The organism is Caballeronia sp. M1242 (assembly GCF_017220215.1).
Classification (GTDB): domain Bacteria; phylum Pseudomonadota; class Gammaproteobacteria; order Burkholderiales; family Burkholderiaceae; genus Caballeronia.
Window position 1 is genome coordinate 173,014 of record NZ_CP071130.1, and the last position, 57,671, is coordinate 230,684.

General features: G+C 64.6%; 45 protein-coding genes (1 of these 45 running past the window's edge). 24 read left to right on the forward strand and 21 right to left on the reverse strand.

Annotation, left to right across the window (positions count from 1 at the left end):
- The 6 genes from glgX to JYK05_RS14415 all read right to left on the reverse strand — a co-directional run.
- Positions 1-1,311: the 5' portion of a glycogen debranching protein GlgX gene (gene glgX / locus JYK05_RS14390; RefSeq protein ID WP_206469163.1), read on the reverse strand. It extends 915 nt beyond the left edge of the window; only the first 1,311 of its 2,226 coding nucleotides appear in the window; the start codon lies at positions 1,309-1,311; the stop codon falls past the left edge of the window.
- A gap of 763 nt (positions 1,312-2,074) precedes the next feature.
- Positions 2,075-4,303 (reverse strand): 1,4-alpha-glucan branching protein GlgB, encoded by a 2,229-nt coding sequence (glgB, locus tag JYK05_RS14395; protein ID WP_175940940.1) that lies wholly within the window; start codon positions 4,301-4,303, stop codon positions 2,075-2,077.
- On the reverse strand, positions 4,296-7,676 hold the full coding sequence (gene treS / locus JYK05_RS14400) for a maltose alpha-D-glucosyltransferase (RefSeq protein WP_175942348.1): 3,381 nt from the start codon (positions 7,674-7,676) through the stop codon (positions 4,296-4,298). The genes glgB and treS overlap by 8 nt, the downstream gene beginning before the upstream one ends.
- 105 nt (positions 7,677-7,781) lie before the next feature.
- Positions 7,782-11,180: a maltotransferase domain-containing protein gene (locus tag JYK05_RS14405; RefSeq protein ID WP_206469165.1), complete on the reverse strand. Its 3,399-nt coding sequence runs from the start codon at positions 11,178-11,180 to the stop codon at positions 7,782-7,784.
- Positions 11,181-11,563: 383 nt separating this feature from the next.
- Complete coding sequence (gene glgA / locus JYK05_RS14410; protein WP_206469167.1) at positions 11,564-13,213, reverse strand: glycogen synthase GlgA; 1,650 nt, start codon at positions 13,211-13,213, stop codon at positions 11,564-11,566.
- Between the two features lie 402 nt (positions 13,214-13,615).
- The gene (locus JYK05_RS14415) at positions 13,616-14,269 is read right to left on the reverse strand and encodes a DUF1345 domain-containing protein (protein ID WP_206469169.1); all 654 of its coding nucleotides are present in this window, start codon (positions 14,267-14,269) and stop codon (positions 13,616-13,618) included.
- Positions 14,270-14,344: 75 nt separating this feature from the next.
- On the opposite strand from JYK05_RS14415, the gene JYK05_RS14420 reads away from it, so the two are divergent.
- From JYK05_RS14420 to JYK05_RS14440, 5 genes are all read left to right on the forward strand, one after another.
- On the forward strand, positions 14,345-14,842 hold the full coding sequence (locus JYK05_RS14420) for a sugar dehydrogenase complex small subunit (RefSeq protein ID WP_206469171.1): 498 nt from the start codon (positions 14,345-14,347) through the stop codon (positions 14,840-14,842).
- A gap of 52 nt (positions 14,843-14,894) precedes the next feature.
- Positions 14,895-16,490 carry a GMC family oxidoreductase gene (locus JYK05_RS14425; RefSeq protein WP_206469173.1) on the forward strand — a complete coding sequence of 532 codons (1,596 nt, stop codon included), beginning with the start codon at positions 14,895-14,897 and terminating at the stop codon, positions 16,488-16,490.
- Positions 16,487-18,469, forward strand: coding sequence for a c-type cytochrome (locus JYK05_RS26330; protein ID WP_241269962.1), 1,983 nt, complete (start codon positions 16,487-16,489; stop codon positions 18,467-18,469). The genes JYK05_RS14425 and JYK05_RS26330 overlap by 4 nt, the downstream gene beginning before the upstream one ends.
- 158 nt (positions 18,470-18,627) lie before the next feature.
- On the forward strand, positions 18,628-19,365 hold the full coding sequence (locus tag JYK05_RS14435; protein WP_175940946.1) for a metallophosphoesterase: 738 nt from the start codon (positions 18,628-18,630) through the stop codon (positions 19,363-19,365).
- A 490-nt stretch (positions 19,366-19,855) separates the two neighbouring features.
- On the forward strand, positions 19,856-21,115 hold the full coding sequence (locus tag JYK05_RS14440) for a DNA topoisomerase IB (RefSeq protein WP_206469558.1): 1,260 nt from the start codon (positions 19,856-19,858) through the stop codon (positions 21,113-21,115).
- A gap of 7 nt (positions 21,116-21,122) precedes the next feature.
- Here the strand turns inward: JYK05_RS14440 and JYK05_RS14445 are convergent, their stop codons facing one another.
- The 3 genes from JYK05_RS14445 to JYK05_RS14455 form a co-directional block, all read right to left on the reverse strand.
- Positions 21,123-21,848: an RES family NAD+ phosphorylase gene (locus JYK05_RS14445; RefSeq protein ID WP_206469174.1), complete on the reverse strand. Its 726-nt coding sequence runs from the start codon at positions 21,846-21,848 to the stop codon at positions 21,123-21,125.
- Entirely contained in the window at positions 21,845-22,282 is a 438-nt protein-coding gene (locus JYK05_RS14450) for an MbcA/ParS/Xre antitoxin family protein (RefSeq protein WP_206469176.1), read from the reverse strand. Before JYK05_RS14450 ends, JYK05_RS14445 begins: the two co-directional genes overlap by 4 nt.
- Before the next feature lie 92 nt (positions 22,283-22,374).
- Entirely contained in the window at positions 22,375-22,644 is a 270-nt protein-coding gene (locus JYK05_RS14455) for a DUF2866 domain-containing protein (protein WP_206469178.1), read from the reverse strand.
- Positions 22,645-22,908: 264 nt separating this feature from the next.
- Between JYK05_RS14455 and JYK05_RS14460 the strand changes: the two genes are divergently transcribed.
- Both JYK05_RS14460 and JYK05_RS14465 read left to right on the forward strand, forming a co-directional pair.
- Positions 22,909-23,139, forward strand: a complete 231-nt coding sequence (locus tag JYK05_RS14460; protein WP_175940950.1) for a hypothetical protein — start codon at positions 22,909-22,911, stop codon at positions 23,137-23,139.
- A 36-nt stretch (positions 23,140-23,175) separates the two neighbouring features.
- Positions 23,176-23,490, forward strand: a complete 315-nt coding sequence (locus tag JYK05_RS14465) for a hypothetical protein (protein WP_241269963.1) — start codon at positions 23,176-23,178, stop codon at positions 23,488-23,490.
- A gap of 90 nt (positions 23,491-23,580) precedes the next feature.
- Here the strand turns inward: JYK05_RS14465 and JYK05_RS14470 are convergent, their stop codons facing one another.
- Positions 23,581-23,739 (reverse strand): DUF3309 family protein, encoded by a 159-nt coding sequence (locus JYK05_RS14470; protein WP_040050372.1) that lies wholly within the window; start codon positions 23,737-23,739, stop codon positions 23,581-23,583.
- A gap of 281 nt (positions 23,740-24,020) precedes the next feature.
- On the reverse strand, positions 24,021-25,604 hold the full coding sequence (locus tag JYK05_RS14475; RefSeq protein ID WP_206469182.1) for an inorganic phosphate transporter: 1,584 nt from the start codon (positions 25,602-25,604) through the stop codon (positions 24,021-24,023).
- A 226-nt stretch (positions 25,605-25,830) separates the two neighbouring features.
- On the opposite strand from JYK05_RS14475, the gene JYK05_RS14480 reads away from it, so the two are divergent.
- Positions 25,831-26,655 (forward strand): TOBE domain-containing protein, encoded by an 825-nt coding sequence (locus JYK05_RS14480; protein WP_206469560.1) that lies wholly within the window; start codon positions 25,831-25,833, stop codon positions 26,653-26,655.
- A 16-nt stretch (positions 26,656-26,671) separates the two neighbouring features.
- On the opposite strand, the gene JYK05_RS14485 is transcribed toward JYK05_RS14480, so the two are convergent.
- A complete protein-coding gene (locus tag JYK05_RS14485) occupies positions 26,672-27,361 on the reverse strand; it encodes a phosphatase PAP2 family protein (protein ID WP_206469184.1) in 690 nt (229 codons plus the stop codon).
- A 286-nt stretch (positions 27,362-27,647) separates the two neighbouring features.
- Here JYK05_RS14485 and JYK05_RS14490 point away from each other — a divergent pair, with 286 nt between their 5' ends.
- Both JYK05_RS14490 and JYK05_RS14495 read left to right on the forward strand, forming a co-directional pair.
- Positions 27,648-28,808, forward strand: coding sequence for a PHB depolymerase family esterase (locus tag JYK05_RS14490; protein ID WP_206469186.1), 1,161 nt, complete (start codon positions 27,648-27,650; stop codon positions 28,806-28,808).
- Positions 28,809-28,944: 136 nt separating this feature from the next.
- The gene (locus JYK05_RS14495; protein ID WP_175940956.1) at positions 28,945-29,118 is read left to right on the forward strand and encodes a DUF3563 family protein; all 174 of its coding nucleotides are present in this window, start codon (positions 28,945-28,947) and stop codon (positions 29,116-29,118) included.
- A 91-nt stretch (positions 29,119-29,209) separates the two neighbouring features.
- On the opposite strand, the gene JYK05_RS14500 is transcribed toward JYK05_RS14495, so the two are convergent.
- The 3 genes from JYK05_RS14500 to JYK05_RS14510 all read right to left on the reverse strand — a co-directional run bounded on the left by JYK05_RS14500 (position 29,210) and on the right by JYK05_RS14510 (position 31,519).
- Positions 29,210-30,031: a BPSS1780 family membrane protein gene (locus JYK05_RS14500; protein ID WP_206469188.1), complete on the reverse strand. Its 822-nt coding sequence runs from the start codon at positions 30,029-30,031 to the stop codon at positions 29,210-29,212.
- Positions 30,032-30,045: 14 nt separating this feature from the next.
- A complete protein-coding gene (locus JYK05_RS14505; RefSeq protein ID WP_206469190.1) occupies positions 30,046-31,017 on the reverse strand; it encodes a homoserine kinase in 972 nt (323 codons plus the stop codon).
- A gap of 91 nt (positions 31,018-31,108) precedes the next feature.
- On the reverse strand, positions 31,109-31,519 hold the full coding sequence (locus tag JYK05_RS14510; RefSeq protein ID WP_206469191.1) for a hypothetical protein: 411 nt from the start codon (positions 31,517-31,519) through the stop codon (positions 31,109-31,111).
- A 177-nt stretch (positions 31,520-31,696) separates the two neighbouring features.
- On the opposite strand from JYK05_RS14510, the gene JYK05_RS14515 reads away from it, so the two are divergent.
- Entirely contained in the window at positions 31,697-33,223 is a 1,527-nt protein-coding gene (locus tag JYK05_RS14515) for an AMP nucleosidase (RefSeq protein WP_206469192.1), read from the forward strand.
- 22 nt (positions 33,224-33,245) lie between these two features.
- On the opposite strand, the gene JYK05_RS14520 is transcribed toward JYK05_RS14515, so the two are convergent.
- Both JYK05_RS14520 and JYK05_RS14525 read right to left on the reverse strand, forming a co-directional pair.
- Positions 33,246-34,313 carry a hypothetical protein gene (locus JYK05_RS14520; protein ID WP_175940961.1) on the reverse strand — a complete coding sequence of 356 codons (1,068 nt, stop codon included), beginning with the start codon at positions 34,311-34,313 and terminating at the stop codon, positions 33,246-33,248.
- Between the two features lie 155 nt (positions 34,314-34,468).
- Positions 34,469-35,218, reverse strand: coding sequence for a TIGR00730 family Rossman fold protein (locus tag JYK05_RS14525; RefSeq protein ID WP_175940962.1), 750 nt, complete (start codon positions 35,216-35,218; stop codon positions 34,469-34,471).
- A 1-nt stretch (position 35,219) separates the two neighbouring features.
- On the opposite strand from JYK05_RS14525, the gene polA reads away from it, so the two are divergent.
- The 3 genes from polA (at position 35,220) to JYK05_RS14540 (ending at position 40,595) form a co-directional block, all read left to right on the forward strand.
- A complete protein-coding gene (gene polA / locus JYK05_RS14530; RefSeq protein ID WP_206469562.1) occupies positions 35,220-37,958 on the forward strand; it encodes a DNA polymerase I in 2,739 nt (912 codons plus the stop codon).
- Between the two features lie 162 nt (positions 37,959-38,120).
- Positions 38,121-39,500 (forward strand): NAD(P)/FAD-dependent oxidoreductase, encoded by a 1,380-nt coding sequence (locus JYK05_RS14535; RefSeq protein WP_206469193.1) that lies wholly within the window; start codon positions 38,121-38,123, stop codon positions 39,498-39,500.
- A 219-nt stretch (positions 39,501-39,719) separates the two neighbouring features.
- Entirely contained in the window at positions 39,720-40,595 is an 876-nt protein-coding gene (locus JYK05_RS14540) for a dienelactone hydrolase family protein (protein ID WP_175940964.1), read from the forward strand.
- Between the two features lie 6 nt (positions 40,596-40,601).
- Here JYK05_RS14540 and JYK05_RS14545 read toward each other — a convergent pair whose 3' ends face one another.
- Together JYK05_RS14545 and JYK05_RS14550 are read right to left on the reverse strand one after the other, a co-directional pair.
- Complete coding sequence (locus JYK05_RS14545) at positions 40,602-41,471, reverse strand: sulfurtransferase (RefSeq protein ID WP_175940965.1); 870 nt, start codon at positions 41,469-41,471, stop codon at positions 40,602-40,604.
- A 103-nt stretch (positions 41,472-41,574) separates the two neighbouring features.
- Positions 41,575-42,681: an aromatic ring-hydroxylating dioxygenase subunit alpha gene (locus JYK05_RS14550; protein WP_175940966.1), complete on the reverse strand. Its 1,107-nt coding sequence runs from the start codon at positions 42,679-42,681 to the stop codon at positions 41,575-41,577.
- Between the two features lie 331 nt (positions 42,682-43,012).
- On the opposite strand from JYK05_RS14550, the gene JYK05_RS14555 reads away from it, so the two are divergent.
- The 4 genes from JYK05_RS14555 to folE2 all read left to right on the forward strand — a co-directional run bounded on the left by JYK05_RS14555 (position 43,013) and on the right by folE2 (position 47,161).
- Positions 43,013-43,327, forward strand: a complete 315-nt coding sequence (locus JYK05_RS14555) for an exodeoxyribonuclease VII small subunit (RefSeq protein WP_175940967.1) — start codon at positions 43,013-43,015, stop codon at positions 43,325-43,327.
- The gene (locus tag JYK05_RS14560) at positions 43,324-44,211 is read left to right on the forward strand and encodes a polyprenyl synthetase family protein (RefSeq protein WP_206469194.1); all 888 of its coding nucleotides are present in this window, start codon (positions 43,324-43,326) and stop codon (positions 44,209-44,211) included. Before JYK05_RS14555 ends, JYK05_RS14560 begins: the two co-directional genes overlap by 4 nt.
- A gap of 90 nt (positions 44,212-44,301) precedes the next feature.
- Complete coding sequence (gene dxs / locus JYK05_RS14565) at positions 44,302-46,212, forward strand: 1-deoxy-D-xylulose-5-phosphate synthase (RefSeq protein WP_206469195.1); 1,911 nt, start codon at positions 44,302-44,304, stop codon at positions 46,210-46,212.
- A 151-nt stretch (positions 46,213-46,363) separates the two neighbouring features.
- Positions 46,364-47,161, forward strand: a complete 798-nt coding sequence (folE2, locus tag JYK05_RS14570) for a GTP cyclohydrolase FolE2 (RefSeq protein WP_175940970.1) — start codon at positions 46,364-46,366, stop codon at positions 47,159-47,161.
- A gap of 51 nt (positions 47,162-47,212) precedes the next feature.
- Here the strand turns inward: folE2 and JYK05_RS14575 are convergent, their stop codons facing one another.
- The gene (locus JYK05_RS14575; protein ID WP_206469196.1) at positions 47,213-48,109 is read right to left on the reverse strand and encodes a LysR substrate-binding domain-containing protein; all 897 of its coding nucleotides are present in this window, start codon (positions 48,107-48,109) and stop codon (positions 47,213-47,215) included.
- A gap of 105 nt (positions 48,110-48,214) precedes the next feature.
- Between JYK05_RS14575 and JYK05_RS14580 the strand changes: the two genes are divergently transcribed.
- Together JYK05_RS14580 and JYK05_RS14585 are read left to right on the forward strand one after the other, a co-directional pair.
- Positions 48,215-49,456, forward strand: coding sequence for an MFS transporter (locus tag JYK05_RS14580; RefSeq protein ID WP_206469197.1), 1,242 nt, complete (start codon positions 48,215-48,217; stop codon positions 49,454-49,456).
- A gap of 36 nt (positions 49,457-49,492) precedes the next feature.
- Positions 49,493-50,119, forward strand: coding sequence for a glutathione S-transferase family protein (locus JYK05_RS14585; protein ID WP_206469198.1), 627 nt, complete (start codon positions 49,493-49,495; stop codon positions 50,117-50,119).
- 4 nt (positions 50,120-50,123) lie between these two features.
- On the opposite strand, the gene tsaD is transcribed toward JYK05_RS14585, so the two are convergent.
- Positions 50,124-51,161: a tRNA (adenosine(37)-N6)-threonylcarbamoyltransferase complex transferase subunit TsaD gene (gene tsaD, locus JYK05_RS14590; RefSeq protein ID WP_206469564.1), complete on the reverse strand. Its 1,038-nt coding sequence runs from the start codon at positions 51,159-51,161 to the stop codon at positions 50,124-50,126.
- 93 nt (positions 51,162-51,254) lie between these two features.
- On the opposite strand from tsaD, the gene JYK05_RS14595 reads away from it, so the two are divergent.
- The 4 genes from JYK05_RS14595 to rpoD all read left to right on the forward strand — a co-directional run bounded on the left by JYK05_RS14595 (position 51,255) and on the right by rpoD (position 57,545).
- On the forward strand, positions 51,255-52,481 hold the full coding sequence (locus JYK05_RS14595; RefSeq protein ID WP_206469199.1) for an NAD(P)/FAD-dependent oxidoreductase: 1,227 nt from the start codon (positions 51,255-51,257) through the stop codon (positions 52,479-52,481).
- 253 nt (positions 52,482-52,734) lie between these two features.
- Positions 52,735-53,181: a GatB/YqeY domain-containing protein gene (locus JYK05_RS14600; protein ID WP_159835794.1), complete on the forward strand. Its 447-nt coding sequence runs from the start codon at positions 52,735-52,737 to the stop codon at positions 53,179-53,181.
- A gap of 21 nt (positions 53,182-53,202) precedes the next feature.
- Positions 53,203-55,086, forward strand: coding sequence for a DNA primase (gene dnaG, locus JYK05_RS14605; protein WP_206469200.1), 1,884 nt, complete (start codon positions 53,203-53,205; stop codon positions 55,084-55,086).
- A 404-nt stretch (positions 55,087-55,490) separates the two neighbouring features.
- Positions 55,491-57,545: an RNA polymerase sigma factor RpoD gene (gene rpoD / locus JYK05_RS14610; RefSeq protein WP_206469201.1), complete on the forward strand. Its 2,055-nt coding sequence runs from the start codon at positions 55,491-55,493 to the stop codon at positions 57,543-57,545.
- Positions 57,546-57,671 lie beyond the last annotated feature (126 nt).

Sequence of the window (57,671 nt, forward strand, 5' to 3'; positions counted from 1 at the left end):
CGCCGAGCCCGTGAGACGCGCGGCGAGATCGGGCCGCATGCCGGCGTCGCCGCGCCAGAAGCGCCGCACGCCGTCGCGGAACTTGTCGTTCCATTCCGCGAAGCCCGGCGGATGATTGCCGACCTGATAGCCGTCGGGCCCGATATCCCACGGCTCGGAAATCAGCTTGCGCGTGGAGAGAATCGGGTCTTGGCGGATGGCGTCGAAGAAGCCCGAGCCCGGATCGAAGCCATGACCTTCGCGCCCAAGCGTGACGCCGAGATCGAAACGGAAGCCGTCGATGTTGAACGCGGTGCACCAGTAGCGCAGCGAATCCATCACCATTTGCAGCACGCGCGGATGCGAAAGATTCACCGTGTTGCCGCAGCCGGTCTCGTTGATGTAATGCCGTTCGTCGCCGGGAATCAGACGATAGTAGCTGGCGTTGTCGAGCCCGCGCCACGACAGCGTCGGCCCAAGTTCGCTTCCTTCGCACGTGTGGTTGTACACGACATCGAGTATGACTTCGATGCCTGCCGCATGCAGTTGCCGCACGGCGATGCGCATTTCGTTGAGCCGATGCGTGGACAGATACGTGGGCTCGGGCGCGAAGAACGCGGCGGTGTTGTAGCCCCAGTAATTGCGCAGGCCGCGCTCGATGAGGAAGCGGTCGTTCAGAAAAGCGTGCACCGGCAGGAACTCGACGGCGGTGATGCCGAGCTTCTGCAAGTGCTCGATGAACCACGGCGAGGAGAGCGCCGCGAACGTGCCGCGTTCGTGCTGACGAATATCGCCGCGCAGCATGGATGCGCCGCGCACGTGCGTTTCGTAGATGATGGTTTCGCCCCAGGGCGTATCGGGGCGCACGTCGCGGGACCAGTCGAAGGCGTCGTCGGTGACGATGCACTTGGGCATCGCGGGCGCGGAATCGCGGCGATCCATCGACATGTCGAGCCGGTTCGAATGCACGCGATAACCGAAGAGCGCATCGGACCATCGCCACGGGCCGACGAGCTTCTTCGCGTACGGATCGAGCAGCAGCTTGTGCGGATTGAAGCGATGCCCGTGCTGCGGCTGATACGGCCCGTGCGCGCGAAAGCCGTACACGGTGCCGGGATGCGCGCCCGGCAGATAGCCGTGCCAGATTTCGTCGGTGCATTCGGGCAGGTCGAAGCGCATCAGCTCCTTGCGGCCGGTGCTGTCGAAGAGACACACCTCGATGCGGTGCGCATTCGACGAGAACACGGCGAAGTTGACGCCCAAACCGTCCCAGTTGGCTCCGAGCGGGTACGGAGCGCCCGGGAGCAACTTTTCGGGGAGTGCGTTCGGCATAATTGGTTTTTTGAGCTTCGCTCAGGGGTACTTGGTTTCTTTGTCGGGGAACTTGATTTCTTGTCGGTCTATTAGCGTTGCCCCTCCCCGGGGCGGGGGTTACTTTCTTTGCTGCTGCAAAGAAAGTAACCAAAGAAAGCAGCTTTTTTTAGCCCGAAGCAGTAACAGTGTGGTCACTCCGCAGCAAGTCATTGGCACTCAGTTTGAACCAACCCTGAATCACCCTCCACGCCCACTGAACACCACGTCCTCCGAGCCCCTTGGCTCGTCAAAACCTTCGGGAACATCGCGCATGTCGTTCCTCTCACGTTGCCCAGGCTAATCCGTGTAGCACGCGACTGCCTCCAACGCCTGAAATGGAATCCGCGCGACAGATGCTGCACGCGCCGAGCCGGACAAGCACGCAATGTAGTTCAACACAGGCACTTTCTTCTTCCATGCGACACGCGAAAACACGCGTTGGTGTTAACGAGCCAAGGGGCTCGGAGGACGTGGTGCTCAGCTGGCGCGGAAGGTGATTCAACGCTGTATCCAGCTGAGTGCCACGGTCTCTCTGCGAAGTGACTACCTTTTCAGTGCTGCGGGCCCAGAAAAAAGCTGCTTTCTTTGGTTACTTTCTTTGCATGGGACCAGAGTACGGCGCTAAAGCGCCTACTCTGGTCGACAGCCAAGAAAGTGACCCCCGCCCCGGGGAGGGGCAACGCCAATAGACCGACGCGAAAACAAGTTCCCCGAAAAAGCGCAGCAGGCAAAAGCAAAAGTTCTAATCAGCCCGCAAAACGATAGCAGCCAAAGGAGGCAAAGTCAGTGCAGCAGACTGCGGCTTCCCATGACTAGGATGGTCATCGGCATGAATAACGCCCCCATTCCCCGTATTGGACCCGCCATAAATGGCCGCATCCGAATTAAGGATCTCACTCCAGCGCCCGCCGCGCGGCAACCCTACGCGATACCCATGCCGCGGCACCGGCGTCATGTTGCATATGACCACGAGTTCGCGCCCCTCGGCATCCGTGCGCCGAAACGCAAAGACGCTATTGCCATTGTCATCGCCGACAATCCACTCGAAGCCGCGCGGATCGCTATCGAGCTTATGCAGCGCAGGCTCATGCGCATAGAGCATGTTCAGATCGCGCACGAGCTTTTGCAGGCCGCCGTGCATCGCGTCATCGAGCAAATGCCAGTGCGGCGACTGGTCGTGATTGAACTCCGCGACCTGGCCGAACTCTCCGCCCATGAAGAGCAGCTTCTTGCCCGGATGCGTCCACATAAAGCTCAAATACGCGCGCAGATTCGCGAACTTCTGCCAACGGTCGCCCGGCATCTTGCCGATGAGCGATCCCTTGCCATGCACCACTTCATCGTGCGATAGCGGCAGCACGAAGCGCTCGGAATACGCGTACACCATGCCGAACGTGAACAGGTGATGGTGATACTGCCGGTACACCGGATCTTCCTGCATGTAGTGCAGCGTGTCGTGCATCCAGCCCATGTTCCACTTGAAGTCGAAACCGAGTCCGCCGCTATCGACGCTCGCCGTCACGCCCGGCCACGCCGTCGATTCTTCCGCAATCGTGATCGCGCCCGGAATGTGCCGCACTTCCTGATTCAGCCGCTTCAGAAACGCAATCGATTCGAGATTCTCGCGGCCGCCATAGATGTTCGGCACCCACTCGCCCGCTTTGCGCGAATAGTCGCGATACAGCATCGATGCAACCGCATCGACACGCAGTCCATCGACGTGATAACGCTTCAGCCACGCGAGCCCCGATGCGATCAGGAACGCGCTCACCTCGTTGCGGCCGAGGTTGTAGATCATCGTGTTCCAGTCCTGGTGATACCCCTCGCGCGGATCGGCATGCTCGTAAAGCGGCGTGCCGTCGAACTGAATGAGACCATGCGCGTCGTTCGGAAAATGCGCCGGCACCCAGTCGATAATCACGCCGAGCCCCGCCTCATGCGCACGGTTCACGAACTCCGCGAACTGCTCCGGCGTGCCAAAGCGCGCGGACGGTGCGAACTGGCCGAGCGGCTGATAGCCCCACGATCCGCCGAACGGATGCTCCGCGACCGGCATGAACTCGATATGCGTGAAGCCCATGCCTTTCGCGTACGGAATGAGGCGCTCGGCGAGTTCGTGCCAGTTCATGCCGCGATTGCCTTCTTCCGGCACGCGCAGCCACGATTCCGCATGCGCTTCGTAAATCGCGATCGGCGCCTGTGGCGTCTGCTTGCCGGCGCGCGAGTTCATCCATTCGGCGTCGGTCCATGCGTAATGGTCGATGGCATCCGCATCCGCCACCACCGATGCCGTCGAAGGCGGCTTCTCGCTTTGCATCGCGCACGGATCGGCCTTCAGCGGCAGCGTGTAGCCCTCGCGCGCGACGATCTCGTACTTGTAGCGCGTGCCCGCGCCGATGCCCGGAATGAACAACTCCCACACGCCCGCGTTATGACGCAGACGCATCGGATGGCGGCGTCCGTCCCACGTATTGAAGTCGCCGACCACCGACACGCGCCGCGCATTCGGCGCCCACACCGCGAAGCGCACGCCCGCCACGCCGCCATGCGTGATCGGCCGCGAGCCGAGACATTCGAGCACCGCGTACGGATCGGCTTGCGACAGGCGATGCAGCCATTCATCGGATAGCACGGGGCCGAACGAATAGGGATCGTGTGTCTCCTGCGGCGTGCCGTGCCAGTCGATCAGAAGCCGGTAAGCCGTGGGCCGCTCGATAAATCCCGCGAAAAGACCCGCATCGTGAATGCGCGTGAGCGTCCCGAGCGGCTCGCCGCTGCCCGCATCGAGCACGCTCACGCCGGCCGCGTTCGGCAGAAACACGCGCACGACATAGCCGTGCTCGGTCTGATGCAGGCCGAGCATCGAGAACGGATCGGGATGCCGCGCCTCGACGAGCGCATCGATGTCGAGCGGATTCAGGCCGTGGGCCGGATTCCTCGTATCCGCGCCCGGATCGCTACGGTTATTCATGGTGAGTTCCATCCGGATTGTCCTTGGTTACATCGAACACGGGCCGCGTGCCGGGCGCGGGCGGCTCGCCCGTGTCGCCGAGCAGGCGGCTCGCGAGCGACGCGAGGCCCCGCAGCGGAAGACCGATCCACGTCGGCCGGTTCGCCGCTTCATAGCGGATTTCGTAAGCGGCCTTCTCGATCAGGAAGAGATCGAGCAGCGCAGGCAACACGCTCTCGCCCGCAATCGGTTCGGGCGACGACGCAATTGCTTCGCGGTATTGCCGCATGAAGCTCTCTTCCGCGACGGCGCGCATGCGTTCGAACAGCGCGCGCTTGCGGTCGGCCGTTTGCGCGGGCGCGGCTTCGGTGGTCGGCTGCGCGGCGGCGCTCGCATACGACAGCGAACGCAAGAGACCGGCCACGTCGCGCAGCGGGCTCGTCTTCTTGCGACGCTCTTCGAGCGTGCGCGCGGGCTCGCCTTCGAAGTCGATGAGATAGGCGTCGCCCTGCGCCATCAACACCTGACCGAGGTGGAAGTCGCCGTGGATGCGAATGCACAACGCATCGGCGTCGGACGTCACCAGCTGCTTTACCGCTTCAATGAGCTTCTCGCGGCGGTCCAGCAGGCTTTGCGCGAGGAAGCGGTCGTGCTCGTTGAAGCCGCCGATCTTCTGCGCGAGGATATCGAGCGCGCTGGTGAGCAGTTGCAGCGTGCCGTCGATCCAGCCTTGCACGTCTTCGGCCGTCGCGCGACGCGGCGAGAACGCTTCGTCGTCGGTCGGCGTGGCGAGCGCGACGTGCAATTCACCCAGCCGCTTGCCGATGATCCCGATGATGTTGCCGTAGCCTTCGAAGCCGTTCAATTGAGCGCTGTGATCCGGCTTGCTCTCTTCGGTATCGACCGTGACGGCAAGCTCGTCGACCACGCGGCGCAGATAGTCGAGCGCGTAGTTCCACGCATCGCCTTGATTGTCGACGAAGCCTTGCAGAATCACGAGCGTATGCGGCACGCCTTGCGGATCGACGCGTACCACTTCGCCATACAGCGGGCCGGTGTTCGCATAGCCGAGCTTCGTCAGATAGCGGCTCATCTCCGCTTCGGGATGAATGCCGCCGACCACGCGCCGCACGAGTTTCAGCACGATCTTGTCGCCGATCACGAGCGAGCTGTTGCTCTGTTCCGCCGCGAGCCAGCGGATTTCGGGCGGCGACGCGGGATTCATGTCGAGCGTAGCGAAGCGTTCGGTCGGCAAGAAGCGGATCTCGCTCTTCTGCACGGTCGGCACCACGGCGCGCTGCGCGAGCTTCTGCAAGATGCCGTAGGTGAATTGCGGCACCGCGAACGCGTCCGTGATGTGCCCGATCGTGCGGCCGCGCCGCACCCGCGCGAGCGCAAGCTGCATGTAGAGCGGCGACGTCGTTTCCGTGCCCCATGCAATGGAAAGCGGCAACACATAGCGTTCGGTGTGATCGCCGACGTCGGCTTCGATTTCGGTGAACGCGAAGCCCGCGCCTTCTATCGTCGTGAGCGCGGCGAGGCGCACCGCATGCAGCTGCTGATCTTTCGATGCAAACCAGCGGCGCTTGCTGAGATAGCTCGGCAGCACTTCCGATTCGAGCAGACGCACGTTCTCGGGCGTCGGTCCCGTTTGCCCTGCGCGAATCACCATGGTGACGAACTCCGGTAACTGCTCCGACGGTGCCTGCGACCATGCGGGGCGCATGTTGCCGGGGCAAAGCTGGAACCACAAGAAGCCGTAAGGCGGGAAGGTCAGCAGATAGGTGAGCTGACCGATGGCGGGGAAGGGCTGATCCGCCGTCATTTCGAGCGGCACGGAGCCCGCGAATTCCGACAAATCGAGCTCCACCGCTTGCGGCGCGCGCGAAAGATTCGCGACGCAGAGAATAGGCGGCTCGCCCTTCAGTTCACGCAGATACGCGAGAATCTTGCGGTTGCTCGGCTTCAGGAAGCGAATGGTGCCGCGTCCGAACGCATGCTTCGAGCGGCGCACCGCGAGCATCTTGCGCGTCCAGTTCAAAAGCGAATGCGGGTCGCGGCTTTGCGCTTCGACGTTGATCGCGTCGTAGCCGTAGAGCGAGCCCATCACCGGCGGCAGCACGAGTTGTTCGGGATCGGCGCGCGAAAAGCCGCCGTTGCGATCCGACGACCATTGCATCGGCGTGCGCACGCCGTCGCGGTCGCCCAGGTGAATGTTGTCGCCCATGCCGAGCTCGTCGCCGTAATAGATGACGGGCGTGCCCGGCATCGAAAAGAGCAGCGAATTGATGAGCTCGATACGGCGGCGGTCGCGCTCCATCAGCGGCGCGAGACGCCGGCGAATGCCGAGGTTCAGGCGCGCCCGGCGGTCGCTCGCGTACGTGTTCCACAAGTAATCGCGCTCGGAGTCCGTGACCATTTCGAGCGTGAGTTCGTCGTGGTTGCGCAGGAAGATCGCCCACTGATTCGTTTCGGCGAGGTCCGGCGTCTGCCGCATGATGTCGGTGATCGGGAAGCGGTCTTCGCTTGCAATCGACATGTAGATGCGCGGCATCAGCGGGAAGTGGAACGCCATGTGGCATTCGTCTTCGTCGCCGAAATACTCCTTCACGTCTTCCGGCCACTGGTTCGCTTCGGCGAGCAGCATGCGGTTCGGATACTCGGCGTCGATGGTCGCGCGAATCTGCTTCAGGATGGCGTGCGTTTCGGGCAGATTCTCGTTGTTGGTGCCTTCGCGTTCGACGAGATATGGCACCGCATCCAGCCGCAGACCGTCGATGCCCATGTCGAGCCAGAAGCGCATGATTTGCAGCACTTCCTTCATCACGGCCGGATTGTCGAAGTTCAAATCCGGCTGGTGTGAATAGAAGCGGTGCCAGTAGTACTGACCCGCGACGGGATCATGCGTCCAGTTCGAAGGCTCGGTGTCGATGAAGATGATGCGCGTCTCTTCGTACTTCTTGTCGGTATCGGACCACACGTAGTAGTTGCGGTGATTCGATCCCGGCTTCGCGCGGCGCGCGCGCTGAAACCACGGATGCTGGTCCGACGTGTGATTGATGACCAGTTCCGTGATGACGCGAATGCCGCGCGCGTGCGCTTCCTGAATGAAGCGTTTGACATCGGCGATGGTGCCGTAATCCGGATGCACGTTGCGATAGTCGGCGATGTCGTAACCGTCGTCACGGCGCGGCGAGGGATAGAACGGCAGCAGCCAGATGGCGTCGACGCCGAGCTCCGCGATGTAATCCAGCTTCGCGAGCAAGCCCGGGAAGTCGCCGATGCCGTCGTTGTTCGCATCGAAGAACGACTTGATGTGCACCTGATAGATGATCGCGTCCTTGTACCACAGCGGATCGTCGCTGAGAGTCGACGACTTCTTGCTGCGCTTCACCCTTGTATCCACGGTTTGCTCCAGTGCTCTTGTAGGCGAATCTCTGCCCTGTTATCGGTTCGCTGTCGTCGCTGACGTTGGCTGCTCGTTCGTACCCTGTCGCAATTAACGTTCTCCGTCGGGCGAAGGCTTCGGCAGACCCCACGTCGGCGAGATGCGCCAGATCGCGAAGGGCAGCGAATGCGGGTTGAGCCGCACATGCTGACGCCGGCCGCGCCACTCGAAACGTTCGCCCGTCATCTGATCCTCGACCGCGATGGCGTCCCATTCCTTCACGCCCCAGCGTTCCAGCGTCTGCCACGGCAGTTCGATATCCGCGCCTTGCTCGTTGAACGGATCGAGATTAATCGCGACGAGCACGACGTTATCGCGCGATGCGTTGGCCTTCTCGAAGAACAGGATGTGATCGTTATGCGCCGGCAGGAAGTTCACGCCGAGATGCGTCTGCAACGCGGGATTCGCGCGTCGAATGCGATTGAGCGCAGTCACTTCGCCGACGATGTTGCCGGGCCGGTTCCAGTCCCACGCCTTCAACTGATACTTCTCGGAATCGAGATACTCCTCGCTATTCGGCAGCGCGGCGGACTCGCACAATTCAAAGCCGCTGTACACGCCCCACAGCCCGGAAAGCGTCGCGGCGAGCGCGGCGCGAATCACGAAGCCGGGACGCCCCGAGCTTTGCAGGAAGCGCGGGTTGATGTCCGGCGTGTTGACGAAGAAGTTGGGCCGGAAGTAATCCTTCGCGTCCGTCTGCGTCAGGTCGTGCATGTATTCGAGGAAATCGCGCTTGGTCTCGCGCCACGTGAAGTACGTGTACGACTGCGAGAAGCCCAGCTTCGCGAGCCGGTTCATCACGCGCGGCCGCGTGAACGCTTCGGCAAGGAAGATCACATCTGGATGACGCGCGCGCACGTCGCCGATCACCCATTCCCAGAACGGGAACGGCTTAGTATGCGGGTTATCGACGCGGAAGATACGCACGCCCGCCGCGATCCAGTGCAGGAACACGTCGCGCAAGGCGATCCACAAATCGGGCTTCGCGTCCTGCGCGTAGAAGTCCGGATTCACGATGTCCTGATACTTCTTCGGCGGGTTCTCGGCATAACGCAACGTGCCGTCGGGTCGCCACGCGAACCATGTCGGATGCTCCTTCAGCCACGGATGATCCGGCGAGCACTGCACCGCGAAGTCGAGCGCGATTTCTAGGCCGTGCTCGTGCGCGGCTTCGAGCATGCGCTTGAAGTCATCGAAGTTGCCGAGTTCCGGATGCACCGCATCGTGGCCGCCTTCCTTCGCGCCGATCGCATACGGGCTGCCCACGTCGCCCGGCTCGGCCGTCAGCGAATTGTTCTTGCCCTTGCGGTTCGCCGTGCCGATAGGATGGATCGGCGGGAAATACAGCACGTCGAAGCCCATCTCGCGAATGCGCGGCATCTTGCCGATCACGTCGATGAACGTGCCGTGACGGTTCTCGTCGTCGCTCATCGAGCGCGGGAAGATCTCGTACCAGCTTGCGAAGCGCGCAGCCGCGCGTTCGGAGTCGATGCGATACACGACCGGATCGCGCGACAGGAACGGCCGGTGGCGCGCCGCCGCGACCGCCTTCGCCGTCGCGGCCGACAGCACGAGTTCGAGCTTGCGCTCGGACTCGGCCTTCGTGAACTCCTTGACGATGGCTTCGAGCGGCGCGCTCTCGGAGCCCTCGACGGTCTTCACTTCCGCGAGGATCAGCGCGAACAGGTGCTTGGCTTCTTCGAGTTCGAGCTCGACCGTTTGCCCGGCCTTCAGCTTCTTCTGCATGTGATCGACGAGCGACGCGAAGTCGTCGCGCCACGCCATCACCACGAATTCGTGACGTCCCACGCGTTCGAGCGGAATGCGCGCCGTCCACAAGTCGTTGCCGAGCGGAAGCACGAGCGACATCGGCGTTTCGTGCCACTCGGTTTCGTCGGCGGCGCGCCATTGCACCGCCGCCGCGATCTTGTCGTGGCCTTCCGCGAAGATCGCAGCCTGAATCTCGACCGCCTCGCCGACGATGCGCTTGGCCGGAAAGCGCCCGTGATCCACCGAAGGCGTGACGCTCTCGATGGATACGCGCGGCGCGGCGATCGCTTCGTTCACGGACTTCTTGTCGGCGGTCTTCGCGCCGCGCTTCACTTGCGGCTGCGCGAGCAGAATGAACGGCTCGGCTTCCGCGCGGAAGAGGCGCAGTTCGCCGGCTTTCAGCGACAACGCCGAGAGGCGCTCCGCCGGGGCGTTCGCGTCGCCGAGCGGCGCGAAGCGCGTGTAGTTGCCAGGCACGCCTTCCAGCAGATGCCGCGTGTCCACCTGCACCGGCGCGACGAGATCGGGATTGACGAGCACGAGCACCGCCGAATCGCTGTCGCGCAAGTCGCCGCCGGCGGCGCGAATCAGCGCGGCGTACGGCGTGCCCGCGCCTGTCAGCGAGCGCAGTTCGCCGACATCGGAAAGCGTCGCGGTATCGCGCTGCAATCCGTTCGCGCGCTTGATCTGCTCGCACAGGTCGATGCGCGCCTCGCTCTTCGCGCGCTGATACTCGGCTGCGACGCCGTACTGCTGCGACATCGGCAAGCCGACGCCGAATTCGAAGCCCATCGGCACGAGGATGCCCGTGCCGAGCGCGGTGGCCGTGTAAAGCGCGCGGCAATACGCGCGTTCGACGAGCGCGGTATCGCTCGTATCGCTCAGGTCCGCGATCAGGCGCGTGCCGAACGGCTCCTCGGGGAACGAGATCGGCGGCGCGATGCGCGAGAGCGCCGCGTGCTCGTCCACCAGCCACGCGCCCTTGAAGTCCCACCAGCGCGTCGAGGCGAAGACGGCATCGAACTCGGCATCGGCGAGCGCGCGCAAGTCATCGCGCGATACGCCGACGGTCCACGCGAGCCAGCGCGTCTGCGGATGCTTTTCCCGCACCGCGGCCCCGAGCCGCCGCCACACATGCGCCGGCACCGCGTGCGGCGAGTCGAAGCGAAAGCCGCCGATGCCCGCATCCGCGATCACGCTCAACTCGCGCGCCCACCACTGCGTCAGTTGATGCGCGGCTTCGCCATCGGCGAAATTGGCGTAGGCCACGTCGCGCTGTTGCGGCGGACGGCGCGGATCGAGCCGCGCATCCGCGCTCTCGAACGGCTGAAACCAGTGCTTGTTGTCCTGATACAGACCGCCTTCCGCGCTCACGCGGTTGATCACGATGTCCACCAGCACCGTCAGGCCATGCGTTTTCGCGGCGTCGGCGAGCTGGCGCAGGCCGTCCGCGGCGCTCGTGTCGCATTCGAAGACAGGGTGCAGGCGATGATGATCGGCGACGGCCTCGCGATGCCCGTTGCTGCCGGGCACGAACGGAGAGCCGATCAGGACATGGTCGAAACCGAGCGCCGCCGCGTGTTCGAACTGGGCAGGCCAGTTGGACAGCGGGCCGACGAGCAAGGGATCGATGAAATAAATACGGGGTGCGTACGCATGATGAGCTTGATGGTTTTCCATCGTTCGTCTTTTCCAGAGTCGTCCTGCGGTGGCGGGGATGCGGGCAACCAATCGCGATCACGCTCACGGGTCAAACTGGCTGAAGAGCCGGTCCGCACGTTACGCCGCATGGCGCGCATCGCGCGTCGCGAACCGTGGGACACCGCCGCGCCGTCGAGCGGCGCAAGTCCCGGTCGCGTCTCGTGTGCACCATGCATCGAGCGCAGCTGCCGCCTGGTCGCGCTCGCCGGTGGGCGCCACGGTCCCAAAAGGGATGTCCTGCGGGCATTGCACGGGCTTGGGAGCACGTTACGTGCCGCGCCCGGCGCAACAGCGACGCATTGGCTGCATCGCTGCTGTGCGCTCAGGCGGGCGGACGCGCGCGGCATGGGCTCACGCGGTGCTCAGGCGGTCTTCGCGACGAGCGGCTTGCCGCTCTCGTGCGTGCGGTGGCCGAGCGCGTGCGCGTCGCTTTCGGCGGCGCGGCGCGGACGGAGGGCGGTGCGGCTCGGGCGCAGGCCGGTGAGATCGCTGTAAAGCGCGACCATCTTCGCGACGGTTTCGCCCCAGCCGAAATCGCTGGACATCGCGTTGCGCTGCATCGCGCGCCAGACCGGCGGGCGCATGTAGGCGTCGATGGCGCGGCTCGCGGCGGCGATCACGTCGTCGGGCGTTTCGCCGTCGAAGAGAAAGCCCGTGGGCGCGGGCGCCGTGTCGTGCGCGTCATGCATCGCGATGGGCGCGTCATGCGTGCCGTCGCGGACATAGAGGGTCTCGCGCGAGGCCAGTTCGGCGTGGTGCCCGGCATCGACGATGGTATCGGCAAGCCCGCCCACGCGCGAGGCCACGGGCAGCGTGCCGTAGCGCATGGCGTACATCTGCGTGAGGCCGCACGGCTCGAAGCGGCTGCCGTGCAGAAGAATGTCGGCGCCCGCGTGCAGCGCGTGCGCGCGGCGCTCGTCATAGCCGATATGGACGCCGACGCGATCCGGCCATTGCTGCGCGAGCTGCCGGAAACCGCGCTCGATGTACGCCTCGCCCTGGCCGATCACGGCCAGTTGCAGACGCGGATGCTTTTCTAGCAGGCGCGGCAAGGCGTCGATCACGACATCCGCGAGCTTCTGGCCGGTCATGCGGCTGCCGATCGCCATGAGCGGCGCGAACGGATCGGCCGGCAGCCCGAACATGCGCTGAAGACGGCGCTTGCACGCGTGCTTGCCGCGCATGTCGTCGAAGGAATAGGCGCGCTCGATCAGCGGGTCCGTAGCCGGATTCCACACGTCTTCGTCGATGCCGTTCACCACGCCCGAGAGCTTGTCCGCGCAGCTTTGCAGCACGCCTTCCATCAGGTGCCCGAAGCGCGGCGTCAGGATCTCGCGCGCATACGTTTCACTGACGGTCGTCACCCGGTCGCTATGGACGATGCCCGCTTTCATGAGACTCAGCGCGCCATAGAATTCGATGCTTTCCGGATTGCTGAGCGCGTGAACCAGCCATTTCGCCGGCACGCCGAGCGATGCGCCCAGCGACAGCGCGTAGTTGCCCTGAAACGCGAGGTTGTGGATCGTGTAGACGCTTTTCGCCTGCACGCCCGCGTCTTTCATCAGAAGCGGCGTGAGGCCGGTATGCCAGTCGTGCGCATGAACGAGGTCAGGCTTCTTCACGCCGCGCACGCCTTGCGCGATGCGCACGGCGGCGGCCGAAAGCGTCGCGAAACGCACGGCGTTGTCCGGATAGTCGCGGCCCTGCGCATCCTGATAGAGCCCGGTGCGCGCGTAGAGTGCATCGCAGCGCAGCAAAAGAACCGGGACGCCGGTGTCCGGCATGCGGGCGCGCAAGAGCGCGGCGTCGCCGCCCGGCAGGCCGCGCAAGGTGCAGAGCTTGCTCACGCCTTCGGCCTGCGCGAGCGCTTTCGGGTAGGCGGGAAGAAGGATGGTGGCATCGACGCCCGCTGCGCGCAGGGCGGCGGCGTAGGCGCTGACCATATCGCCGAGGCCGCCCGTCTTGGCGAGCGGAACGGCCTCGGAGGCGACCAGCAGTACGTTCAAAGGCAAAATGGGCTCCTGTGCGGGCAGACGCGGACGATGACCATGCGCCTCGTTCACGTGCATCGACGTGGGTATTCGAGTGACGAGGAAAAGGCCGGGCCGCGCGATCCTGGTGCTGATTGGGGTTTATTCTTAGTGCTGGCGCAGTGCAGCAATCTACGTGCCACTGCGCTCTGCGGTATGTGCGGTTGACCACGATCATTTCGGACTGATGCTCGACGAGGGTCTGCTCGCGCGCACGCGAAAACCCGAAACGCGCGAAGCGGTCGCGCATGTAAAACTGACAGCCGCGCGCGCCGCGTTTTTACATGACGCGTTTCGTCGGGCGCTCGTAGAAGAGCTTAGGGACGACGTGTGACAGGCGCGTTGCGCGCCGCGTCGAAGAAGGAGCGGAGACGAAGCTCGGCGTCAGCCGCCGACGAGGCTCGCGGCAATGTTCACGGACAACCCGAGCACCGCGAGATTGAAGAAGAACGAGAGGACGGATTGCGCGAGCGCGGTGCGTCGCGCGCTAGTCGAGCAGAGCACGACGTCGGAAGTCTGCGAAGCGACCGCGATGGTGAACGAGAAGTAGAGAAAATCCCAATAATCGGGTTTCAGGTGCCGGTCGGGAAACCTCAGTGCCGCATCGCCTCGCGGCGAACGATAGTAATGCCGGGCGTAGTGCAGCGTGAACATCGTGGGAATGAGGAACCAGGCGCCGAGCATCGTCGCGCCGGTCAGCAGATAGTTGGGAAACGCGCGAAAGCCGAGGCTCTTCGCTGCAGCGAGTTCGACGACGATCGCCACGAGGCTCGCGATGGCCGCGAGGCTCACGATCACGAGCACGGCGGCGGCGTTCTCGTCTTCGCGTTCGGCGAGCGCCTGCACGTTGCTCTGGCGCGCGGTGCCCATCTGTAGCCAGATCAGCGCGAGATAGAGCCAGACAGCCGAGTCCCAGCCGATCAGCGCGCGGGCAGCCGGCCGCACGTGCGCCGGAACCAAAGCCGCGATGACGAAACCAACCAGCAGGCCGATCATGGCTCGCGGACGAGTGCGCAAAACGGACGGGATAAGGTTCATCGCGTGGCAACGGCTCGGTTCGCTCGACGCCAGCGATTATCACTGACGCGCCTTACATAGACATGAGGACGACCGATGGCTGAACGTAAGCGCGTGTCCTTCGCGATGCGTCGAGGCGTGCTGGCGGGCGCGGGGGCGTCGGCTGCGTTGGCGTTCGCGCCGTCGCGCGCGGCGCCCGCGGTCGCCGAAGACTTCGACACGTTCATCGCGGTGTCTATGAAGCTGACCGGCCGCACCGCCTTCGATCCGCTCGTCGCCGCGCGCGTTCACGCGGCTCTCCTTCGCGCGGATGCGAATTTCGCCGACACCATGAAGCGGCTCGATCACTGGTTATCGACGCACGGCGGCACGCCGAGCGACGTCGTGACCGCCGCGCTGCGGGCGACGCAGCCCGATCTCGCGAAGGCCGTCGGCAGCGTGGTGCGCGCGTGGTATCTGGGCGTCGTCGGCGAGGGCGAGCAGGCGGAGGTCGTTGCGTTCGAACGCGCACTGATGTTCGATCCCGTCCGCGACATGCTCACGGTTCCTTCGTACTGCCGCGGCGCGCCCGCCGACTGGGCGAAAAAGCCGTAGCCAACATCCGACTCCCCAACCACAACGACAACGACGAACAAAGGCGAAGCGCATGGCGGGATCGACAGCGGCGGACGTGGTCATCGTCGGGTCGGGGGTGGCGGGCAGTCTCGTCGCGTACCGGCTGGCGAAGGCGGGCGCGTCGGTGATCCTGCTCGAAGCGGGGCCGCGTCTCGCGCGCTGGCAGATCGTCGAGAACTTCCGGCGCGCGCCCGAGAAGCGCGATCTGTGTGCGCCGTATCCGCTCGTTCGCCACGCGCCGCGCCCCGATCCGGCGAATCCGGGCAGCTATCTCGTGAATCGCGGGGAGAAGGCGTACGAGCCGCAGTTTCTCCGGCTCGTCGGCGGCACAACGTGGCATTGGGCAGGCGCGGCGTGGCGTCTGTTGCCGGCGGACTTTCGGCTGCGCACGCTGCATGGCGTCGGCCGCGACTGGCCGTTTCCCTATGAAACGCTGGAACCGTGGTACGGACAGGCCGAACGCGAGTTGGGCGTCGCGGGGCCGGACGTCGATCTCGGCTCGCCGCGGTCGACGCCGTATCCGATGCCGCCGTTGCCGCTCTCGTATCTGGATCAGCGGTTCGCGCAGGTGCTCGCGGCGCAGTCGATGCGCGCGGTGCCCGAGCCGATGGCGCGCAACAGCCGCGCGTACGACGCCAGGCCGCCGTGCTGCGGCGCGAACAGTTGCATGCCCGTGTGCCCGATCGGCGCGCTTTATCACGGCGGCACGCATGCCGACAAGGCCGAACGCGCCGGCGCGACGCTGATTGCGCAGGCGGTCGCGTATCGCATCGAAGCGAACGACAAAGGCGAAATCGTCGCCATTCACTACAAAGACCCGAACGGCGCGAGCACGCGCGTCACCGGCAGGCGCTTCGTGATCGCGGCGAACGGCATCGAGACGCCGAAGCTCTTGCTGATGTCGGCGTCGGCGCGCTTTCCGAAGGGCATCGCGAACGCGTCGGATCAGGTCGGACGCAATCTCATGGACCATCCGGGCGTGGCCGTCAGCTTCCTTGCGAACGAGGCGCTCTGGCCGGGGCGCGGGCCGGTGGAAATGAGTTCGGTCGTCGATTTCCGCGACGGCCCGTTTCGCGCGCAGCAGGCGGCGAAGAAGCTGCATCTGTCGAATGCGTCGCCGACGCTCGTCGTCACGTCGAAATTGATCGAAGCCGGGCTGACCGGCGGCGAGCTCGACCGGCAAATCCGCGAGCAGTCCGCGCGACGGCTGACGCTCGGCAGCTTCCACGAACAACTGGCGTCGCCGGACAACCGCGTGACGCTGTCCGCGCAGAAAGACGCGCTCGGTTTGCCGCGCCCGGAAATACGCTACGCGATCGACGATTACGTGCGCCGCAGCGCCGCCGATACGCGGGCGGTCTTCGAGCGCATTGCCGGATGGTTCGGCGGCGAGCAGATCGAGCACGACGACGGTCTCGAGCCGAGCAGCCACATCATGGGCACGGCGATCATGGGCCGCGACGCGAGCGATTCCGTCGTCGATACCGACTGCCGCGCGCACGATCACCCGAATCTCTTCGTCGCGGGGAGCGCCGTGATGCCGGCGGGCGGCTCGGTCAACTGCACGCTGACGATCGCGGCGCTCGCGCTGCGGCTCGCGGGCACCATCGAAGCGTCGCTGCGATGACGCGGCGGCGTTCGCTCGTCGTGACCGCGATGCTTGCCCTTGCGGTCGCGCTCGCGGTCGCGTTCGGCCATCTTTCGGCGCAATCGCAACACGGCGAGACCGCCGCGCCCGCGCGGGCCGAGAGCGTTACGCGCGGGGAATATCTGGTGCGCGCGGGCGGCTGCATGGCGTGCCACACGGCGGACCCGGCGCGGCCGTTCGCGGGTGGCCGCGCGATGCAAACGCGCTTCGGCACCTTTTATACGCCGAACATCACGAGCGACCGCGCGACCGGCATCGGCGCGTGGACCGACGCGCAGTTCGTCCGCGCGATGCGCGAGGGCATCGGCAGGAACGGCGAGCATCTTTATCCCGCGTTTCCGTACACGGTGTACACGCGGCTTTCCGACGCCGACGTGCTCGCCATGCGCGCCTATCTCGCGACGGTGCCGCCCGTGCGCTACACGCCGCCGCCGCACGCGCTGCGGTTTCCGTTCGGCTGGCGCTGGCTGATGGCCGCGTGGAACGCGTTCAACTTCACGCCGGGCCGGTTCGTGCCGGACCCGGGCAAGCGCGCGGAGTGGAATCGCGGCGCGTATCTCGTCGAAGCCCTCGCGCATTGCGGACAGTGCCACACGCCGCGCAACGTGCTGGGCGGGTTGAAGGAGAGCGAGCGGCTCGGCGGCGCGTCGGTGGCGGGGTGGCGCGCGGGCAATCTGACGCCTGAGCGGGTGGCGGGCATCGGCGCATGGCGCGACGACGAGTTGCTGCGCTATCTCGCGAGCGGCGCGGCGCCGGGGCGCGCGTACGCGATCGGGCCGATGGCGGAAGTCGTCGCTAACAGCACGGAGTTTTTGACCGATGAGGATCGTCGGGCGATGGTGGCTTATCTTCGCTCGATGCCGGTTGTCGCTGGGCAGAGCGGCACGCGTTCGCGATGGAGCTTCGGCGCGGCGGGGCAGGCTGATATCACAACGCTGGATGCGGTGGGCGCGTTCGAGCGCGATGGGGCGAGAGGGCGGGCTGCGGCGATGGAAAACAAAAGCGACAACGCGAGCACCGGGAAAGCGCCGGGCACCGCGACGGATTCTGGCCGGGACAGCGCGAGCACCGCGAAGACGCCGGCCGCCGCGACTGAAATTGCCAGCGCCGGCGCGAGCACAGCGTACACGCCGGCCGCCGCGGCTGAGAATGGTCGCGACAGCGCAAGCACCGCGAGAACGCCGGGTACCGCGACGGAACTTGGCCGCGACAGCGCGAGCATCGGAAAAGCGCCGGCCACCTCGACTGAGATCGCCCGCGACAGCGCGAGCAATGCCAGGACGCCGACTACCGCGACCAGTTCCATCCGCGACAGCGCGAGCACCGCGAGAACGCCGGTCACCGCGAGCGGATCTGGACGCGACAGCGCGAGCGCCGCGAAAACCCTAGCTACCGCGACGGAACTTGGCCGCGACAGCGCGAGCACCGGAGAAGCGCCAGCCACAGCGACGGAAATTGGCCGCGACAGCGCGAGCACCGCGAAATCGCCAGCCACCGAGACGAAAGTCGGCCACGACAGCGCAAGCACCGCGAGGACGCCGACCGCCTCGACGGATTCCACCCACGCCAGCGCGGACGCCCAAAAGAGCCCGCAACGCGCGACCCAAGCCGACCCCGGCGCAGCTAACGCCTCCAATCCCCAAGGCGCTCGCCTCTACGCCGCCGCCTGCGCAAGTTGTCACGGCGTCTCGGGCGAGGGCGGCGCGTCCCCGTCGCTCGTCCACGACGCTGTGACTGCCGCGTTCGGCTCGATGGACACGAGCAACCTCGTCCTCGTGATCCTCCACGGCGTGAACCGCGAAACCCGCGATGCTCCAGCGCTCATGCCTGCGTTCGGCGCGTCCTTCTCCGACAAGGACATCGCGGCGCTCGCCAACTATGTGACCCACCAGTTCGGCGACCCTCGCGCGACGACGCAGGCCGAAGATGTCGCGCGGCTACGCTCGATCGCGCAATAATAGGGCTCGCTCAGTTCGCTTTCTGCCCGAAGTCAACGACTAGCAACGAACCAGCATCGAACCGGCTCGCGAAACGCCGAGCCGCCGACGCTACGAAATCCGCAGCGAAAGCGACCCAACACGCACACGTTCCATTGACCCGGCGCTAAGATCGACGCATGAATGATCCGACCTATTCCGCCGTCTGCAGGCATCCCGCCAACGATATTGGCCGCGACTTCGTCGTCGGCGACTTGCATGGCTGCGTCGATGCGCTGCGCTATCTTCTGAGCGAGATCGGCTTCGACGGCTCGCGCGACCGTCTCTTCTCGGTCGGCGATCTGGTCGACCGCGGCACGGATTCCCTCGCGGCCGTCGAGCTCATCGACAAGCCGTGGTTCTATCCGGTGCTCGGCAATCACGAGGATTCGCTGATCGCGGTGGCGGCGGGCCAGATGCGTCGTCAGTCGTGGTACGCCATCGGCGGCGCGTGGGCCGAGACGCTTCCCGACGTGCAACTCGCCGCGCTCGCCACTCGGCTCTCGACGCTGCCGCTCGTGCGCGTCGTCGGCGAGGGCGCGCGGCGCTTCAACGTGCTGCACGCGGAATTCTTCGGCAGCGACGCCGATCTGGACGTCGGCGTATTCTCGGAAGACACGCGCAGTCAGATGCTGTGGGGCCGCAGCCTCGCGCTCGGCAACGCGGACCCGTCGCGCCAGCGCGGGCTTTCGCCGACGTACTGCGGCCACACGCCGATGCGCGCGGTGCGGCAAATCGGCTCGCAGATCTATGTCGATACCGGCGCGTTCGCCGCCGAAGGACGACTGACCATAGTGGAAGTGGGCAGCGACGAAATCTGGTCGGTGAAGGAACGCTGGGCGGCGTCCGAAGGGGCGCGTGAACTCGCGTTGCCTTGAGCGTCGCGCTCGGAAGATAGCGCGGCACGAGCGTTTCGATACCGGCGCGTTCGCGGCGGAAGGACGGCTGACCATAGTGAGGTCGGCGGCGACTAGATCTGGTCGGTCAAGTAACGCTGGGCGGCGTCCGAATGCGCGCGCGAACTCGCGTTGCCTTAAGCATCGGGCTCTCAGGATAGCCTGGCACGACCGTTTCGACACCGGCGCGTTCGCTGCGGAAGGACGGCTGACGATCGTGGAAGTCGGCAGCGTCGAGATCTGGTCGATCAAGGAGCGCTAGGCGGCGTCCGAAGGGGCGCGTGAACTCGCGTTGCCTTGAGCGTCGCGCTCGGAAGATAGCGCGGCACGAGCGTTGCTCGCAGTCTCGCCACGAACCAAAAGCAACGAGTCGAGGCACGCAGTGGCGAGGATCGGACGCAACGCTGGACAAAACGCCGCACGCAGCGGCGGCAACGGGGCCGCGGAAGAACCGCGCGGCGCGCAGAACGTTCTGGCGCAGTCGCTCGCGGAAGAGCTTCCGCCCGGCCTGCGTTACGTGGACGATTCGCGCCGCGGCTACACGCGCGAATGGATCGACGGCGCGTTCGTCTACTTCAACACGCAAGGCAAGCGCATCGAAGACGAAGCCGAAATCCGGCGCATCAACGCGCTCGCCATTCCACCCGCTTACGTCGATGTCTGGATCTGCCCGGACTCGCGCGGCCATTTGCAGGCGACGGGCCGCGATGCGCGCGGCCGCAAGCAGTATCGCTATCACCCGCAATGGCGCGAAACGCGCGACGCCAACAAGTACGAACGCATGCTCGCGTTCGGCGCGGTGCTGCCGAAGCTGCGCGCCCGCGTGTCGCGCGATCTCGCACTCGACGGCATGCCCCGCGACAAGGTGCTCGCCACGGTCGTCCGCTTGCTCGATACGACGCTCATTCGCATCGGCAGCGAGGAATATGCGCGCGAAAACCGCTCTTACGGACTGACGACGCTGAGAAAGCGCCATCTGAAGGTGTCGTCGGGCACGCTGCGCTTCAAGTTTCGCGGCAAGAGCGGCATCGAGCACGATGTTGCCGTGAGCGATGCGCGCGTTGCCCGCATCGTCAAGCGCTGCATGGATCTGCCGGGGCAAGACCTCTTCCAGTATCTCGATGCCGATGGCGAGCGGCACTCGGTCAGTTCGTCCGACATCAACGATTATCTGCGCGAGATCACCGGCGCCGATTTCACCGCGAAGGATTACCGCACGTGGGCGGGCAGCGTGTTCGCGCTGGCGGCGCTGCGCAAGCTGCAATGGGAGACGGTGACGGAAGCGCGCAAGCATGTGGTCGGCACGATCAAGGAAGTGTCGCAACTGCTCCGCAATACGCCGGCGGTGTGCCGCAAGTGCTACGTGCATCCGGCTGTGATCGAGGCTTTCGAGGCGGGCGAACTCGCCGAGGCGTTGCCGGCGTCGCGGCGGCACGGGCTCAAGACGGACGAGGCCGCGCTCGTCATCTTTCTGGAGAAGGACGCGAAGCGCCGCGCCCGCGAGGCGGCCCGCGCGAACCGCAAGGGCGCAGCGGCAAGCGACGCGCGGCTCACCGGGCTGCTCGCGGAATCGAGCAAGAAGGCGCGCGCAGGGGCGCTGAAGGGGAGCGCGAAGGGCGCGGCGGCGCAGGCGCTTCAGACGGTGGCGCGCAAGACCTCGCCGAAAGCCGCGCGGCCCGCGACGAAGAAGCTGTCGCGCACGCGCAGTTCGACGGCCGTCGCGATCAACTAGCCCGAAGCTAGCCGACCTGGTTCAGTTCGAACACGCAATCGATTGCGTGACCGTTCCAGTTGTATTCGAGATACGCGGCGTGATGACAGTCGCGCAAGAGCGTCGTGCGCAGCGCGGCGAGACATTCGCCTTGCGGATCGCGCACCGACGGATAGACGATGCCCGGCGCGCCCGCTGCCCGCACCGCCCGGCCGAGCGCCATGCCGGGCGCGTAATCGTCCGGCGCGAGAATTCGCGGATTCAGCCCCGCCTGCGCTATGCGATCGCCCCTCACATCCACGACTTCGCCGCGCGCCGTCACGCGGTAGAGCCGCATCTGCTGACGCAGCGGCGCTTCCTTCGTCGCGCCGAGAAAGAGGCCGGCGTGATAGCGCGTCTCCGCAATTGCGGTCTGCCGGTCGCGGGCGCAATAGAACACGCCGTAGCTGCCGTCCGAGAAACGGCTGCCGTTCGGGTTCAGGTGCGTGAAGGCCGCCATGATCGGGCCGCAGCCGGGCCCGAAACAACGTTCTTCCGGCGGCACGAGATCCAAGTCGCCGACTTCGGTGCGCAGGCGGTCGTTGGTCATGGCTTCGAGCGCGTAAAGCGCGTCGAAATCTTGCGGCGATGCCACCCGGTCGAACAGATTCACGGCGGGAAAGCGGGTCGGAATCACGCGATACGCCGGCGACCAGTCCAGCTCGGCGTGTGGCCAGCGGTCCCGCCAGTTCGATACAGCCTGAGTGCCCGTCACGCCCAGCCGCCTCGCATTGCGTCGAGATATTGCCGGACGGCAACGAGATCGCTGACATTGCCCGCGAGCATGCGTTCGAGCGCCGGCCGTCCGCCGAATGCGGGCGCGGTGTTCGGACGCTTGACCCAGGTGTCGGCGGCTTGCGGATCGGGCAGAAGGATTTGCAGCGCCTTGTAGATGCCGAGAATCAGCGACAGGCGTTCGAGCGTGTCGCGCCCGACGCGAGCGGCTTGCGGCGCGTTTTTCCACTTGAAGAAGGTCGACCGCCCGGGTTTGCCCAGCAGGACGATTTGCTCGTCGGCTGAGAGGGACCACGCTTCCGCGATCTTGAAGAAGGCGCGCAGGCCGGCAGCGGACAGGTCGCCGAGATCCGGCGCGGGACGCGGCGCCGGATGGCCGGCCGCCGAGGATGCGGCGCGTGCGGCGTGAGGCATGTCGTTAAGTCTCCAAAGGAACCTTTAACGCATGTTAGTCCATATATGGATTTATACAAGCTAAATCTAACTTTCACGCGCCGTTCGTGCGGTTAGTCATCGTCGTCGGCGGGACCGTAGTAACGGCCGGGTGTATGCGTTTGAAGCGCATCCGCGATATCGGACGGCGTGCAATCGGCCCGTAACACGCGCCGCTGCACGCGCGGATCGCTCTTTAGCGTCCATTCGACGGTACGATACGGCTCGCCCCAGGGCGGCTCGATGGGCGCGGACAGGCGGCAGCGGCTCAACTTGAGCGCCGTATGGCGGCGCATGGCGCGGGCGAGGTTGGCGAAAGGGCGCGCGGCGGGGTTGGCGGACATGGCACATTCCTCACGTGGATGCCCGGCTGTGGGCGGCCGGGCGTGATCGCGCATCGAGTGTGTGCGCCGACAATTAAGCCCGGCTTAATCCGGATCCGCCGCGTGTGATATGCGGCAAAACGCCGCTCCTCGCGCGTTCTGCAATGCGCTGCTTCTCCGGTCAATAGTCCCTTCGGCATTTTCGCCACGCGGTGCATCGCCTGTTTGCCGGCCCGTCGCATTACTGTATATTCGTACAGCTTGTCTGCAACAAGGAGCTTGCCGATGATCTCCCGCAATGATTCGCTCGAAGCTGCCGCGCTCGAACGCTTCATGCGCGCAAGCCGCGCCGTGGACGCCGCCTTCGACGCCACGCGAGGCGAGCCGCAGTTTGAAGAGGGCACGCAGTCCGTCGCGCGGTCGCTCGCGCGCCTCGACGCCGCGCTACGCGAACTGGAAACCTCCGAACGCACGCTCGACGCAATCCTGGCGCGCAGCGCGCGTCGGGGTCACTGAGGTGCATCTAATACTCAACCGATGGAGCGCAACGAATTGAAACTCGCATTCCTGACGGTGGCTTTCGTGCTCGGAACGTCGCCGGTCGTGGCGGCGCAGCGGTACACGGAAGTCTGGAATCCGCCGGAAGCGAAGTCGCAATCGGCTAAGAGCAAGGCGAAGACGCACGCCGCATCGCGGACGGTCGCGAAGAAGAAGGCCCGAAGCGTGGCGGCGGTCAAGCAGATCGCCGACAAAGCTGCCATCGAGGCACCGACGGTCGCGCCGCGCGCGAAGGCTGCGTCGCCCCGACAGACGGAGCCTGTCATTCCCCGCAAGATCGAGCCGAACGGCCAGGTCATGCAGGTTTGAACCACACTGCATCAAACGAAGAAGGGCGCTCGGTCGAGCGCCCTTCTTTTTTGCAGCGAGGCGGCGGACGCTTGCGGCGCCCGCCCGATGTCATATGCGGCCCATCAACAACAGAACGATCACGACGATCAACACGACGCCGAGAATTCCGCTGGGTCCGTAGCCCCAGCTTCGGCTGTGCGGCCAGGACGGAATGGCGCCGATCAACAGCAGAATCAGGATGATGAGCAGGATGGTTCCGATCGTCATTTGACTTCTCCTTATAAAAGACCGCGCGACCATCCGGCTCGACGTGCACCTCCCAACCCGCTACACGTCTTAGCGCAGCGGCATCCAAGCCGCTGGCCGTCCGGCGTTGCGATCGACAAGGAGCAAAAAGCAAGGCCCGTGCCGACGTCGGCGCGGGCGCGGCAGCAAGGCGCCGCACGCGTACGCAAGGCTGCGTGCGACGATGCCGATTGTCAAAATGAAAGACGGGGTATCGGCGCGCGCAAAATTTTCAAAGCGAAACGCGCGCGCCCGGCCGTGCGTCAGAACAGTCCGCGGAATGCCCAGAAGAGCGCGCCGGCCAGCGCGATCGAAACGGGCAGCGTGAGCAGCCAAGCGAGCGCCAAACTGCGGACGGTTCGCCATTGCAGTCCGGAGCCGTTGGCGGCCATCGTGCCCGCGACGCCCGACGACAGCACATGCGTCGTGCTGACGGGCAGGCCGTAGACGTCGGCGGCGCCGATGGTCAGCATCGCGACGAGTTCTGCCGACGCGCCTTGCCCATACGTCAGGTGCGTCTTGCCGATGCGTTCGCCCACCGTCACGACGATGCGCTTCCAGCCGACCATCGTCCCGAGTCCGAGCGCCACGGCGACCGCTACTTTCACCCACGTCGGAATGAACTTCGTCGCGTGATCGAGCTGATGCTTGTAGTTGTCGAGCACGGCGACGTCGGCAGGCGCGAACGCGGGCGACTTCTGCTTCTCCATCACGCGCAGGGCTTCGGACGCGATGTACATCTCGTTTCGCACGTTGCGGACGTTGCCTTGCGGCACGGAGGCGATCGTCTCGCTGGGGCGGATCTGCGATTCGATCGAACCGATCAGCGCCTTCAACGAGGCGATGGTGTCGGGCGCGAGCGTCTTCGTCTGCACGAACTTCTCGACTTGCGCGCGCGCGTCCGGCGCCGGGGACGCGCCGCCGTTATATCGCTGGAGCACCTCGGTCGCGCTGTGGCTGACCGCGAGAAACGTCTGCGTCTCGGCAGGCGTCACCGCCTTGTTGAGCGCGTAGGCCGTGGGCACCGTGCCGATCAGAATGAGCATGATGAGGCCCATGCCCTTCTGGCCATCGTTGGAGCCGTGAGCGAACGACACGCCGGTACACGTCAAGATCAGCAAGCAACGAATCCAGAACGGCGGCGGCGTGTTCTTCTTCGGCTCCTGGTAAAGCTCCGGCACACGCACGACGAGCTTCAGCACGTACAGCAGAAAGCCCGCGAGCACGAAACCGACGAGCGGCGAGAACAGCAGCGACTTACCGACCGACACCGCCTGGCTCCAGTCGACGCCCGACGTGCCGTTGCTCCCGTGCAGCATCTGATTCATGACGCCGACGCCGATGACCGAGCCGATCAGCGTATGCGAACTCGACGACGGCAGCCCGAGCGCCCACGTGCCGAGATTCCAGATGATCGCCGCGATCAGCAGCGCGAAGACCATCGCGAAGCCCTGCGAACTGCCGACGCCGATGATCAGTTCCACCGGCAGCAATTGAAGGATGCCGAACGCCACTGCGCCGCTCGAAATCAGCACGCCGATGAAGTTCCACGCGCCGGACCACACGACGGCCAGATTCGGCGTCAGCGAGTGCGTGTAGATGACGGTCGCGACGGCGTTGGCCGTATCGTGGAAGCCGTTCACGAACTCGAAGCCGAGCGCGATGACCAGCGCGACGCCGAGCAGAAGGTAGGGAAACACCGACGATTCGCGCACCGGCGCGAGATCCTCGAACAGGTGCAGGATGCAATACACGACGCCCGCTCCGATGGCGAGCAAGAACAACAGAAACGCGAAGCGTTGCCCTGGCGTGCGGCCTTGCGTTTGCGGAAAGACAATCTGGTTCATGGCGCGTCCTTGAGGCGAGGAACTCCGGCAATGTCGAAGCAATAGGCCGGCGAGGGGAAAAGGTCATGTTTCATGGCGCGCGTGTCGTTTTCATGACTCTCGGAACAATTCCTATTTCCTCTGATGTGTCGCTTCGGGAACGTCTATGAGCACCCGCTTGGCCGCCAAGGGCGTCGATATAATTCGGCGGCACGTTTCGCGTATTCCGTCACTCGAGAGGCGACCGATGACCAAGGACACACCGCCCGCCGTCCCCGAACCGCTCGAGTTCGGCGGCTCGGTCTGGGTGAAAAGCGGTGGCGAAACGCTCGGCGGCGCGGCACGCATCGCGCTGCTGGCCGCGATTCGCGATACCGGATCGATCACCTCGGCCGCAAAACGCGTCGGCATGAGCTACAAGGCGGCGTGGGACGCCGTGGATACGATGAACAACCTCGCGGGCGAGCCGCTCGTGGCCAGCGCGACCGGCGGCCGGGGCGGCGGCGGAACGAGACTGACTGCGTCGGCGCTGCGGCTCATCGACACGTATCACGCGGTCGAGCGCGAGCATCGCAAGTTTCTTGAACACGTGGGCGAGGCCATCGAAGGCTTCGACCGCGATTGGCGGCTTATCGGGAGATTGGGGATGAGAACGAGTGCGCGGAACCAGCTGGCCGGCAAGATCACGAAAATCACGCGCGGCGCGGTGAATGACGAAGTGGAACTCGGCTTACCGGGCGGTCAGACCATCGTCGCGGTCGTCACGCATGAGAGCACGGAGGCGCTCGGCCTTCAGCAGGGCAGCGACGCGTTCGCGCTCATCAAGGCGTCGTGGGTAATGCTGATGGTAGACGCGCCCGCTAAGCTGTCGGCGCGCAACCAGTTGCGTGGGACCATTGCCAGCGTGACGCGCGGCGCGGTCAACGCCGAAGTCACGCTCTCGCTCGACGAGTCGACGACCGTCACCGCGATCATCACGAACCAGAGCGCGGAGACGCTTGGGCTGGCCGAGGGCCAGAAGGCTGTCGCCGTCGTCAAGGCGTCGAGCGTGATCATCGGCGTGAACGACTGACGCGTTCTCCGTTGCTTTACGCGGCGGCGGGCTCGCGCGGCGCTTGGGAGTCGGCGCGCCGGTCCGGCACGCGATAGATCTTCGCCTTCCAGCGCGCCCGAACGTACGGGCGCTCGTGGCCCGATAATCCGAGCGCAATCTCGGTGATCCAGTGCTGCGTCGGCACCGGGACGCCATGCAGCGCGACGACGACCGCGCCGAGGCTTGCCACCACGGGCGTCGGCGATAGCTTGCCGGCTTCCGCTTTCCACGCGATGCTCACGAACGCGATCGCCACCGCGCCGCCGAGCGCGCAGCCCGCGACGACTTCCGATACCGAATGCGCGTGGACCACCACGCGCGACCCGCCGATCAGCGCGCCCAGCAGCAGACCGACGCCGACGCCGCCCGCGCGCAACGGGCCGCGTGCCGGCAGCAGCGCGACAAAGAGCGCCACGGGAAGCACCGCGGTCGCCATGTAAGCGTGGCCGCTGATACCCGTGAAGTCGATAATGCGCACGCCGATTCCCCAGCCGATGAACGCGATCTTGCTCAGCGCGACGCATGCGCTGCCCGCGCCGAGCAGCGCGAGCCATTCGAGCGTGTACTTCCAGCGATAACCCAGCGCGAGCCACGCGGCAGCGGCGAGCCCGACCGGCAGCATGACGCCGACGCTGCCGAGGGCGGTAATGCTCAACCAGAGCGAAACGGGAATTTCGACGTTCATCAGGAGCAATAGGAATAGCAGTTGCTGCGTTGCGGCAGCGGTTACGCCGGTAAGCGGGTTGGAGCAGCAGTATACCGGTTGGGAGGAAGACGAATTTTTGGCCGTCACTTAGCCAACAAATTCGCCCAATTCTCTTCAACTTCTTTCTTCTGCCGTCAAGGCCGCACATTACGACGATGCACCGAGGCGTGCGAATGAGCGCATCATCCTAATTAGTGGTATTGTGCACTGCAACACGACGCGTCAAGCGCGCGTATTTGAAACACGCTTTAGGAGAACCAGCCGAATGTCGAAGAGCCTTACCAAACTCTGGTTGCGTGGCTTGAGACGCCTGGTCGCAGTTCAAGTCGAAGGCATCCGCCCGCCGAAGTCGCGCCCGGCTGCGAAGCCCGCGCGTTCGAAAACGGTACGATCGAAGCTCAAGTCGGGCGCCGCCTCGAAGGCCGCGGCTTTCGCGCCCGCTGCTCGTCGCCCCGAAACGCGCGAGTCCCGCGTGCGGCCGCGTGCGTCCGCATGGGCGCGCGGCAAGTGGGATCGCTCGTATCATTCCGCCCCGCCGACTGCCGGCCGGTTCGTCAACCACCTTTCCTACGCGTTGTACGTGCCGCCGAGAACCGGCCTCGGCCGCATGCCCGTCGTCGTGATGCTCCACGGCTGCAAGCAAAGCGCCGACGACTTCGCGCAAGGTACGCGAATGAATCTCCTCGCGGACAAATACGGCTTCGCGGTCCTATACCCGGAGCAGTCGAAGCACGACCATCCGCATCGCTGCTGGCGCTGGTACGACGATTCCGACAGCGGCGGCGGCGGCGAGGCGGCGTCGATCGTATCGCTCATTCGCGCGACGGTCGCCGAGCACCATTTCGATCCCGAACGCGTCTATCTCGCGGGCATGTCGGCGGGCGCCGGACTTGCGGCGCTGCTCGCCGTCCGCTATCCGGATTTGTTCGCGGCGGTCGGGCTGCATTCCGGCGTGGTTTTCGGCGAGGCGAACTCGGCGATCGGCGCGATGGACGTCATGCGTCGCGCAAGCCGCACCGACCCGGTGACGCTGATCGACGCCGCGCTCGACGTGCGCGACTATCCGGGCATGCCGGCAGTCATCATCCACGGCGAACTGGATTCGGTGGTGTCCGCCGAGAACGCCGAGCAACTGACGCAGCAGTTCCTTCGGCTGAACGGCTTCATCGACGCAGCGGGCAAGCCGCGCGCGGGCGAAGTGCGGGAGGAAACGCATGCCGACGGCGTCGTGCGCGACTTTTTCAAGAACGGGCGACGTGTCGTGAAGACGTCGATCGTGCGCGGACTCGGGCATGCGTGGGCGGGCGGCGACGACACCGTGGCCTTCCATTCGTCCAAAGGGCCGGATTCGTCTGCGGTGCTGTGGGAGTTCTTCAAGCATCAGCGCCGCTCCAGCGAGGCCGCGCGCGCGGCGTTCGTCGCTTAAACGCGGCGGCTCTGTTTCAGGTGTTGCAATTTCGTCTTTAGTATCAGCGTTCTAGCGGTAAATGCTGGCGCTGGCTCAGGGATTACCCTATAATCACGCTTATAGGTAGTTACCCCAGTATCCAGCGAGGCCAATCATGTTCCTGCTTTCCCGTATTTTCCTGTTCCTGACCAAGACCGCTGAAGAGCGTGACCGCGAGCGTGACGACGCGTACCTCGCTGAAGCCACCGACATCTATGATCTCGAATATCGCATGAAGAAGTTGGACCAGCGTGCCGCAGCACGTCATCCGTCGTGGATGGCGAACTGAGTCGTCCCTCGGCGCGAGCTTGAGTCGATGCGAAAAAGCCGGCAGTCAGCCGGCTTTTTTGTTGTCTGATCGCCGCATTCGCGCGGCGCCGTCAGCGTCCCGAGGCGCCGGACGTGTTCGGCAGGTCCGGCGCATCCGGCGTCTGCACGCCGAAGCAGCCGCGATACGTCGCGTAGAACGAGCAGTACAGCGCGGTGGTCACGAGAATCGACGCCGGCATCAGCACCGCGAACGCCATCTCCTGTCCGACGCCGAGCGCCTGCATCAGCGCGGTCAGGCCGAAGGAAATAGCGAGCGCCACCGCGATCCATAGGACGCCGTACAGGATGAACGCGCCGCGATTGCGCCAGCAAGAAACGAGGCTGAAGAACAGCGCTTTCGCGGTCGGAACCTCGTGCCATGCAATCAGAATCGGCGAGAACCAAAACAGCATGGCGACCGGCAGGTAGCACGCCATGGCCACCAGCACCGCCAGCGGACTGAAGCCGGCCGCGACGGTCTCCGGGTCGCCGGACGGCGCGTTGCCCATCATCAGGTTGAGGAGCGCGCCGCCATCCACCAGGGCGGAGATGCCGAAAATGCCCGCCATCGCGACGACATACAGCGCGCCCAGCACCAGCAAGCGGCGCGCGACCACACTTCCGTACGAGCGAAATCCGTCGACGAGGATGGTCGGCCAGACGGGCTTGCCCGCGATGGTGTTCCGGCACGCGGCCATAAAACCCACGGCGACGCCGGGAATGAACAAGAGCGGCAGCAACGGACCGACGAGCGGCACGCGCGAAATCAGCGTCATCACGAACAAATAGGCGAAGAACACCGTGAGGAACGCAAACGGGTTGCGGCGGAAGAGCCAGATGCCCTGGCGAAACCACACGTAGCCGGTTTTGGCGGGAACTTCGATGAGTCGCATGAGGAGTCGCTGAATTACCGTTGGGCGGAAGAGGACGCGGCTTGGACGCGCTCGCGCAGAATGCGCTCGAAATGGCCGGGATCGTGCGCCTTCAGCATCTGCGCTTCGCGCGGACGATGAAAGTCATAGAGCCGCGACACCCAGAAACGCATGGCGCCCGCGCGCAGCATGTCATTCCAGTGGCGTTCCTCGGCCAGCGTGAAAGGGCGCACGGTTTGATAGGCGCGCAAAAGCGCATCGACGCGGGCCGCATCGAGCGCGCCGGTCGTCAGGTCGACGCACCAGTCGTTCACGGTCACGGCCACGTCGAACAGCCACTTGTCGACGCCCGCGAAATAGAAATCGAAGAAGCCGCCGAGCCGCGCGTGCTCGCGGCCATGCGCGAACAGCACGTTGTCGCGAAAGAGGTCGCAATGGCACGGGCCGGCGGGCAGCGCCGCGTAATCGGCCGAGGCGAAAAAGGCGGTCTGATGCGCGAGTTCGGATTCGATCAGTTCGCGCTGGCTGTCGCTTAAGAAATCGATGATGGCCGGCACATTCTCCTGCCACCACGGCAGGCTGCGCAGATTCGGCTGATGCCGCGGGAAGTCGCGTCCCGCGAGATGCATGCGCGCGAGCATGTTGCCGACCTCGATGCAATGCGCGGGCGTCGGCGCCAGTTCGGGCGCGCCTTCGAGCTTGGTGACGATGGCGGCCGGCTTTCCGCGCAGCATGCCGAAGAGCGAGCCGTCGGAGCGCGGCATCGGATCGGGAACCGGCACGCGATGCGAGGCGAGATGGCGCATCAGATCCAGATAGAACGGAAGCTGCGTGGCCGTGAGATTCTCGAAGATCGTCAGCACGTATTCGCCGTGCGTGGTCGTGAGGAAGAAGTTGCTGTTTTCGATGCCCGATTGGATGCCGCGAAAGTCGACGACATCGCCGAGATCGTAATGTTGCAGCCAGTCGCCGAGCTCGGCGTCAGTGACGGGAGTGAATACGGCCATGCAGGAAACGTCGGTCTGGTTGATTGGCCCGCGCGGGGCCGAATGACGAAGCCCGCTCACGGAGAGCGGGCTCGAAGCTATCTTACTTGACTCAATAACGCAGATTCACGGACGGCAGGCGCGTGCTCGCGCGGCCGTTGTCGCGCACTTGCGGCGACGTATCCGCAGGCGCGCTCATCTGATAATGCGTGCCGAAATTCGAGTGGACGTTGATCTCGACAGGCTTGCCCTTGTCGCGGTACTCGGTGATCTCGGTTCCGTTCGGGCTCAGTTCGTGAAAGCTCGGCGTGCGCGGCGGCGAAATCTCGACCTTGGAGCTGACATTGGCGGGCGGCCGGTTAATGGCCTTGAGATCCGGAAGGCCCGCGGCTTCTTCCGCCGACATGGTGTGCTGAGCCGGTTGCGCCGCCGGCGGGTTCGCGTCGGATATCGGCTGCGCGAAGGCGCCAACGCTTGCGGCGGCGAGGACTGCCGCCGTCGCGACAGAAAGAAGCGGCTTCATGATAATTCTCCAGGGATGGCCGGATTCTAACAAACCCTATCGAAGCGTAACGGCCCGCGTTGCTTCGCGCGTGTCCGGCTTATCGGAAGGCGCGCGGTAGGGGCTTCATGGTCCGCGCTTTCTTCCGTGTTAATGTCGATTCATCGACAGGGCATTGAAGCACACGCACACAAAATCATGACAAACGACCGCACACAAACCACGCAAGGCACGCCGGCCAACGATTTCCCGACCGAATCCTTCGATGACCCGGTCGCCGCCGTCACGCGCCTTTCCGCCATTTACGAAGCGAACACCGCATTTCTGCGCGACGCCTTCGCGCGCTACCGGCGCAACGAGCAATTCACGCATCGGGTGCGCGCGTGCTATCCGTTCGTGCGAGTGCGAACGGAGCTGAACACGCACATCGATTCGCGCCGCTCGTACGGCTTTGTCGCGGGGCCGGGCATCTTCGAGACGACGCTCACGCGGCCCGATCTCTTCGGCGACTACTACCGCGAGCAGTTGCGCCTGCTCACGAAGAATCATCATGTGGGCATCGAAGTGGGCGTGTCGGCGCAACCCATTCCGATCCACTTCGCGTTCGCGGAAGGCATTCACCTCGAAGGCGATCTCGACCGCGACCGCCTGCTCGCGATGCGCAATGTCTTTGATACGCCGGACCTCGCGCTGCTCGACGACCGCATCGTCAACGGCACGTACGAGCCCGGACCGGGCGAGCCGCATCCGCTTGCATTGTTCACGGCGGCGCGCGTGGATTTTTCGCTGCATCGGCTGCGCCATTACACGGCGACGTCGCCGACGCATTTCCAGAACTACGTGCTCTACACGAACTATCAGTTCTACATCGACGAGTTCGTGAAGCTCGGCCGCACGCTGATGTCGCGCGCCGACGACGAAGAGACCCGCGCGTATCGCAGCGAATATTCGTCGTTCGTCGAGCCGGGCGATGTCATCACGTACAACGCGAATCTCGGCGAGCAGCCCGACGAAGGCACGGCGCTCGCGCGTTTGCCGCAGATGCCCGCGTATCACCTGAAGCGCGCGGACGGCAGCGGCATCACGATGGTCAATATCGGCGTGGGGCCGTCGAACGCGAAGACGATCACGGATCACATCGCGGTGCTGCGCCCGCACGCGTGGGTCATGCTCGGCCATTGCGCGGGCCTGCGCAACACGCAGCGTCTCGGCGACTATGTGCTCGCGCATGGCTATGTGCGCGAAGATCACGTGCTCGATGCCGATCTGCCGCTCTGGGTGCCCGTGCCGGCGCTCGCGGAAGTGCAGGTCGCGCTCGAAAAAGCGGTGGCGCAGGTGACGCAGCTGGAAGGTGTCGAGCTGAAGCGCGTGATGCGAACGGGGACGGTCGCGAGTGTCGATAACCGGAATTGGGAGCTGCGCGATCATCGCGAGCCGGTGCAGCGCCTGTCGCAAAGCCGGGCGATCGCGCTCGATATGGAGAGCGCGACGATTGCTGCGAACGGCTTTCGCTTTCGCGTGCCGTACGGGACGTTGCTATGTGTATCGGACAAGCCGCTGCACGGTGAACTGAAGCTGCCGGGGATGGCAGACCAGTTCTATCGCGCGCAGGTGGATCAGCACTTGCAGATCGGCGTGAAGGCGATGGAACTGTTGCGGATGAACGGCTTGTCGAGGCTGCACTCTCGCAAGTTGCGGAGTTTCGCGGAGGTGGCGTTTCAGTAATATAGGGCGCTCATCGGGGACGTTATCGAGCGTTGACGTTCCCCGTTTCCGCCACTTTGATGAGGATGTCTCGCTCGTAGGCGTACCACGCGGCGAGGCATGGCTTGTCCAAGCATCGTTGCTGCCGGTAGTTCCACTGCTTTCGAAGTCGTTCGGTAAGCGCAGCCTGATCGGTGACAATGCTTCGGACCTGCTGGACCAACTGTGCAAGAAGTAAGTCAGCGCTAGCTAACTCCGCGTCGTGGCAGACCAAATACTCCGGCGTCGAAAGAGCTTTCTTGCAGTCGAAGCTCGTTTGATAGGTGCGTGTATCAAGAAACGGAGCTTGACGCATTAATTCCTCCTCGTAGCGCTTTTCTTCGAGGAACGGAACTCCGCGTGCTGCCGCCGCATTCTTTGAAAGCTTGAACGATTCAATGACGTTTACGACTGTTTGCACGTCGCGCTTGCGATTTGCATCGGCTAGAACGTCAGCGATCGTCGACGCTCCTTCATTCCATTGCAGATAGGTCTTCCAGTCGGGATCATGGGCGATTTGATCAAGGTCAGGTTCTTGTTGCGTTAGATCGGCTACGAACTGCTGCTGAGGATCAGGCATGGCCTTGACAGGGGACGTGTCGTCCTGCGACTTTCCTGGACCTTCCGTTGCCGTCTCGTCCGTACGACTTGGTGGCGAGTCGGTTCTCGGGACGGATGACTGCGCGGGGCTGGCAATCGGCGATATTTGTTGCGGCGTGCCGGGAAATGCGCTGCTCAATTGAACCACGGCTACGACGGCGAGAGCGACCGCGCCGAGCCCTGCGCTTGCCCACAGCACGGTCATGCGCCACAGAGAGAATCGGTCTGCTTTTCTACGTGTTGAGAAGGCCCAGACTGTGCACACGATGGGAGAGAACCTGATAATCCCTGTCGCCGCTCCGACCGCTACTGCCGTCGGCTCTCCTACATCGCCAGCTAAGACCGAGGCGACGAGGCGAGAGTTTAGGTGATGCGCGATTGCTTCCCACGCAAAAGCCCAAACTCCGGCTCCCACGAATGCGCAAATCCATAGGGCGGCGTTGAAAAGCTTGCTGTGTTTGATACTTGCCATGCTTCGCTCCGACTACAAGTGCCGGGGCAAAGCTTACATTCTGCAGAACTAATAATCGTGAAAATTGGTCAAGGGCCTGAGCCTCGACAAGCCGGAGAGGCGGACTGAAGCGCGCGGAGACACTGATTCAAAGCCTCCGCGCCCAACCTTCAGCCTTACAAATAAAACATCCGATCCTCGTCCGACTTACCCTCAGCCGGTTCTTCCACCTTCTCTTCGCGGTCTTCATAGAACCGCAGCACGGCATCGAGCACCTGATCCGGCTCGTCGATGACTTGCATCAGATCGAGGTCCTTCTCGCTAATCACGCCATTGGTCAACAGCGTTTTCTTGAACCAGTCGAGCAGCCCCGCCCAGAACTCCGCGCCGACCAGCACGATAGGCACATGACGCGACTTCTTCGTCTGGATGAGCGTGAGCACTTCGGCAAGTTCGTCGAGCGTGCCGAAGCCGCCCGGCATCACCACGACCGCATCCGAATTCTTCACGAACGTTACCTTGCGCGTGAAGAAGTGACGGAAGCGCAGCGAGATGTCCTGCCACTGATTGCCCGACTGTTCATGCGGCAATTCGATGTTCAACCCCACCGACGGCGACTTGCCCGCGTGCGCGCCCTTGTTGGCCGCTTCCATGATGCCCGGACCGCCGCCCGAAATGACGGCGAAGCCTGCATCCGAGAACTTTTGCGCGATTTCGATGGTGCGCTGATAGTACGGCGACTCCGGTTTCAGACGGGCCGAACCATAGATGCTGATGGCAGGGCGGATCTCCGAGAGGTACTCGGTCGCCTCGATAAACTCTGCCATAATCGTGAACATCTGCCACGACGCGCGGGCCTTCTTGGCTGTCGCGCGCTCTTGATCTGCGAGTGATCGCAGACTCGGAATCACTTTTCTCTTGTTCATAATGCCTGAAGAACTCAGTCTTGAAGGTAAGACCCTGCTATTGGTCGACGGTTCTAGCTACTTGTACCGGGCTTACCATGCGATGCCTGACCTGCGTGGTCCCGACGGCGGTCCCACCGGCGCACTGTATGGGATGGTGAACATGCTGCGGCGCCTTCGCCGCGAAATCAATGCAGAGTATAGCGCGTGCATCTTCGACGCCAAGGGTAAGACCTTCCGCGACGACTGGTACGCCGATTACAAAGCCAACCGTCCTTCGATGCCCGAAGACCTCAGCAAGCAGATCGAGCCCATCCATGTCGCCGTGCGCGCGCTCGGCTGGCCGCTCGTGATGATCGAAGGCGTCGAGGCCGATGACGTCATCGGCACGCTCGCCGTGCAGGCCGAAAAGCGCGGCATGAAGGTAATCGTGTCGACGGGCGACAAGGATCTGGCTCAGCTCGTGACGGATCATGTCACCCTCATCAATACGATGACCAACGAAACGCTCGATCGCGCAGGCGTCGTGAACAAGTTCGGCGTGCCTCCGGAGCGCATCGTCGACTATCTGTCGCTCATCGGCGATACGGTCGACAACGTGCCCGGCGTCGAAAAGTGCGGACCCAAGACCGCGCTCAAATGGCTTACCGCATACGAAACGCTCGATGGCATCGTCGCACACGCGAGCGAGATCAAAGGTGCGGTAGGAGACAATCTGCGCAAGGCTCTCGACTTCCTGCCGATGGCGAGAAAGCTCGTCACCGTGCACACGGAATGCGACCTCACTTCGCAGATCGACTCTATCGAAGAGACGCTGCAAACGCGCCCTGAATCGCGCGACGAGTTGCGCGACGTGTTCCTGCGGCACGGCTTCAAGACGTGGCTGCGCGAGATCGAAATCGCGGATGCCGTCGAAGGCCCGACCGATACCCCACCCGCCGAAGTCACCGAGATCGTCCATCACTACGAGACCGTGCAGTCGTGGGAGCAGTTCGATGCATGGCTCGCGCGCATCGAAGCCGCCGAGATTACGTCGTTCGATACGGAGACCACGTCGCTGGATCCGATGGTCGCGCAGATCGTCGGCTTGTCCGTGGCAGTCGAGCCGGGACATGCCGCGTACATTCCGGTCGCGCATCGCGGGCCGGACGCGCCCGTGCAGTTGCCGCGCGACGAAGTGCTCGCGAAGCTCAAGCCCTGGCTCGAGGACGCATCGAAGAAGAAGGTCGGCCAGCATCTGAAGTACGACGAGCAAGTGCTGGCCAATCACGGCATCGAGCTGAACGGCGTCGAGCACGACACGCTGCTGCAATCGTACGTGCTGGAGTCGCATCGTCCGCACGACATGGATAACCTCGCGCTGCGGCATCTGGGCGTGAAGACCATCAAGTACGAAGACGTGGCGGGCAAGGGCGCGGCGCAGATCGGCTTCGATGAAGTGGCGCTGGAGAAGGCCGCCGAATACGCAGCCGAAGACGCCGACGTGACGTTGCGCCTGCATCAGACGCTTTATCCGCAGGTCGCGGAAGAAGAAGGACTGCTGCGCGTGTATCGCGATATCGAAATGCCGACCGCGCGCGTGTTACGCAAGATGGAGCGCAACGGCGTGCTGATCGACCGCGAGAAACTCGACGCGCAAAGCAACGAAATCGCCAAGCGCCTGATCGAGCTACAGACGGAAGCCTACGAGCATGCCGGCGGCGAATTCAATCTCGGATCGCCCAAGCAAATCGGCCAGATTTTCTTCGAGAAGCTGCAATTGCCCGTCGTGAAGAAGACGCCGAGCGGCGCGCCTTCCACGGACGAAGAAGTGCTGCAAAAGCTCGCAGAAGACTATCCGCTGCCGAAGGTGCTACTCGAACATCGCGCGCTGTCGAAGCTCAAGTCGACGTACACGGACAAGCTGCCGCGCATGGTCAATCCGGCTACGGGCCGCGTGCACACGAACTACGCGCAGGCCGTCGCGGTGACGGGGCGCTTGTCGTCGAACGAACCGAATCTGCAAAACATTCCCGTGCGAACCGGCGAAGGCCGGCGCATTCGCGAGGCGTTCATCGCGCCGCCGGGCAGCAAGATCGTGTCGGCGGATTATTCGCAGATCGAACTTCGCATCATGGCGCACATTTCAGGCGATGCCTCGCTCATGCGCGCGTTCACGGAAGGCGAGGACGTGCACCGCGCGACGGCATCCGAAGTGTTCAGCGTGACGCCGCTCGAAGTGGACAACGACCAGCGGCGCATCGCGAAGGTCATCAACTTCGGCTTGATCTACGGCATGAGCTCGTTCGGTCTCGCGTCGAATCTCGGCATCACGCGCGACGCGGCGAAGCTCTATATCGACCGCTATTTCGCGCGCTATCCGGGCGTGGCCGCGTACATGGAAACCACGCGCGTGACGGCGAAGATGAACGGCTTCGTCGAAACCGTGTTCGGGCGGCGGCTGTGGCTGCCCGAGATCAATGGCGGCAGCGGTCCGCGCCGTCAGGCGGCCGAGCGCGCCGCGATCAACGCGCCGATGCAGGGCACCGCCGCCGACCTCATCAAGATGTCGATGATCGCGGTGCAGGACTGGATCGAACAAGCGGGCATGCGCACGAAGATGATCATGCAGGTCCACGACGAACTCGTGCTCGAAGTGCCCGAAGAAGAACTGCCGGACGTGCGCAAGCGCCTGCCCGAACTGATGTGCGGCGTCGCCGAACTGAAGGTGCCGCTCGTCGCGGAAGTGGGCGTCGGCAACAACTGGGAAGAAGCACACTGAGGGCGACTGAGGGCGACTGAGGGCGCACTGAGCGGCCGGCATCGAGCATATGTCGTTCATGCGACGGCGGCGCTTGTGAATGCCGCGTCGCATCACGCACAATGAGGCAACGAGGCGAGCGGACAGCGCCGTGCAATCCATCAGGCAAAGGGAGAGCTCTTCATGCATCGCTTCATTATCGTCGGCGGCGGGGCGGGCGGTCTCGAACTCGCGACGCGTCTCGGTGACCGCTTCGGTTCGGGCGAAGGCAAGGCCGACGCCAAAACGGACGCCAAAACGCCGCGCGCGCAGATCACGCTCGTGGACCGCAATCCGACGCACATCTGGAAGCCGTTGCTGCACGAAGTCGCGGCGGGCAGCATGGACCCGTTCACGCAGGAACTCGAATACGCGGCGCAGGCGCTGTGGCACGGCTTCGAGTTCCAGCAGGGCGAGATGATCGGCCTGAACCGCGCGGCAAAGCGCATCACAATAGGCGCGCTGCGTGACGACGAAGCCGGTGAACTGTTGCCCCAGCGCCAACTGGAATACGACACGCTCGTGATCGCGATCGGCAGCACGACGCATTTCTTCGGCGTCGAGGGCGCGCAGCAGTATTCGATCGCGCTCGATACGGTCGGTCAGGCGGAGCTTTTTCGCAAACGGCTGATCGCCGCGTGCATGCGCGCCGAGCACGTCGTGCCCGAACTGGCCGTCGAAGGGCCGGCGCAGGAGCCTGTCGTCGTGGAAGCCGCGCCGCGCATTCAGATCGCGATTGTCGGCGCGGGCGCGACGGGCGTCGAACTGTCGGCGGAACTGCGCAACACCGCGCAAGTGCTGTCGGCGTACGGCCTGCACAAGCTCGATCCGAAGAACGACATCGGCATCGTCCTGATCGAAGCGGGGCCGCGCATTCTGCCGGCGTTGCAGGAGCGTGTGTCGACCGCCACGGCGGAACTGCTCACGAAGCTCGGCGTGAAGCTGATGACGGGCGAGACCGTCGCGCAGGTCTCGCGCGACTCGATCCGCACGGCGAGCGGCAAGATCATCCGCGCGGACCTGACGGTGTGGGCGGCGGGCATCAAGGCGCCCGCGGTGCTGTCGCAACTCGACGGCCTGCCGACCAATCGCCTCGGTCAGTTGATCGTGCGCCGCACGCTGCAAACCGAAATCGACGACAACGTCTTCGCGCTCGGCGATTGCGCGGCCTGTCCGTGGCCCGGCAACGAGCGCAACGTGCCGCCGCGCGCGCAGGCGGCGCATCAGCAGGCGAGTTTCTTGTTCAAGGCGTTCGCGCGGCGCATGGACGGCAAGCCGCTGCCCGAATACACCTATCGCGATTTCGGCTCGCTCGTTTCGCTCGGACATTACAGCGCGGTCGGCAATCTGATGGGCGGGCTGATCGGCGGAAACATGCTGATCGAAGGGCTCTTCGCGCGCTTCATGTACATGTCGCTATACCGGCTCCATGTGGCTGCGCTGCATGGCTACGCGCGCATGGTGCTCGATACCTTCGCGCACTGGCTGCGCCGGTCCACCGCGCCGCGCGTGAAGCTGCACTGACGGCTTAAGCGCTTGCGGAACAAAGCTGTTTAGAATGGGCGGCGCGCGCGGTGTCGTGCGCGCCCGGGCGATGCGGCTTGCCGCCCGAACAGTCGTGTAGCGCCGCGCTGCGACGTTCCAGCGCGGTTTCCGGTTCAGTGCCATCGGTGCGGCTGTGGCTCGACACGCGAGCGAGCCGCATCGGCGGCGCGTTGGCGGCGCTTGCCGCAGGAGCTTCGTATGCTGAGTCCCGAAGTCGACAGCCTCATCCCGCGCGTTCCGTTCGATCGACGCACTTTCATCAAGGCCGCTTTCGGCACCGGCTTCGCGGCTGCGGTGCTGCCGGTCTCCGCGCAGACCATCCATACCGATGCCGACGGTCTCGAAGCCGGCGCGATCGGCGTGCGCGGCGCGGACGGCACGCTGATTCCGGCGTATCGCGCGCAGCCGCTCGGCAAGACGCATCTGCCGGTCATCATCGTGATCCACGAGATTTTCGGCGTGCACGAGCATATCGCCGATGTCTGCCGCCGCTTCGCCAAGCTGGGCTATCTGGCCATCGCGCCGGATCTTTATACGCGGCAAGGCGATGCGTCGGTGTATCCGTCGATTCAGCAACTCAACGATCAGATCGTCTCCAAGGTGCCGGATTCGCAGGTGCTCTCCGATATCGACGAGACAGTCAAATGGGCCGGCGAGCACGGCGGCGATCTCAAGCGGCTCGGCATCACCGGCTTCTGCTGGGGCGGGCGCATCACGTGGCTGTACGCGGAGCACAATCCGCGCGTGAAGGCGGCGGTCGCGTGGTACGGGCGCCTCGCCGGCAACAAGACGGCGAACTCACCGAGCAATGCGATCGACAACGCTGGCGAACTGAAGGTGCCCGTGCTCGGCCTATATGGACGGCAGGATCCGAGCATTCCGCAGGACACCATCGAGCAGATGAAACAGGCCATCGCGAACGGCCCGCCGAGCGCGCGCGGCTCGCAGTTCGTGGTCTACGACGACGCGCCGCACGCGTTTTTCGCGGATTATCGCCCGAGCTACCGCAAGGCCGACGCCGAAGACGGCTGGAAGCGCGCGCTCGCGTGGTTCCACGAGCACGGCGTCAAGTAAGACGGATCAGGCCTTCGCGCCGGTCGCGACGGGGCGGCCCGGATCGGCGCTCCATTCGCTCCATGAGCCCGGATAGAGCGCGGCGCCGTGCAGCCCGGCGATTTCCATTGCGAGCGCGTTATGGCACGCCGTCACGCCGGATCCGCATTGCAGCACCACGCGATCCGCGGGCGTCTCGCCGATGAGCGAGGCGAACGTTTCGCGCAGTTCGTGTGCCGTCTTGAAGCGGCCTTCCTGCGTCAGGTTGTTCTTGAAGAAGTGGTTCAGCGCGCCGGGAATGTGGCCGCCGACCGGATCGATCGTTTCGTTCTCGCCGCGATAACGGTCGGCGGCGCGCGCATCGATCAGCAGATGATCGCGCGTGCCGATACTGCGTTCGATCGCTCGCGCATCCACGGTCACTTGCAGCGGCTGGCCAGCCTTGAACGTGCCCTGCGCTTTCGGCGGCACGGCCGTGTCGAGCGGCTTGCCCGCAGCCTCCCACGCTTGCAGGCCGCCATCCAGCAACGCGACCGAATCATGCCCGAGCCAGCGCAGCAGCCACCACAGACGCGCGGCGTACATGCCGCCTTGCGCGTCGTAAGCGACGACTTGCTGGCCTTCGTTCAAGCCGAAGCTCGCGAGCTTCTCGACGAGCGCTGCGCGCTCCGGCAACGGATGCCGGCCGTTCGTGCCGGTTTTCGCGCCGGACAGGTCGCGGTCGAGATGCAGGTAATGCGCGCCGGGAATGTGGCCGGCGGCGTAGGCCGTTTCTCCGGCTTCCGGCGCGGCCAAATCGAAGCGGCAGTCGAAGACGAGCACGCTGCCGGGCGCGTCGGCGAGCCATTGGGCGAGATTGGCCGCTGAAATGAGCGTGGTGTAGTGAGTGTGCGGCATGGCGGCTCCTGATAGCTTCGGCACGGACTTCGAAGTGGATGAACGCCTAGTGTAAACAAGAAAACGGGCCCGAAAGCCCGTCTCTTGCGATGATGCGCTGCGCTCAAATGCTGCCGAGCTGATGCCGCAGGAACTCGTGGAAGTGCTGCATGCCCGATTCCATCGGACTTTGATACGGCCCGACCTGGTTCTCGCCGCGCGACATGAGCGCGCGACGGCCCGCGTCCATGCGCTCGCCGATTTCATCGTCCTCGCGCGCCGTTTCCATGTACGCGGCGCGCTCGGCCTCGATGAACTCGCGCTCGAACAGCGCGATCTCCTCGGGGTAATAGAACTCGACGATGTTCGTCGTCTTCTGCGTGCCGCGCGGAATGAGCCACGACACGACGAGCACGTGCGGATACCACTCGATCATGAGACCGGGGTAGTACACCATCCAGATGGCGCCGAACTCCGGCGGCGCGCCGTTGCGAAAGCGCAGGACCTGGTCGTGCCATTTGCGATACGTCGGGCTGCCGGGCTTTTCCAGATTCTTGTGGACGCCCACCGTCTGCACGCTGTACCAGTCGCCGAATTCCCATTCGAGGTTGTCGCACGACACGAAACTGCCGAGACCCGGATGGAACGGCGCGACGTGGTAGTCCTCCAGATAGACCTCGATGAAGGTCTTCCAGTTGTAGTTGCACTCGTGCACTTCGACGTGATCGAACATGAAGCCCGAGAAGTCGAAGTGACGCGCCGTGCCGAGCTTGGCGAGATCGGCCGCGACGTTGCGGCCCTCGGCCTCGAAGAGCAGGCCTTGCCAGTTCTGTAGCGGCGTGGCGCCGAGATTGAGGCACGGTTTGTCGGCGAAATGCGGCGCGCCGAGCAACTGGCCGCTCAGATCATAGGTCCAGCGGTGCAGCGGACAGACGATGTTCTCCGCGCTGCCGCGCCCGTTTAGCATGATGGCCTGACGGTGACGGCACACGTTGGACAGCAGTTCGATGTTGTTCTGCTGATTGCGGACGAGCACGCGCCCTTCGCCTTCGCCGGGAAGCGCGAAATAGTTCCCCGCTTCGGGGACCATGAGTTCGTGCCCGATATAGCGTGGACCTTGCTTGAAAAGTACGTCGATTTCGCGCGTAAGAAGCGCTTCGTCAAAGTAAGCCGTGACTGGCAGTTGACTATGAACAGCCTTCAACTGCAATGCATTGCTCAGATTGGACATTCCCACTCCCGATGAAGACGTGAAAGCAGTGAACAACCCAACCATCGAAGATTCGATTTAGGGAGCCCGCGATTATACCGAAATCCGCCTCGCCGGGGCGCATAAGGTCTTGATTTGGGTATAAATTGTCGCGAGAGTTCCTACAAATGCGCATTTAGCTGATCTTGCGCAAGAGTCGTTCCGCGCGCATGTCGTCCGCATGCCGCGCGGCGTGGCATCGCCGTGCGCGGGGGTCGCCGTCGCGTCGCGCGCACGGGATGCGGGTCGAAAAATCGGCTTTTGCCGTAGAATGTGCGACTTGGTTCCAATTTTCACCGCACATCCACGATTCATGGCGAAGACCGCAGAAGACGCAACAAGCGAAGAAGCCCGCGCCGATGCGCCGGGCGCGGACAGCTCGCCGCTTCCGCAGAATTACGAAGCGGCGCTGGCCGAACTCGAATCGCTCGTCGCGCGCATGGAAGAGGGCGCGTTGAGCCTCGAAGAATCGCTTGCCGCGTACCGCCGAGGCGCGGCGCTTGTCGGCTTTTGCCAACAACAGCTCGAAAAAGTCGAGCAGCAGGTTCGCGTGCTCGACGGCGAGACGCTCAAGCCGCTGCCCGGCGACGCAGAACGCGCGACGAACGACAACGGGGACGATCTATGACCTTCGAACAATGGATGCGCGCCACGCTCGACCGCGTCGAAACCGCGCTCGAGCACTATCTTCCCGGCACGGATGTCGCGCCGGCGCGTCTGCATGAAGCCATGCGCTATGCCGTGCTCGGCGGCGGCAAGCGCGTGCGTCCGCTTCTGGTTCACGCGGCCGGCGAACTCACCGGCGCGAGCGCGCAGGCGGTCGAAGCGGCGAGCGCCGCGCTGGAGATGATCCACGTCTATTCGCTCGTGCACGACGACATGCCCGCGATGGACGACGACGCACTGCGTCGCGGCAAGCCCACGGTACACATTCAATATGACGAAGCGACGGCGCTGCTTGTCGGCGACGCGCTTCAGTCGCAGGCGTTCATCGCGCTGACGGCCGAAGGCAATGGTCTGTCGGACCGCCAGCAGGCCGCGCTCGTGCGCGAACTGGCGGTCGCGAGCGGCTCCGTCGGCATGGCGGGCGGGCAGGCCATCGACCTCGAAAGCGTCGGGCGCAAGCTGTCGCGGCCCGAACTCGAAACCATGCATCGCAAGAAGACGGGCGCGTTGCTGCGCGCGTCGGTGCGCATGGGCGCGCTTGCAGGCGACGAGCCGGGCGCGGACGTGCTCGCCGCGCTCGATCAATACGCCGCTGCCGTCGGGCTCGCGTTTCAGGTCGTCGACGACATTCTCGACGTCACGGCCGATTCCGCGACGCTCGGCAAGACCGCCGGCAAAGACGCGCAGCATGACAAGCCGACTTACGTGTCGATCATCGGACTCGACGCGTCGCGCGAACTCGCGGCGCAGCTCGGCCGCGACGCGCACGCCGCTATCCAGCCGTTCGGCGCTCGGGCGCAGCGCCTTGCCGAACTCGCCGACCTGGTCGTGAACCGGGCGCATTAATTGTTGAACGCGTGACGAAGCCCACGGCGCGAAACGTAGAAGTCACTCGCGCTGAACGAATCACGCCAGTTTTCCTAAAATGGGACGACGATGTACGACTTGCTGAAAACCATCGACGATCCGGCCGATTTGCGTGCCCTCGATCGACGCCAACTGCAGCCGCTTGCCGACGAACTGCGGGCCTATGTGCTCGACAGCGTGTCGCAGACGGGTGGCCATCTGTCGTCCAACCTCGGCACGGTCGAGCTGACGATCGCGCTGCATTATGTGTTCGATACGCCGAACGACCGTATCGTCTGGGACGTCGGCCATCAGACGTATCCTCACAAGATTCTGACCGGACGCCGCGACCGGATGCCGACGCTGCGTCAGCTCAACGGCATTTCGGGCTTTCCGCGCCGCAGCGAATCCGAGTACGACACGTTCGGCACGGCGCATTCGAGCACGTCGATTTCGGCGGCGCTCGGCATGGCCATCGCGAACAAACTGCAGGGCGACAACCGCTATTCCATCGCCGTGATCGGCGACGGCGCGATGACCGCGGGCATGGCGTTCGAGGCGATGAACAACGCGGGCGTCGCCGACGACCTGCCGCTGCTCGTCATCCTCAACGACAACGACATGTCGATCTCGCCGCCGGTCGGCGCGCTGAATCGCCATCTGGCGCGTCTGATGTCGGGCCGCTTCTATGCCGCCGCCCGCGCGGGCGTGGAGCGCGTGCTGCGCGCCGCGCCACCGGTGCTCGACCTCGCCCGCAAGCTCGAAGAGCACGCGAAAGGCATGATCGTGCCGGCCACGCTCTTCGAAGAGTTCGGCTTCAACTACATCGGCCCGATCGACGGCCATGATCTCGATTCGCTCATCCCGACGCTGCAAAACATCAAGGAACTGCGCGGCCCGCAATTCCTGCACGTCGTCACGAAGAAAGGCCAGGGCTACAAGCTCGCGGAAGCCGATCCCGTTCTGTATCACGGCCCGGGCAAGTTCAATCCGGCCGAAGGCATCAAGCCCTCGACCGCGCCGTCGAAGAAGACCTACACGCAGGTCTTCGGCGAATGGCTCTGCGACGCCGCCGCGCAGGATTCCCGCGTGGTCGGCATCACGCCCGCCATGCGCGAAGGCTCGGGCATGGTCGAGTTCGAAAAGCGTTTCCCGGACCGCTACTTCGATGTCGGCATCGCGGAGCAGCACGCCGTCACGTTCGCGGGCGGGCTGGCTGCGGACGGCATGAAGCCGGTCGTCGCCATTTACTCGACGTTCCTGCAGCGCGCGTACGACCAGTTGATCCACGACGTCGCGTTGCAGAATCTGCCGGTCGTATTCGCAATCGACCGCGCGGGCCTGGTCGGTGCCGACGGCGCGACGCACGCGGGCAATTACGATCTCGCGTTCCTGCGCTGCATCCCGAACATGACGGTGATGGCCGCATCCGACGAAAACGAATGCCGTCAGATGCTCTACACGGCGCTTCAGCAGCCGAACCCGACGGCCGTGCGCTATCCGCGCGGCGCGGGCACGGGCGTCGCCACCGTCAAGCAGATGACCGCCATTCCGCTCGGCAAGGGCGAAATCCGCCGTCAGTCGTCGCAGAAAATGGGCTCCGGCAAGCGCATCGCGATTCTCGCGTTCGGCACGATGGTCGCGCCGTCGCTGGCCGCCGCCGAGGAACTGGACGCCACCGTGGCGAACATGCGTTTCGTGAAGCCCGTCGACGCCGATCTGCTGCGCGAACTGGCCGCGACGCACGACGCGCTCGTGACCGTCGAGGAAGGCACGATCATGGGCGGCGCGGGTTCCGCGTGCGTCGAGGCGCTGCTCGCGAGCGGCGTCGTCAAGCCGGTGCTGCAACTCGGCCTGCCGGACGTGTTCATCGACCACGGCGATCCGGCCAAGCTGCTCGCGAGCGTCGGGCTGGATGCGGCCGGCATTGCGCATTCCATCCGCGAGCGTTTCCTGTCCGCGGTCGAAGCGGCGGACAAGCTGACCAAGCGCGTCGCCTGACGCAGAATCGGCCACGGGCGCTCGGGGCGCGCCGTTCATCGGCAATGGCCGCAGTGTGTTTGCATACGGCGCGGGCTTCGTCCCGCGCCGTATGCGTTTCACCGTTTAGCGCCACGCGCGTGAAGCGTCGGTGCAGATAGGACATAAAAACATGAATCAGATGAATCCCGCCTTCGTGATGCCGGACGTCCAAAGCACGCCCGACACGCGTCAGATCGCGATTCAGCGCGTGGGCGTGAAAGGCGTTCGGCATCCGTTGTCGGTGCGCACGGAAAGCGGCGTTCAGCCGAGCGTCGGCGTATGGAATCTCGACGTGCATTTGCCGGCCGAACAGAAGGGCACGCACATGTCGCGCTTTGTCGCGCTGCTCGAAGAACATCGCGAGCCGCTCGATCAGGCTGCGCTCTGCGCCATGCTCGCGTCGATGCTCGCGAAACTCGAAGCGCATTCGGGCCGTATCGAAGTGACGCTGCCGTACTTCGTGATGAAAACGGCGCCGGTGTCCGGCGTGCAGAGCCTGCTCGATTATGAGGCGACGTTCATCGCCGAGAAGCGCGACGGCCAGACGCGGCTGACGCTGAAAGTGCTCGTGCCGGTCACGAGCCTGTGCCCGTGCTCGAAGAAGATCTCGCAGTACGGCGCGCACAATCAGCGGTCGCACGTGACGATCACGGCGGAACTGGCGGGCGAGGTCGCGGTGGAAGAGCTGGTGCGCATCGCGGAAGAAGAGGCGTCGTGCGAGCTGTGGGGGCTGCTGAAGCGCCCCGACGAGAAGTTCGTGACCGAGCGCGCGTATGAGAATCCCAAGTTCGTCGAGGACCTCGTGCGCGATATCGCGACGCGGCTGAACGCGGACGAGCGCATCGTCGCCTACGTGCTCGAAGCGGAGAACTTCGAGTCGATCCACAATCACAGCGCGTATGCGGTGATCGAGCGCGACAAACGCTGATCGCGTGAGCTGGTCGAGGCGAGCGAAAGCCGGTTCGAGCGACCGGCTTTTTCATGCGAATTCCATTTGCGCCGACGCATGCGTCTCGCGCACCGAATCCACGACGAGCGAGGCCAGCCGCTCGATCGGCGGCGAGGCGGTTCCCGGCGTGCGATGCAGCGCGAGCGTGATGGCGGGCAGCGTCGGTAGTGCGTGCTCGGCCTCGTCGAGCGTGCGCACGGTGGCGGGCAGCCCGTAGCACGTGCGCACGGTCAAGCCGAGCCCTGCAGCGGCAGCGGCCCAAAGACCGGAAAGGCTCGGGCTCGTGAAGGCGACACGCCATTTGATGCCCGCGCGATCCAGCGCCGACGTCGCCGCGCTGTGAAAGAGGCAGGGACGATCGAACGCGATGAGCGGCAGCGGCTCGTTGCGGTCGTTTTGCCACGGAACGGTGGACGAGCCGATCCAGCGCATCGACGGCGAGGCGAGCGGCTGCATCTGCGCCGCGCCGGTCGTGCCCCACACGAGCGCGAGGTCGAGCTGCCCGGCGTCGATGCGCTCCAGCAGTTCGGTATTGCGCGCGACGCGTGCCTCGATCCGCACTTTCGGATGCGCCCGCGCAAAGCGGCCGAGCACGTCCGGCAGCACGACTTCGCCGAAATCTTCCTGTAGACCGAGCCGAATCCAGCCTTCCAGATCGACGCCGCGCACGGCGACGGACGCTTCGTCGTTCAGTTCGACGAGGCGTCGCGCGTACGCGAGCATCACTTCGCCCGCGTCCGTCAGCGCGAGCCCGCGCCCCGATTTACGAAAGAGCGTGGTACCGGCCTGTTCTTCGAGCTTGCGAATCTGCGCGCTGATCGCGGACGTCGAGCGCCCGACCCGATCTGCCGCCTTCGCGAAGCTGCCCAGATCCATGCCTGCGACGAAGCTGCGCAGCACGGCAAGATCGAACGTAACGTGATTCATCGCAACCATCCTGTTTTTTCGAACGACGCATCCGAAACTTTGTGATTTTCGGGACGATGCTAAGCCGTCAGACTGCTCGGAGTCAAACGAAAGACGAGGACAGCAATGGCAACCCTTTTGACCGTGAATGCGCCCGCGTGGAGCGCTGCGCATCGATGGAAAGTGCTCAGCGTGGGCGTGGCGGCGAACGCGAGCTTCTCGGCGGCGGCGACGGGCATTCCGACCACGGCGGTATGGCTGCGCAGCGGCTATCACCTCGACAATGGCGGCTTGGGACTCGTGCTCGGTGCGCTGGGGTTGGGCGTCGCGGTCTCCGAATTGCCGTGGGGCCTGCTCACGGACCGTTGGGGCGACCGGCCCGTTCTGCTGACCGGCCTTTTCGCCACGGCCGCGACGCTGCTCGCAACGAGCATTCTCGCCACGCCGCCCGGGACCACCCTCGGCTTCCTCGTCTTCGCGATGTGCCTGCTCGGCCTGCTCGGCGGCAGCGTCAACGGATCGAGCGGGCGCGCGGTCATGTCGTGGTTTGCGGAAAACGAGCGCGGCCTCGCGATGAGCATCCGCCAGACGGCCGTCCCGCTGGGCGGCGGAATCGGCGCGGCGCTGCTGCCGTGGCTCGCCTCGACGCATGGCTTCACGGCGGTGTTCGGCGCGCTCGCCGCGATGTGCGCGGTCTCCGGTGCGTTCGCGTGGCGCTGGCTGCGCGAGCCGCCGATTGCCTCGCATCGCGCAGCCGAGCCTTCCTCCGCTATCGCCGATGCAGCCGATCGTGGCCCGCTTCGACGTCCATGTATCTGGCGGATGGTGACGGGCATCGGCGTGCTGTGCGTGCCGCAGTTCGCGGTGCTGACCTTCGCGACTGTGTTTCTGCACGATGCGGGCGGCTTCGGCGTCACGGCGATCAGCGCGACGATGGGCGCGATCCAGCTCGGCGCAATGGTCATGCGCGTCGTGAGCGGCCGACTCACGGACCGGCACGGTAACCGGCGCGCGTATCTGCGTGCTTCGACGCTCGTGGCGTCCGCATCGTTCGTCGCGCTGGCGGCGGCCACGGCGCTTGGCGTCGCGCGCACGCCGGCGCTGCTTGCCGTAATGCTCGTGCTCGCGGGCGTGTGCGTGTCCGCATGGCACGGCGTCGCGTACACGGAACTCGCTACGCTCGCCGGCACCGCGCACGCAGGCACGGCACTCGGCATGGCAAACACTGCGGTCTACGTCGGGTTCTTTCTGACGCCGCTCGCCATTGCGCATGTGTTGTCGTTCGGCTCGTGGACGACCGTATGGCTCGCGGCCGGCCTGTCTGCGCTCTTCGCGCTGCCGTTGTTCCCGCAGCGCACGCGGCCGTAGAATGCTTTTCCGGCAATCGCAACGAGGACGCGCATCTTGATCCTGATCGGCCAATACGATTCTCCGTACGTGCGGCGCGTCGCCATCGCGCTGACGCTGTACGACATGGCGTTCGAGCATCGCCCGTGGTCCGTGTTCGGCGATGCCGACAAGATCGCGCCGTTCAACCCGCTGATTCGCGTGCCGACGCTCGTGCTCGATTCGGGCGACGTGCTGATCGAAAGCGCGATGATTCTCGATTATCTCGACGAACAAGCGGGCCCCGGGCGCGCGCTGATCGCATCAGCGGGCGCAGCGCGGCGCGAGGCGCTGAAGGTGTGCGCGCTCGCAACGGGCCTTGCCGACAAAGCCGTCGCGCTCGTCTACGAGCGTGTGCTGCACAAGGAGAAATCGCAGGCGTGGGTGGATCGCTGCACGGGGCAGGTCGAGCGCGTGCTGAACGTGCTCGAAGCCGACCGCGCCGCGCGCCCGACGCCTTACTGGTTCGGCGATTCGATCGGTCATGCGGACATCGCGGTGGCGTGCGCGCTGGGCTTCGCGCGCGAAGCGCATCCGCAGGTCTTCGCGCAAGCGCGCTGGCCGTCGCTGATCGGTCACGCGGACCGCTGCGAGACGCTGCCGGCGTTCGCAGCCATCGTGCAGCCGTTCAATCCGCCGAAATAGGCAGTCAGGCGCGCGCGAGCGCGGTGAGATCCCAGCGCGGCTTTACCGTGAACGCGTAGTCGCGCACGGCCTGCTCCGGCCATCGCGCGAGCCGGAGCGCACCCGCCAGCGCGATCATCGCGCCGTTGTCGGTGCAGAGCGACAAGTCCGGATAGTGAACGTCGAAGCGCCGCTTCTTCGCCGCCGCCGACAGCGCCTCGCGCAACTGCCGGTTCGCGCCTACGCCGCCCGCCACGACGAGCCGCTTGAGGCCGGTCTTCTTCAGCGCCGCCAGCGATTTCGCGACGAGGACATCGACGGCGGCATCGACGAAACCGCGCGCCAGATCCGCCTTCGCCTGCTCGCAGACATTGCCGCCGGATGCGTCGAGCTTGCGGCTGTGCGTCAGCACGGCGGTTTTCAGACCGCTGAAGCTGAAGTCGAGATCGCCGGAATGCAGCATCGGGCGCGGCAGCGCGACCGCGCCCGGCGTGCCGAATTCGGCCAGGCGCGAGACTTCCGGCCCGCCGGGATAGCCGAGCCCGAGCAGCTTCGCGGTCTTGTCGAACGCTTCGCCAGCGGCATCGTCGAGCGTTTCGCCGAGCGTCTCGTAGACGCCCACGTCCGTGACGCGCATCAGTTGCGTATGGCCGCCCGACACCAGGAGCGCGACGAACGGAAACGGCGGCGGCGAATCGACCAAAAGCGGCGAGAGCAGATGCCCTTCCAGATGGTGAATGCCGACCGTCGGCTTGTCCCACGCCATCGCGAGCGCATTGGCGATGCTCGCGCCGACCAGCAGCGCGCCCGCGAGCCCCGGCCCTTGCGTGAAGGCGATTGCGTCGATGCTTTCGCGCTCGACGCGCGCCTCGTTCATCACCTGTTCGAGCAGCGGCAGCGCCCGGCGAATGTGATCGCGCGACGCGAGTTCCGGCACGACGCCGCCGTACTCGCGATGCATGGCGATCTGCGAGTGAAGGGCGTGCGAAAGCAGCCCGCGCTCGGTGTCGTAGAGCGCGAGGCCGGTTTCGTCGCAGGAACTTTCGATGCCGAGAACGAGCATGTGGGTGACATCCATTGGGTGCATCAAAGCGAACCGAAAAGTATAGCAGCGGCCCGCACGGCGCGTTTCCCGGCGGCAGTTACAATGCGCGGCATGGAATCCTTCGATATCGCCGTCATCGGCGCGGGCGCGGCCGGCATGATGTGCGCGGCCGTCGCGGCTCAGACGGGCCGGCGCGTCGTGCTGATCGACCACGCCGAGCGTCTCGCCGAGAAAATCCGCATCTCCGGCGGTGGGCGCTGCAACTTCACGAACGTCAACGCCCAGCCGGCCAATTTCCTCTCGGCGAATCCGCATTTTTGCCGTTCGGCGCTCGCCCGCTACACGCCGCGCGATTTCCTCGCGCTCCTGAAGCAGTATCGCGTGAAGTGGCACGAGAAGCACAAAGGCCAGCTCTTTTGCGACGACTCCAGCGAGACGATCATCGACGTCTTGCGCAGCGAGTGCGACGCGGGCGGCGTCGCGTGGCGGCGTCCGGTGAGCGTGCACGCGATCCGTCACGACGGCGCGCGCTTCGCGCTGGATACGACCGCTGGCGCGATCGGCGGGGCCGCGCTCGTGATCGCGACGGGCGGGCTGTCGATTCCGAAGATCGGCGCGACCGACTTCGGCTACCGCATCGCGAAGCAGTTCGGCCACAAGCTCGTCGATACGCGGCCAGCGCTCGTGCCGCTCACATTCACCTCCGCCGACTGGGCGCCGTTCGCCGCGCTGTCGGGGCTTTCGCTGCCGGTGCGCATCAGCACGGGAAGCGGCAAGACGCGCGGCGAGTTCGACGAAGACTTGCTGCTCACGCATCGCGGGCTCTCGGGTCCGGGCGTGCTGCAAATTTCGAGCTACTGGAATCCGTCCGAGCCGATTCGCGTCGATCTGCTGCCCGAACTCGACGCCACCGAAACGCTGCTGGAAGCGAAAGCCGGATCGCGCAAACAGATCGGCAACTTTCTCGCCGAACATGTGCCCGCGCGCCTCGCGCACGCGTGGCTCGACGCGCAGCGCGTGCCGGTCGATGCGCGCCTCGCCGATCTCCCCGACCGCACGCTTAAAGGCATCGGCGCGTCGCTGTCGGGCTGGACGCTGACGCCGAGCGGCACCGAGGGCTACCGCAAGGCGGAAGTCACGCGCGGCGGCGTCGATACGCGCGAGCTTTCGTCCGCCACGATGATGAGCGAACGCGTGCCTGGCCTGTTCTTCGTCGGCGAGGCGGTGGACGTCACCGGCTGGCTCGGCGGCTACAACTTCCAGTGGGCGTGGGCGTCCGGCGTGGCGGCGGGAAAGGCGGCGTCGGAGTACGCGCACGGCGCCGCGAAGGTCGCCTGAAACGGCCGCGCGGCAGGTGTTTCACCGGTCTCGGATCGCAGACCCGTTTGCTATACTCGGACGGTCATCGAAGGAGTTCGCGCGCCTTTCGCCGCGCTTCTTCGCTCTGGCTGACGCGACCCGCGGCGCGCATCGCTGCAAGCTCCAGAAGGCCCGCTTACAGTCCCGCTTGAGGAACGTCCCCAAGCGGGTTTTTGCTTTCGCAGCGCAGGAAGTCAGCCGAAATTCTCTTCGAAATTGCACCGGGTGAAAGATGAGCCTCAAGGACCAGATCAACGACGACATGAAGACGGCCATGCGCGCGCGCGAAACCGAGCGCCTCGGCACCATTCGCCTGCTGCTCGCAGCCATCAAGCAGCGTGAAGTCGATGATCGCGTGACCCTCGACGACGCGGGCGTGACCGCCGTCATCGACAAGATGATCAAGCAGCGCAAGGACTCGGTGAGCCAGTTCCAGGCCGCGGGCCGCGACGATCTCGTCGCGAAGGAAAACGCCGAGCTTGCCGTGCTCGCCGCATACATGCCGGAGCAGCTTTCCGCCGATGCCATCGCCGCCGAAGTGCAGGCCGCCGTCGCCGCGACGGGCGCGGCCGGTCCGCAGGACATGGGCAAGGTCATGGGCGTGCTCAAGCCGAAGCTCGCGGGCAAGGCGGACATGACCGCCGTTTCCGCGCAGGTGAAAGCGGCGCTCGCGAAGTAACCGACCCCGCGCTCGCATCCGGTGATTCCTCACGCATTTTTGCAGGATTTGCTCAACCGCGTCGATATCGTCGACGTGGTGGGCCGCTACGTCCAGTTGAAGAAGGGCGGCGCGAACTTCATGGGCCTGTGCCCCTTCCACAACGAGAAGAGCCCGTCGTTCACCGTGAGTCCGACGAAGCAGTTCTATCACTGCTTTGGCTGTGGCGCGCACGGCACGGCCATCGGCTTTCTGATGGAGCACACGGGGCTCACGTTCCCCGAAGCCGTCAAGGATCTGGCGCAAGGCGCGGGCTTGACCGTGCCGCAGGAGCCGTCGAATTCGTTCCGCGGCAGCGGTTATGGCAGCGAAAGCGCGCCGAGCAAGGCGGTGAGCGTCGCGCTCACGGAAGTCATGCAGACCGCCTGCGATTTCTACAGGAAGCAATTGCGCGCGACGCCGGACGCCATCGCGTATCTCAAGAAGCGCGGGCTGACCGGCGAGATCGCTGCGCGCTTCGCCCTCGGCTACGCGCCGGACGGCTGGCAGAACCTGGAAGCTGCGTTCCCCGATTACCGCAACGACAATCTCGTCGAAGCGGGCCTCGTGATCGTCAGCGAGAAGACCGACGCGCAAGGCCAGCCGCGCCGCTACGACCGCTTTCGCGAGCGCGTGATGTTCCCCATCCGCAACGTGAAGGGCAATGTCATCGGCTTCGGCGGGCGCGTGCTGGACGGCGGCGAGCCGAAGTATTTGAATTCCCCCGAAACGCCGCTATTTAGCAAGGGCAGCGAGCTTTACGGCCTGTTCGAAGCGCGTCTCGCGATCCGGGAATTGGGGTATGCGCTGGTCGTCGAAGGGTATATGGATGTCGTCGCGCTCGCCCAGCTCGGTTTCGCGAACGCGGTCGCCACGTTGGGCACGGCCTGCACGCCCGTCCATGTGCAGAAGCTCTTCCGCCAGACCGACACCGTGGTGTTCAGCTTCGACGGCGATTCGGCCGGCCGACGCGCCGCACGTCGCGCGCTCGAGGCGGCGCTGCCGCACGCGGCGGACAACCGGACCATCAAGTTTCTCTTTCTGCCGAAAGAGCATGATCCGGACAGCTACGTGCGCGAGTTCGGCACGGACGGCTTCGGCGAGCAGGTCGACCGCGCCATGCCGTTGTCGCAGTTCCTGCTGAACGAAGTGCTGAACGACAAGGAGCTGGAGCAGCCCGAAGGCCGCGCGAAGGCGCTCTTCGATGCGAAGCCGCTCCTGCAGGCGCTTCCGGCCAACGCGCTGCGGGTGCAGATCCTGCATATGCTGGCAGACCGGCTCGCGACGCCGTTCACGGAAATTGCGGCGCTTTGCGATATCGATTCCCGGGCGGCGGCCGTCGCCCGCGCGTCGGTGCCGAAGAGCGAGCGGCGTCGCGTGACGGGCCAGGAACAGCGGGCGCTGCGCAATCTGGTGATGTATCCGGGCATCGCGGCATCGCTCGATGAAGAGAGTGAACGCACGCTCGTGACCATGACCGAGCACGGCGAGTTGTTCAGCGAAGTGCTCGGCCACGTCCGCGAACTGGGCGGCGCGGCGGAATTTCAGATGTTGTCGGACGTTTTGAGAAATGCAGCAAATGCGCCGACCTACGAGGATATCTTCCAGGAAATTCTCGCCTATGATGAAAACGTTCGGGATTTGCTGCTACGCGACCCGTCTGACGAAGACGCCGCGCAACGCGTCGACGAGCAGAAGCGCTTGTTGACCGAAGAGTTGCTCGCGACCGTCGTCAAGCTGCGGCACGACAGCTATCGCGCGCGGCTCGATCAACTGGCGCGGCAGGCGAGCCTCTCGGCGGAGGAGGTGGCGGAGTTCTCGGATCTGTCGGCGAAAGTCGCGCAGATCAAGGCGGGACGGGCCACGAGCCCGGATCGGGAAAGGTGAACTGCTATAATAAAAAGTTGAAAATTCGTTGCTTTTTTTCAACGATTTGTACGATTTCGCTGGCTTAGGCAGTCTGAGCGGCGAGACGTACGGAAGCTTTGAGGGAATTTGCGAGAGTTGCAAGGGCGCTGGCTGAATCGGCTGTCGCGGCGCGCGAAAGCGGCGTTTGCCTCGAGCGGGGCGCGACACACAAAACAGGCGGATAAGCACGCCGACGAACAGACGGGCGCAAGGGAAGCGGCTGCTATTGCGGGTAGGAGCGATTCGCGTTCGAGCGCATCGCTCGGACCGCGGTAGCGCCCCGGGCAGGGCACGCAGCCAGGCAGGTCGAGGCACGTGCGCATTGGGTATTCACGGTTCCATCGGTTGCCGTCCGGCAGCCGCGAGTCGAGACTAGAGCCTGTATGGCGAACTCCATGACGAAAAAGCTGAACGATGTACCCGTCGAAGACGACGCACCGCAAACTGCAGAGCCGGCCGCCGCACCCGCGGCGAAGGTCGAAAAGGCCAAGGCACGCGACCGCCGCGCCAAGGAGAAGGCGCTTCTGAAAGACGCGTTCGCGTCGAGCGCGCCCGGCACGGTCGAAGAGCTGGAGGAGCGCCGTTCGAAACTGCGCGCGCTCATCAAGCTCGGCAAGGAGCGCGGGTTCCTCACGTACGCCGAAATCAACGATCACCTTCCGGACAACTTCACGGAAACCGAGGCGATCGAAGGCATCATCAGCACGTTCAACGACATGGGCGTGGCGGTGTACGAGCAGGCGCCCGACGCCGAGACGCTGCTTCTGAACGACAACGCGCCGAACGCCTCAGCCGACGACGAAGTCGAGGAAGAAGCCGAAGTCGCGCTCTCCACGGTCGATTCCGAGTTCGGCCGCACGACCGACCCCGTGCGCATGTACATGCGCGAGATGGGCACGGTCGAGCTGCTGACGCGCGAAGGCGAAATCGAGATCGCAAAGCGCATCGAGGACGGCCTCAAGCACATGGTCATGGCGATTTCCGCCTGCCCGACGACCATCGCGGACATTCTCGCGATGGCCGAGCGCGTGCAGAACGAGGAAACGCGCGTCGACGAACTCGTCGATGGCCTGATCGATCCGAACGCGGAAGACACCGACGGCTTCTCCGAACAGGAAGCCGAGGCGATTGAATCCGAGGACGAGGAAGCCGACGAGGAAAGCGACGAAGAAGAGGACGACGATGACGGCGCCGCGCAGGCGAGCGCGAACGCCGCCCAACTGGAAGCGCTGAAGCGCCAGTCGCTCGAAAAGTTCTCGCTGATCAGCGAGTGGTTCGACAAGATGCGCCGCGCCTACGAGAAGGAAGGCTACAAGTCGAAGGCGTACCTGAAGGCGCAGGAAGCCATTCAGACCGAACTCATGTCGATCCGCTTCACGGCGCGCACCGTCGAGCGCCTGTGCGACACGCTGCGCGCGCAAGTCGATGAAGTGCGCCAGGTCGAGCGGCAGATCCTGCATACGGTGGTCGACAAGTGCGGCATGCCGCGCGCCGAGTTCATCGCCCGCTTTCCGGGCAATGAGACGGACCTCGACTGGGCCGACAAGGTCGTCGCGGAAGGGCACGACTACAGCGCGGTGCTCGAGCGCAACATTCCGGCGATTCGCGAACAGCAGCAGCGTCTGCTGGACTTGCAGGCGCGCGTGGTGTTGCCGCTGAAGGACCTGAAGGAAACCAATCGACAGATGGCGGCGGGCGAACTGAAGGCGCGTCAGGCGAAGCGCGAAATGACCGAGGCCAATCTGCGTCTCGTGATTTCGATCGCGAAGAAATACACGAACCGCGGATTGCAGTTTCTCGATCTGATTCAGGAAGGCAATATCGGCCTGATGAAGGCGGTGGACAAGTTCGAATATCGTCGCGGCTACAAGTTTTCGACATACGCGACGTGGTGGATTCGACAGGCCATTACGCGGTCGATTGCGGATCAGGCGCGCACCATTCGTATTCCGGTTCACATGATCGAGACGATCAACAAGATGAACCGTATCTCGCGGCAGATTTTGCAGGAGACCGGTCTGGAACCGGATCCGGCAACGCTTGCCGAGAAGATGGAAATGCCCGAGGACAAGATCCGCAAGATCATGAAGATCGCGAAGGAGCCGATCTCCATGGAAACGCCGATCGGCGACGACGACGACTCGCATCTCGGCGATTTCATCGAAGATACGAACACGGTGGCGCCTTCGGACGCGGCGCTGCATGCGAGCATGCGGGACGTGGTGAAGGACGTGCTCGACTCGCTGACGCCGCGTGAGGCGAAGGTGCTGCGGATGCGCTTCGGTATCGAGATGAGCACGGATCACACGCTCGAAGAAGTGGGCAAGCAGTTCGACGTGACGCGTGAGCGCATTCGCCAGATCGAGGCGAAGGCGCTGCGCAAGCTGCGTCACCCGAGCCGGTCGGACAAGCTGAAGTCGTTCCTCGAGGGCAATTGATGCGCGTGTCGGGCTTGTATTGAGAGGCGTTGTCAGGCAAACTCGCAGACCTTCGAGAGTCGCCTTTGGCATCCTTCTGAAGCATCAGAAAGCGCCGCACGGCGCTTTCTTTTTGCCCTCCGTTTT

What these genes read in the sequence shown, in the direction of transcription:
- JYK05_RS14515 (WP_206469192.1), top strand. Translation starts at nt 31,697, where the DNA reads ATGACAAACGACCGCACACAAACCACGCAAGGCACGCCGGCCAACGAT.
- polA (WP_206469562.1), top strand. Translation starts at nt 35,220, where the DNA reads ATGCCTGAAGAACTCAGTCTTGAAGGTAAGACCCTGCTATTGGTCGAC.
- JYK05_RS14425 (WP_206469173.1), top strand. Translation starts at nt 14,895, where the DNA reads ATGGCGGGATCGACAGCGGCGGACGTGGTCATCGTCGGGTCGGGGGTG.
- JYK05_RS14535 (WP_206469193.1), top strand. Translation starts at nt 38,121, where the DNA reads ATGCATCGCTTCATTATCGTCGGCGGCGGGGCGGGCGGTCTCGAACTC.
- JYK05_RS14480 (WP_206469560.1), top strand. Translation starts at nt 25,831, where the DNA reads ATGACCAAGGACACACCGCCCGCCGTCCCCGAACCGCTCGAGTTCGGC.
- JYK05_RS14575 (WP_206469196.1), bottom strand. Translation starts at nt 48,109, where the DNA reads ATGAATCACGTTACGTTCGATCTTGCCGTGCTGCGCAGCTTCGTCGCA.
- JYK05_RS14415 (WP_206469169.1), bottom strand. Translation starts at nt 14,269, where the DNA reads ATGAACCTTATCCCGTCCGTTTTGCGCACTCGTCCGCGAGCCATGATC.
- JYK05_RS14545 (WP_175940965.1), bottom strand. Translation starts at nt 41,471, where the DNA reads ATGCCGCACACTCACTACACCACGCTCATTTCAGCGGCCAATCTCGCC.
- JYK05_RS14475 (WP_206469182.1), bottom strand. Translation starts at nt 25,604, where the DNA reads ATGAACCAGATTGTCTTTCCGCAAACGCAAGGCCGCACGCCAGGGCAA.
- tsaD (WP_206469564.1), bottom strand. Translation starts at nt 51,161, where the DNA reads ATGCTCGTTCTCGGCATCGAAAGTTCCTGCGACGAAACCGGCCTCGCG.
- JYK05_RS14435 (WP_175940946.1), top strand. Translation starts at nt 18,628, where the DNA reads ATGAATGATCCGACCTATTCCGCCGTCTGCAGGCATCCCGCCAACGAT.
- JYK05_RS14580 (WP_206469197.1), top strand. Translation starts at nt 48,215, where the DNA reads ATGGCAACCCTTTTGACCGTGAATGCGCCCGCGTGGAGCGCTGCGCAT.
- dxs (WP_206469195.1), top strand. Translation starts at nt 44,302, where the DNA reads ATGTACGACTTGCTGAAAACCATCGACGATCCGGCCGATTTGCGTGCC.
- JYK05_RS14500 (WP_206469188.1), bottom strand. Translation starts at nt 30,031, where the DNA reads ATGCGACTCATCGAAGTTCCCGCCAAAACCGGCTACGTGTGGTTTCGC.
- JYK05_RS14450 (WP_206469176.1), bottom strand. Translation starts at nt 22,282, where the DNA reads ATGCCTCACGCCGCACGCGCCGCATCCTCGGCGGCCGGCCATCCGGCG.
- JYK05_RS14420 (WP_206469171.1), top strand. Translation starts at nt 14,345, where the DNA reads ATGGCTGAACGTAAGCGCGTGTCCTTCGCGATGCGTCGAGGCGTGCTG.
- JYK05_RS14540 (WP_175940964.1), top strand. Translation starts at nt 39,720, where the DNA reads ATGCTGAGTCCCGAAGTCGACAGCCTCATCCCGCGCGTTCCGTTCGAT.
- JYK05_RS14550 (WP_175940966.1), bottom strand. Translation starts at nt 42,681, where the DNA reads ATGTCCAATCTGAGCAATGCATTGCAGTTGAAGGCTGTTCATAGTCAA.
- JYK05_RS14470 (WP_040050372.1), bottom strand. Translation starts at nt 23,739, where the DNA reads ATGACGATCGGAACCATCCTGCTCATCATCCTGATTCTGCTGTTGATC.
- glgB (WP_175940940.1), bottom strand. Translation starts at nt 4,303, where the DNA reads ATGAATAACCGTAGCGATCCGGGCGCGGATACGAGGAATCCGGCCCAC.
- JYK05_RS14460 (WP_175940950.1), top strand. Translation starts at nt 22,909, where the DNA reads ATGATCTCCCGCAATGATTCGCTCGAAGCTGCCGCGCTCGAACGCTTC.
- JYK05_RS14485 (WP_206469184.1), bottom strand. Translation starts at nt 27,361, where the DNA reads ATGAACGTCGAAATTCCCGTTTCGCTCTGGTTGAGCATTACCGCCCTC.
- JYK05_RS14405 (WP_206469165.1), bottom strand. Translation starts at nt 11,180, where the DNA reads ATGGAAAACCATCAAGCTCATCATGCGTACGCACCCCGTATTTATTTC.
- JYK05_RS14520 (WP_175940961.1), bottom strand. Translation starts at nt 34,313, where the DNA reads ATGGCAAGTATCAAACACAGCAAGCTTTTCAACGCCGCCCTATGGATT.
- JYK05_RS14495 (WP_175940956.1), top strand. Translation starts at nt 28,945, where the DNA reads ATGTTCCTGCTTTCCCGTATTTTCCTGTTCCTGACCAAGACCGCTGAA.
- rpoD (WP_206469201.1), top strand. Translation starts at nt 55,491, where the DNA reads ATGGCGAACTCCATGACGAAAAAGCTGAACGATGTACCCGTCGAAGAC.
- JYK05_RS14595 (WP_206469199.1), top strand. Translation starts at nt 51,255, where the DNA reads ATGGAATCCTTCGATATCGCCGTCATCGGCGCGGGCGCGGCCGGCATG.
- JYK05_RS14510 (WP_206469191.1), bottom strand. Translation starts at nt 31,519, where the DNA reads ATGAAGCCGCTTCTTTCTGTCGCGACGGCGGCAGTCCTCGCCGCCGCA.
- JYK05_RS14525 (WP_175940962.1), bottom strand. Translation starts at nt 35,218, where the DNA reads ATGAACAAGAGAAAAGTGATTCCGAGTCTGCGATCACTCGCAGATCAA.
- JYK05_RS14505 (WP_206469190.1), bottom strand. Translation starts at nt 31,017, where the DNA reads ATGGCCGTATTCACTCCCGTCACTGACGCCGAGCTCGGCGACTGGCTG.
- JYK05_RS14560 (WP_206469194.1), top strand. Translation starts at nt 43,324, where the DNA reads ATGACCTTCGAACAATGGATGCGCGCCACGCTCGACCGCGTCGAAACC.
- JYK05_RS14600 (WP_159835794.1), top strand. Translation starts at nt 52,735, where the DNA reads ATGAGCCTCAAGGACCAGATCAACGACGACATGAAGACGGCCATGCGC.
- JYK05_RS14490 (WP_206469186.1), top strand. Translation starts at nt 27,648, where the DNA reads ATGTCGAAGAGCCTTACCAAACTCTGGTTGCGTGGCTTGAGACGCCTG.
- folE2 (WP_175940970.1), top strand. Translation starts at nt 46,364, where the DNA reads ATGAATCAGATGAATCCCGCCTTCGTGATGCCGGACGTCCAAAGCACG.
- JYK05_RS26330 (WP_241269962.1), top strand. Translation starts at nt 16,487, where the DNA reads ATGACGCGGCGGCGTTCGCTCGTCGTGACCGCGATGCTTGCCCTTGCG.
- JYK05_RS14455 (WP_206469178.1), bottom strand. Translation starts at nt 22,644, where the DNA reads ATGTCCGCCAACCCCGCCGCGCGCCCTTTCGCCAACCTCGCCCGCGCC.
- JYK05_RS14555 (WP_175940967.1), top strand. Translation starts at nt 43,013, where the DNA reads ATGGCGAAGACCGCAGAAGACGCAACAAGCGAAGAAGCCCGCGCCGAT.